The organism is Streptomyces sp. NPDC030814, assembly GCF_055572155.1.
The window spans coordinates 57,672-105,934 of record NZ_JBVIDX010000008.1; the positions used below are offsets into that span (position 1 = coordinate 57,672).

40 protein-coding genes and 1 tRNA gene (1 of these 41 only partly in view) are annotated in these 48,263 nt (G+C 71.6%); 17 read left to right on the forward strand and 24 right to left on the reverse strand.

The window, feature by feature from the left end; genetic code table 11:
• On the forward strand, positions 1-1,038 hold the 3' portion of the coding sequence (locus ACZ43N_RS18720) for an FAD-dependent monooxygenase (protein ID WP_468098702.1). 120 nt of this gene lie to the left of the window's left edge; 1,038 of the gene's 1,158 nt are visible here — the last part of the coding sequence; its start codon lies off the left edge, out of view; it ends in the stop codon at positions 1,036-1,038.
• 257 nt (positions 1,039-1,295) lie between these two features.
• Here the strand turns inward: ACZ43N_RS18720 and ACZ43N_RS18725 are convergent, their stop codons facing one another.
• The 3 genes from ACZ43N_RS18725 to shiA all read right to left on the reverse strand — a co-directional run bounded on the left by ACZ43N_RS18725 (position 1,296) and on the right by shiA (position 4,051).
• On the reverse strand, positions 1,296-1,487 hold the full coding sequence (locus ACZ43N_RS18725; protein WP_468099063.1) for a hypothetical protein: 192 nt from the start codon (positions 1,485-1,487) through the stop codon (positions 1,296-1,298).
• Positions 1,480-2,466 (reverse strand): zinc-dependent alcohol dehydrogenase, encoded by a 987-nt coding sequence (locus tag ACZ43N_RS18730; RefSeq protein WP_468098703.1) that lies wholly within the window; start codon positions 2,464-2,466, stop codon positions 1,480-1,482. The genes ACZ43N_RS18725 and ACZ43N_RS18730 overlap by 8 nt, the downstream gene beginning before the upstream one ends.
• Before the next feature lie 226 nt (positions 2,467-2,692).
• On the reverse strand, positions 2,693-4,051 hold the full coding sequence (shiA, locus tag ACZ43N_RS18735; protein WP_468098705.1) for a shikimate transporter: 1,359 nt from the start codon (positions 4,049-4,051) through the stop codon (positions 2,693-2,695).
• Between the two features lie 400 nt (positions 4,052-4,451).
• Between shiA and ACZ43N_RS18740 the strand changes: the two genes are divergently transcribed.
• On the forward strand, positions 4,452-5,264 hold the full coding sequence (locus tag ACZ43N_RS18740) for an IclR family transcriptional regulator (protein WP_468098706.1): 813 nt from the start codon (positions 4,452-4,454) through the stop codon (positions 5,262-5,264).
• Between the two features lie 858 nt (positions 5,265-6,122).
• On the opposite strand, the gene ACZ43N_RS18745 is transcribed toward ACZ43N_RS18740, so the two are convergent.
• Together ACZ43N_RS18745 and ACZ43N_RS18750 are read right to left on the reverse strand one after the other, a co-directional pair.
• Entirely contained in the window at positions 6,123-7,046 is a 924-nt protein-coding gene (locus tag ACZ43N_RS18745; RefSeq protein WP_468098707.1) for a hypothetical protein, read from the reverse strand.
• 77 nt (positions 7,047-7,123) lie between these two features.
• Complete coding sequence (locus tag ACZ43N_RS18750; protein ID WP_468098708.1) at positions 7,124-7,951, reverse strand: hypothetical protein; 828 nt, start codon at positions 7,949-7,951, stop codon at positions 7,124-7,126.
• A gap of 273 nt (positions 7,952-8,224) precedes the next feature.
• Between ACZ43N_RS18750 and ACZ43N_RS18755 the strand changes: the two genes are divergently transcribed.
• Positions 8,225-8,914 (forward strand): hypothetical protein, encoded by a 690-nt coding sequence (locus tag ACZ43N_RS18755; protein ID WP_468098710.1) that lies wholly within the window; start codon positions 8,225-8,227, stop codon positions 8,912-8,914.
• Between the two features lie 200 nt (positions 8,915-9,114).
• On the opposite strand, the gene ACZ43N_RS18760 is transcribed toward ACZ43N_RS18755, so the two are convergent.
• From ACZ43N_RS18760 to ACZ43N_RS18790, 7 genes are all read right to left on the reverse strand, one after another.
• The gene (locus ACZ43N_RS18760; protein WP_468098711.1) at positions 9,115-9,837 is read right to left on the reverse strand and encodes a PaaI family thioesterase; all 723 of its coding nucleotides are present in this window, start codon (positions 9,835-9,837) and stop codon (positions 9,115-9,117) included.
• A 109-nt stretch (positions 9,838-9,946) separates the two neighbouring features.
• The gene (locus tag ACZ43N_RS18765) at positions 9,947-10,318 is read right to left on the reverse strand and encodes an ArsR/SmtB family transcription factor (RefSeq protein WP_468098713.1); all 372 of its coding nucleotides are present in this window, start codon (positions 10,316-10,318) and stop codon (positions 9,947-9,949) included.
• Positions 10,319-10,531: 213 nt separating this feature from the next.
• Positions 10,532-10,906, reverse strand: a complete 375-nt coding sequence (locus ACZ43N_RS18770) for a roadblock/LC7 domain-containing protein (protein WP_468098714.1) — start codon at positions 10,904-10,906, stop codon at positions 10,532-10,534.
• 310 nt (positions 10,907-11,216) lie between these two features.
• Positions 11,217-12,056: an RNA polymerase sigma factor SigF gene (locus ACZ43N_RS18775; RefSeq protein WP_468099047.1), complete on the reverse strand. Its 840-nt coding sequence runs from the start codon at positions 12,054-12,056 to the stop codon at positions 11,217-11,219.
• A 156-nt stretch (positions 12,057-12,212) separates the two neighbouring features.
• Positions 12,213-13,796, reverse strand: coding sequence for an FMN-binding glutamate synthase family protein (locus tag ACZ43N_RS18780; protein WP_468098716.1), 1,584 nt, complete (start codon positions 13,794-13,796; stop codon positions 12,213-12,215).
• On the reverse strand, positions 13,793-15,028 hold the full coding sequence (locus ACZ43N_RS18785) for a PP2C family protein-serine/threonine phosphatase (protein WP_468098717.1): 1,236 nt from the start codon (positions 15,026-15,028) through the stop codon (positions 13,793-13,795). Before ACZ43N_RS18785 ends, ACZ43N_RS18780 begins: the two co-directional genes overlap by 4 nt.
• A gap of 107 nt (positions 15,029-15,135) precedes the next feature.
• Entirely contained in the window at positions 15,136-15,582 is a 447-nt protein-coding gene (locus tag ACZ43N_RS18790; protein ID WP_468098719.1) for an ATP-binding protein, read from the reverse strand.
• Between the two features lie 216 nt (positions 15,583-15,798).
• Here ACZ43N_RS18790 and ACZ43N_RS18795 point away from each other — a divergent pair, with 216 nt between their 5' ends.
• The 4 genes from ACZ43N_RS18795 (at position 15,799) to ACZ43N_RS18810 (ending at position 20,046) form a co-directional block, all read left to right on the forward strand.
• On the forward strand, positions 15,799-16,161 hold the full coding sequence (locus tag ACZ43N_RS18795) for an STAS domain-containing protein (RefSeq protein WP_468098720.1): 363 nt from the start codon (positions 15,799-15,801) through the stop codon (positions 16,159-16,161).
• A gap of 205 nt (positions 16,162-16,366) precedes the next feature.
• Positions 16,367-16,438 (forward strand) — tRNA-Pro (locus tag ACZ43N_RS18800).
• Between the two features lie 3 nt (positions 16,439-16,441).
• The gene (locus ACZ43N_RS18805) at positions 16,442-18,757 is read left to right on the forward strand and encodes a hypothetical protein (protein WP_468098721.1); all 2,316 of its coding nucleotides are present in this window, start codon (positions 16,442-16,444) and stop codon (positions 18,755-18,757) included.
• A 182-nt stretch (positions 18,758-18,939) separates the two neighbouring features.
• Positions 18,940-20,046 (forward strand): ricin-type beta-trefoil lectin domain protein, encoded by a 1,107-nt coding sequence (locus ACZ43N_RS18810; RefSeq protein WP_468098723.1) that lies wholly within the window; start codon positions 18,940-18,942, stop codon positions 20,044-20,046.
• Between the two features lie 166 nt (positions 20,047-20,212).
• Here the strand turns inward: ACZ43N_RS18810 and ACZ43N_RS18815 are convergent, their stop codons facing one another.
• The 4 genes from ACZ43N_RS18815 to ACZ43N_RS18830 form a co-directional block, all read right to left on the reverse strand.
• Positions 20,213-21,418, reverse strand: a complete 1,206-nt coding sequence (locus ACZ43N_RS18815; RefSeq protein ID WP_468098724.1) for a DUF418 domain-containing protein — start codon at positions 21,416-21,418, stop codon at positions 20,213-20,215.
• 365 nt (positions 21,419-21,783) lie between these two features.
• Positions 21,784-22,764 (reverse strand): LacI family DNA-binding transcriptional regulator, encoded by a 981-nt coding sequence (locus ACZ43N_RS18820; RefSeq protein ID WP_468099048.1) that lies wholly within the window; start codon positions 22,762-22,764, stop codon positions 21,784-21,786.
• Between the two features lie 182 nt (positions 22,765-22,946).
• A complete protein-coding gene (locus ACZ43N_RS18825; protein WP_468098725.1) occupies positions 22,947-23,876 on the reverse strand; it encodes an anti-sigma factor RsbA family regulatory protein in 930 nt (309 codons plus the stop codon).
• A complete protein-coding gene (locus ACZ43N_RS18830) occupies positions 23,873-24,232 on the reverse strand; it encodes an STAS domain-containing protein (RefSeq protein ID WP_468098727.1) in 360 nt (119 codons plus the stop codon). Before ACZ43N_RS18830 ends, ACZ43N_RS18825 begins: the two co-directional genes overlap by 4 nt.
• Positions 24,233-24,711: 479 nt before the next feature.
• On the opposite strand from ACZ43N_RS18830, the gene ACZ43N_RS18835 reads away from it, so the two are divergent.
• The gene (locus ACZ43N_RS18835) at positions 24,712-25,608 is read left to right on the forward strand and encodes a hypothetical protein (RefSeq protein ID WP_468098728.1); all 897 of its coding nucleotides are present in this window, start codon (positions 24,712-24,714) and stop codon (positions 25,606-25,608) included.
• A gap of 78 nt (positions 25,609-25,686) precedes the next feature.
• Here the strand turns inward: ACZ43N_RS18835 and ACZ43N_RS18840 are convergent, their stop codons facing one another.
• The 7 genes from ACZ43N_RS18840 to ACZ43N_RS18870 form a co-directional block, all read right to left on the reverse strand.
• Positions 25,687-28,071: a GAF domain-containing SpoIIE family protein phosphatase gene (locus tag ACZ43N_RS18840; protein WP_468099049.1), complete on the reverse strand. Its 2,385-nt coding sequence runs from the start codon at positions 28,069-28,071 to the stop codon at positions 25,687-25,689.
• 226 nt (positions 28,072-28,297) lie between these two features.
• A complete protein-coding gene (locus tag ACZ43N_RS18845; RefSeq protein WP_468098729.1) occupies positions 28,298-32,560 on the reverse strand; it encodes a HAMP domain-containing protein in 4,263 nt (1,420 codons plus the stop codon).
• 500 nt (positions 32,561-33,060) lie between these two features.
• Entirely contained in the window at positions 33,061-33,906 is an 846-nt protein-coding gene (locus tag ACZ43N_RS18850) for a carbohydrate ABC transporter permease (protein ID WP_468098730.1), read from the reverse strand.
• Positions 33,903-35,261, reverse strand: coding sequence for an ABC transporter permease (locus tag ACZ43N_RS18855; protein WP_468098731.1), 1,359 nt, complete (start codon positions 35,259-35,261; stop codon positions 33,903-33,905). Before ACZ43N_RS18855 ends, ACZ43N_RS18850 begins: the two co-directional genes overlap by 4 nt.
• Positions 35,262-35,266: 5 nt before the next feature.
• A complete protein-coding gene (locus ACZ43N_RS18860; protein ID WP_468098732.1) occupies positions 35,267-36,595 on the reverse strand; it encodes an ABC transporter substrate-binding protein in 1,329 nt (442 codons plus the stop codon).
• 52 nt (positions 36,596-36,647) lie between these two features.
• Positions 36,648-38,294, reverse strand: a complete 1,647-nt coding sequence (locus ACZ43N_RS18865) for a glycoside hydrolase family 13 protein (RefSeq protein ID WP_468098733.1) — start codon at positions 38,292-38,294, stop codon at positions 36,648-36,650.
• A 196-nt stretch (positions 38,295-38,490) separates the two neighbouring features.
• Positions 38,491-39,759, reverse strand: coding sequence for an ABC transporter substrate-binding protein (locus ACZ43N_RS18870; RefSeq protein WP_468098734.1), 1,269 nt, complete (start codon positions 39,757-39,759; stop codon positions 38,491-38,493).
• Between the two features lie 125 nt (positions 39,760-39,884).
• Between ACZ43N_RS18870 and ACZ43N_RS18875 the strand changes: the two genes are divergently transcribed.
• Genes ACZ43N_RS18875 through ACZ43N_RS18885 form a run of 3 tightly spaced genes read left to right on the forward strand, consistent with a single transcriptional unit; the run spans position 39,885 to position 43,444 of the window.
• A complete protein-coding gene (locus tag ACZ43N_RS18875) occupies positions 39,885-40,400 on the forward strand; it encodes a PadR family transcriptional regulator (RefSeq protein WP_468098735.1) in 516 nt (171 codons plus the stop codon).
• Entirely contained in the window at positions 40,397-41,146 is a 750-nt protein-coding gene (locus ACZ43N_RS18880; protein ID WP_468098736.1) for an ABC transporter ATP-binding protein, read from the forward strand. The genes ACZ43N_RS18875 and ACZ43N_RS18880 overlap by 4 nt, the downstream gene beginning before the upstream one ends.
• A 3-nt stretch (positions 41,147-41,149) precedes the next feature.
• Entirely contained in the window at positions 41,150-43,444 is a 2,295-nt protein-coding gene (locus tag ACZ43N_RS18885; protein WP_468098737.1) for an FtsX-like permease family protein, read from the forward strand.
• Between the two features lie 101 nt (positions 43,445-43,545).
• Here the strand turns inward: ACZ43N_RS18885 and ACZ43N_RS18890 are convergent, their stop codons facing one another.
• On the reverse strand, positions 43,546-44,025 hold the full coding sequence (locus tag ACZ43N_RS18890; protein WP_468098738.1) for a DUF5709 domain-containing protein: 480 nt from the start codon (positions 44,023-44,025) through the stop codon (positions 43,546-43,548).
• A gap of 191 nt (positions 44,026-44,216) precedes the next feature.
• Here ACZ43N_RS18890 and ACZ43N_RS18895 point away from each other — a divergent pair, with 191 nt between their 5' ends.
• From ACZ43N_RS18895 to ACZ43N_RS18920, 6 genes are all read left to right on the forward strand, one after another.
• Positions 44,217-44,450, forward strand: coding sequence for a DUF6480 family protein (locus tag ACZ43N_RS18895; RefSeq protein ID WP_468098739.1), 234 nt, complete (start codon positions 44,217-44,219; stop codon positions 44,448-44,450).
• Between the two features lie 65 nt (positions 44,451-44,515).
• Positions 44,516-45,268 (forward strand): YqjF family protein, encoded by a 753-nt coding sequence (locus tag ACZ43N_RS18900; RefSeq protein WP_468098740.1) that lies wholly within the window; start codon positions 44,516-44,518, stop codon positions 45,266-45,268.
• Positions 45,265-46,014 carry a hypothetical protein gene (locus ACZ43N_RS18905; RefSeq protein WP_468098742.1) on the forward strand — a complete coding sequence of 250 codons (750 nt, stop codon included), beginning with the start codon at positions 45,265-45,267 and terminating at the stop codon, positions 46,012-46,014. Before ACZ43N_RS18900 ends, ACZ43N_RS18905 begins: the two co-directional genes overlap by 4 nt.
• Positions 46,007-46,387 carry a hypothetical protein gene (locus tag ACZ43N_RS18910; protein WP_468098744.1) on the forward strand — a complete coding sequence of 127 codons (381 nt, stop codon included), beginning with the start codon at positions 46,007-46,009 and terminating at the stop codon, positions 46,385-46,387. Before ACZ43N_RS18905 ends, ACZ43N_RS18910 begins: the two co-directional genes overlap by 8 nt.
• Positions 46,388-46,507: 120 nt before the next feature.
• Positions 46,508-47,779 (forward strand): cytochrome P450, encoded by a 1,272-nt coding sequence (locus ACZ43N_RS18915; protein ID WP_468098745.1) that lies wholly within the window; start codon positions 46,508-46,510, stop codon positions 47,777-47,779.
• A gap of 98 nt (positions 47,780-47,877) precedes the next feature.
• The gene (locus ACZ43N_RS18920) at positions 47,878-48,123 is read left to right on the forward strand and encodes a hypothetical protein (protein WP_468098746.1); all 246 of its coding nucleotides are present in this window, start codon (positions 47,878-47,880) and stop codon (positions 48,121-48,123) included.
• Positions 48,124-48,263 lie beyond the last annotated feature (140 nt).

Below are 48,263 nucleotides of genomic sequence, written 5' to 3' on the forward strand. Positions count from 1 at the left end.
GGCGGCGGCATATCCCTGCACGCCAACGGGGTCCGCGCGCTGGACCTCCTCGGTGTGGGCTCCGCGGTCCGTGCGGCAGCCCGGCCCCAGAACACCGGTGGTACCCGAACTCCCGCAGGCGGCTGGCTGGTCAGGATGGACGGCAACGCGGTCGAGCGTGCGCTCGGCTCACCGGTCCTCGGCATCCGCCGGTCCGAGCTGCATCGACTGCTGCGTGCGGCTCTGCCGCCCGGGTGCCTGGTCACCGGTGCCGAGGTGACGTCCGTCGACACCACCGACCCCGCCCGGGTGCGCCTGCGTCTCGCGGACGGCTTTGCGGACGGGGACCTGGTCGTGGCATCCGACGGTGTCAACAGCCGGGTACGCGCCCAGCTCTTCCCTCACCACCCCGGCCCCGCCTACAGCGGTTCGACCGTCCTTCGCGCCACGACCGAGCATCCGGTCGAGTTGGCGTCCGACCTGGAACTCACCTGGGGCAGGGGAGCCGAGTTCGGTCACATGGTGTTCGCCGACGGCCGGGCGGAGTGGCACGCGGTGCTCAACTCGCCGCCCTGTGTGCGGTTCGGGGACCCCCTGGCCGAGATGCGCCGCCGGTTTGCCGACTGGCACGACCCGATCCCAGCGCTCCTGGACGCCACCCGACCCGACGCCGTCCTGCACCACGACATCCGCGAACTGGCGACTGCGTTGCCCGCCTTCGCAAGGGGGCCGATCGCGCTGGTCGGTGACGCGGCCCACGCCATGACGCCCAACCTCGGCCAAGGCGCCAGCCAGGCGCTGGAGGACGCGACCACCCTGGCGGCCGCGCTCGCCACCACGCCCACACTCGATGCAGCGCTGGCCCGCTACGACGCCGAACGCCGCCCCCGCAGCCGCTCCGTCGCTCGCGCCGCACGCCAAGCCGGCCGCCTCGGACACCGGCTGACCCACCCCGTCGTCATCACCCTGCGCGACATCGCTCTCCGGCTGACCCCCTCCGGCGTGACCCTCCGGGCAGCCCTGCGTCACGCCCGCTGGGTTCCCCCGGCGATGCGTTGAAACGGCCCAGCGTGATGCGCCACCCCTGTCGGTTACGGCGTGTTCCGCGACGGAACGTGCCGTGTTCGTCGCGGTCGTAGAGGATGCCGAACTCCCGGAAGGCGGCCGGCTCTGCCGGATCGAGGTCATGGCGGGCATCGAGATCGTCGTGGTAATTGGCGGGGATCGCCAGTGTCTCGGCGCCGGCGGCCCGGAACCGGCGGGCGGCGGCGAGGATGTCGTCGGTGACGAATGCGACGTGCTGCGCCGGGTGGTGATCACCTTCCGCGCCCGGGGCCACGTGCCAGCCCCAGGTCGGCCGCGCGTTCGCGGACCTGTTCGGGGCTCAGTCGGCTGGCGAGCAGATCGTTCTCGAAGATCTCCACACCGTGGAAGCCCGCGCGTGCGGCGGCGGTGAGCTTCTCGCTCAGCGAGCCGCTCAGGCAGACGGTGGCGATGGACTTACGCATCGGCTCCTCCGGGCCCTCCGACGCTGATCCAGGTCTTGCCGGCCCGTCGGCCCGCTCCGGCGAAGGCTTCCTGGGCCAGTTCCAGCGGGTACCGGCATTCGACGGCACGTCCGGGGCGGGCACTGCCGAGTTCGGCCACGGCGTCGGCGAAGTCGTGGGGGTGGTCGTAGATCATGGATCCTCGGATCACGAGCTGGCGGCGGACCACGTCGTCGACGGTGAGGGGGAGGGGGGCGGAACTGAGGCCGACCAGCACCACGGTGGCCCCGGGCGCCGCCCGGTCCAGGGCGGGGCGCAGCGCGGGAGCGTGACCGGAAGTCTCGAAGACGAAGGTGAATCCGGTGCGTCCGTCGTCGGCGAGCGCGCCGAGCCGTTGAGCCCGGACCAGGCGCTGCGGATGCGGCTCGACGACCACCGGCCGTGCCCCGAGACGGGCGAGGATGAGACAGACCAGCAGGCCCTGTGCCCCGGCTCCGACGATCAGGCAGCGGTCCCCCGCGGTGACCCCGCTGCGCCGTACGGCGGCACGGGCGACGGTGTACGGCTCGGCGCTGGCGAGGTCGGCGCCGGACAGGGTGTTCGGGACCGGGTGGGCGAAGTGCGAGGGGAGCGCGATCCGTTCGGCGAGGACGCCGGGGGCGTTCAGGCCGACGATGGTGCGGTGGGGACAGGCAGAGGTGAAGCCGCGGAGACACTCGACGCACTTCAGGCAGGCGTAGTTGGGCTCGACGACCACCTTCTGTCCGAGCCGGCGGTCCCGCACCGCGGCCCCTGCGGCGACGATGCGCCCGAAGCCCTCGTGCCCCAGGACCCACGGCACTTCGGGGGGACGGCGCTTGCCGTGGAAGACGGCGAGATCGGTACCGCACAGTCCGACCCCGTCCACCTCCACGACGACGTCGTACGGTCCGCAGGAGGGCTCCGGCCAGTCGTCGACCGTCTCTATACGACTGGTGCCCGTGAGAACCGCTGCTCTCATCTCGTTCTCCTTGAATCTCCCCCGAGGTCCGCTTAGTGGACCATACGATCCGAGGAGTGGTTTTACCAGGGGCCTGGGCGAAGTTCCTCGGCCGATGCCCGCTCGTTCGGCAGGGGCGGCGTATCACCGGCCCACCGTGCGGGGACATGGCGCAACCGCCGTACGTCCAGCGGGACATACGGCGGCTGCGCACCCTTCCGGGTCTCCCCGGGAATCCGTTTGCGGGTCAGACGGTCTCGCTGACGGACTCCGCCGGCATCGCGGCGGGAGCCCGGTCCCGCCCGCCGCCCATCCGCAGGGCGACGAGGAGGGAGATGAGGCAACCGAGAGTGAAGTAGCCGGCGACCAGGTACCAGCCGCCGTCCGCCCAGAGGACCAGGGAGCTGAGGACGAAGGGCGTGAAACCGCCGCCGACGACACTGGCGAGCTGGTAGCCGACACCGGCGCCGCTGTAGCGGTACTCGGGGCCGAACATCTCCGTGAACAGGGACTGCTGCACGGCGACGGCCATGTCATGGGCGCCGTTCACCAGGAGCACCGAGCACACGATGATCAGCGCCATCGAACCGGACTCCATGGCCAGGAAGAAGGGGACGGAGCCGGCGATGCCCAGGACGGAGCCCCACACGTAGACCGAGCGCCGGCTGAAGCGGTCGGCGAGGTAGGCGAACGCCGGAATGGTGACGATCGCCAGCGCGCCCACCGCGAGGTTGATGTTGAGCAGGTTGTCGCGGTCCAGGCCGAACTCGGCCGTGCCGTAGCTGAGGGCGAAGTTGGTCACGCCGTAGAAGGTGAACAGCTCGACCATGCGCAGACCGATGATGGCGAAGAAGCCCTTGGGATTGGACCGGATGGCGGCGACGAGGGGCAGGCTCGGCTTCTTGCCCTGCTGGAGCGTGGCGACCTCCTGGGTGAAGACCCCGGACTCCTCGACCTTGGCCCGGATGACCAGGCCGATGATCACGATGACCGCGCTCACCAGGAAGGGGATGCGCCAGCCCCACGAGCGGAAGGCGGCGTCCGACATCCCGCCGGAGGTGACCTTGGTGATCAGGGTGGCGAGCAGCAGGCCGACCGACGCGCCGACCTGTACGCCGCTGCTGTAGAGCGAACGCCACCTGCTGGGCGCGTTCTCCACCGCCATCAGCGCGGCACCGCCCCACTCGCCGCCGACGGCGAAGCCCTGGGCCGCGCGCAGGACGACCAGTAGGAAGGGCGCCCACAGACCGGCCTGGGCGTGGGTGGGCAGGACGCCTATCAGGGTGGACGCGAGGCCCATGATCAGCATGGTGAGGACCAGCATCTTCTTGCGGCCCAGACGGTCCCCGAAGTGGCCGAAGACGATGCCGCCCAACGGGCGGAACAGGAAGCCCACACCGAATGTGGCCCAGGCGGCCAGGGTGCCCACGGCCGGGCTGACGTCGGGAAAGAACAGTTCGTTGAAGAGGAGGCCGGCGACGATGCCGTAGAGGAAGAAGTCGTACCAGTCGACGACCGCTCCCATGAAGCTGGCTACGGCCGCCCTCTTCGCCGCACTGGGATTCGCGGTCCCGGCGCCTGCTGCCGGGCTGGGGATGCTGCTCAACTCACACACTCCATTGGATGCTGCGCTTCACCGGCCGGCCGGGAGGCGCGGCTCGAGAGCGACGGATGGAATCGGGACAGGCGACTGCCGTGCGAATGGGGGTCGGGGCCGACGGCGCTCGCTCCGGGGTGGGGAGCCTGCCGTCGGGCGATGCCGGGGGCGCCCCTGGCGTGAGGCGATGCCCGAACGATCTGGTCCGTGTAGTGGATCGAATGGACCGATTGGCGGGAAGATACGGTCCCTGGTACGGGACAGGCAAGAGTTTTCGCAGATGTTTCCGGCACGGTTCGGCTGCCGCGCTTCCTGTGATCCGCAGAACGGACTACCGTCGAGGACGGGAGCAGGCTCCCGAGCGGCACCGGGTACGCTCCTGTGTGCAATCGACTGGGGAGGCGGAAGAGTGGCGAGCAGCGGCGTGGGGGTCGACTCGGAGAAGGAGCTGGCCGGCACCGGAGTCCGCAGTGTGCGGCGCGCCCTGGACATCCTCGGCCTGCTCAGCGAGGAACGGCCCCTCATCACACTGCGCGAGATCACCGAGACCACCGGTCTCCCGAAGACCACGGTGCTGCGCCTCGTCCAGACGCTGGAGGAGAGCGGTCTGCTCTGGTCGGACGGCAGCGGGTACATCGCCGGCCCCGGCCTGTGGCGCTGGGCCTACCTCGCCCGGGGCCAGTGGGAGATCCCCCGCAGCACCCGCAAGGTGATGCGCGACCTGGCGGACCGGCTCGGCGAGACGGTCAACATCTTCGTCCCCCGCGACCTCCACCGCGTCTGTGTGGCCCACGAGGAGAGCCCCCACCCCCTGCGCCACGTCGTCGACGTGGGCGACGAGCAGCCGCTGTGGGCCGGCGCGTCCTCGAAGATCCTGCTGCGCGACGCCCCCGACACCCTGCTGCGTCGGCTCGCCGTCGCCTCATCGTCGAACGACGAGACCTACGCGGACCGGCTGCGCGCCTCGGCGCAGGAAGCGGCGCGGCGGGGATACGCGGTCAGCAACAGCGAGTGGGACGAGGGCCTCACAGCCGTCGCCGTCCCGATCACCGGCGCCACCGGCGCCGTCATCGCCTCACTGTCGGTGAGCGGCCCGAACCACCGCTTCCCCTACGAGGCCGTCGAACGCTTCGCCACCGAATTGACGGACGCGGCACGCCTCATCTCCGACCAGGGCTTCACACGGCCGCTCAGCGGGGGACGCCAGAGCAGAGCCGACTGACCGTGTCACGAGGGACGGCTGCCGGGTCGGCCTGGACAGCGGTCGTCCATCTCGTCGGCAGGGTCAACTGCCGGGCGTCGCCGTCACCCCCGTCGCCGTGAGCGCACGGAGACCTGTTGTCCCTGACGTTGCTCCACAGGGGGCGGGAGCCGACCGTCCCGGTGAACGGCACGTAGGAGCGGTCGTCGTCCGTGGCCATCTCGGATGGACCTCGGGGAGGGCGTCGGGGCGGACGGAGTTCTCGATCGGCTTGGGGTCCTTCCAGAACTCCCCGACGGGCAGGCCGGGCATGGCGGGCCCCCTTCATCGTGGTTTCCCGGCGTGAACCCCGACGGAGTCCGTGCCGTCCCTCCCCCACCCGGCGAACCCGACCGTTTTTCGGATTCCGGACATGCGACGCGCTCTCATGCTCCGGGGCAGACAGCTCGCTCCGCACCCCCAGCAGGTCGCGCGGCGCGGCGGTCAAGCGCCACGCGGGATGTGGACATCGGTCGTCCGGCACGGGACTCGGCGGTTGCGGACGGTACGCGACCAGGCGCGGCCCGGGTTCCGCCCGCGTCCGGGGCGGGTCCGGCACCCCGACAGCCGTCGCCATCTGCGCCGTGTCCGCAGCGCAGGCGTCGTAGACGCTGGGGCGAAGGGGCGGCCGGACCGTACACCTCGGGCTGGGCGGCGCAGGACACCGTCCGGCGCGACCCGACCCAGCCGCTGGTCGCTCCCGCGTCATCCGGCTTCTCGGAGAGCTGCGGCTCCGGCCTCGATCCCACCGGCACCCTCCAGGTGCGCTGAGGCCCTGTCGTGGCCGCGAGGACAACCGCCGGGTCAGGGATACGCGCTGTCCCTGGCCGCCGCTCGTGTTCAGAGGCCCCGGGTGATCGTCTTCTCGCGCATCATCCTCTGCAGTTCCCTGTCCGACAGCGGGTGCAGGGTGTCCAGGACATGGCGCAGACCGGATTCGTCGAGGAACTGGCTGGAGACCTGGACCTCCGTGCCGTGATGGCGGCGGACGAGGCTGATGTCGCGGCCCCCGCCGGGGAATGCGCGGATCACGCGCATCTCGCCGTGTGTGTCCACGGTGCAGGTGACGTCCTTGTCCACGAGCTGAGCGCAGGTCGCCGACGGCGTGAGCGGCGAGCGAACCGTCAGGCCCGCGTATCCGCTCGTATGCGGATCGACGGGGCGGTAGTCGACGACGAAGGAGGACGGTCCGAGCACAGCACGGGAGAACTGCATCCCCGCGGGGGCGTCACCCAGGTACAACAGCTCGGGACGCTCCCGGTACCGCGCGACCTCCGCCGCGTGCCGGCGCTGCTCCGCCTGCGCCGGACCGATCAGGCCGCCGTGGACCACACCGAGCGCCAGCACGGCCACCGCCCCCAGCCGCACCCACCGGCCGGGCACGAAGAAGGCGGCGGCCACGGCGTACGGCACCCCCGTCAGCGCGATCCGCGTGCCGGCGCCCCCCAGGTCGACGCCCCCACCGTAGGCGGCCAGACCTGCCAGGACGCCGAGGGTGCCGAGGACGAACACCAGGACCGCCCAGCCGAGCCGTCGGGGCCCGGAGTCGCACATCGGTACGACCGTCCGCGCGGTCAGGCCCGCCGTGGCCAGGAGAACCACCGTCAGCGGCATCCCCACGACGAGGGCCGTCGCGGCCGCTCCCGTGCCACCGCCCCAGCCCGCCATCACCACCCCGAAGCCGAGCGTCGGCACCGCGGCCGCCATCATCGCCCAGACCAGCAGGAGATGAAGTACCGTCAGTGTCCCTCTGCCACTTGTCATCCCCGAAGCCTGCCAGCCCGCGTTCGGGCGGACATGAGTTCTCCTACTCAGTGCGTCGCGGGGATCCACTCGGCGATCTACTCGACGTCGACGAGGACGCCCGGTGAGAACGTGGCGGAGAACAGGTCGGTGCCCCGGTACCTCAGCCACCACGAACCGTCCCGGGTGACCGGGTAGGACGTACCGGTGATCCCGGAGGCTCCGGTGGTCAGCGCCCGTACCGGCTCCACCGTCCGGCAGGGACTGGCGCAGAACTCGAGTTCGACGGACTGACCGGAGCGTCCGGCGTAGGTGTCGGCCTCCCAGTCGGCCCCGGTGAGCCGGCCGAGCATCCCGACGTCACGACCCGCGGGGACCGGGTTGGGAGAGGCGACGAAGGTCAGCTTGGACCTGCGCTGCAGCTTGAGGGCGTCGGGGAAACGCTGGGTGGTGATGCTGCTGCCCGGATCCACGTCGATGTCGTTGCTCGCCACCAGGGCCCACATCCGCCAGTTGCCGGCCCAGTCGTTGGTGACCTCGGCGCTGCCGCTGTCGATGCGGAACCACTCCGTGCACACCGCGGTGGTCGCGCTGGTGGGTGTGCATCCCGGGGCGGGCTCCGAAAGGCCGTCCAGCATCTGCCCGCCCGGACCGAACAGGTTGATCTCGATGCCGTGGCGGTGGATGCCGGCGTCGGCTCTGGCCGTGACCGTGGCCTGGAAGGTCAGCGACTGGCGGGGGCCCAGCACGATGGGCCGCCCGCCGTGGACCAGGACGCCGAGGATTTCAGGCGGTGTCAGGTCGTGACCGTCGGCCCGGGCCGAGGGCACCGTCGCGCACACCATCAGCAGGGCGCCGAGCACGGCCGCGAGAGTCGCCCGCCGAGCGGGCGCGGGTCCGGCCTCGGATCTGGCGCTGGTACGCATGATGCCCCCATGACTCGTCGTCGGTGGGCAGAGGGTATGGAGCGCCGGCGGCCCCCGACACCGGCGGCGTCTGCTCCGGTACACGGTCATGACATTCGTGACGGGCACGGCTCGATCCGAGCTCCCGCCGGAGTTACAGAACAGGGACAACTCGGTGCAACCGTGTATCACCCGTCCGCGTCTCCGACCGTGCCCAGCGGAGAGGCCGGGCCATAGCGCTACCGGGAGTGACGAGTGAACCGATCCAGGGGATGTGCGAGACGGGTGTCCCAGATGGCTGCCGCAGGGCTGATCGCGGGGCTGGTCGTGGCCTGTGGGCCGAAGGACCTGGCTCCGGGTGAGGCGGGCGGGAGCGAGAAGCCGGGCAAGGCGTCGAAGTCCGCTGCCGCAACACCGGCGAAGACGCCCGACAGTCCGGCGAAGACACCTGGTACCCCCACCAAGACGCCGTCCGCGAAGCCCAGTGGCACGGCAGCCGGTGGCGTCAAGGCCCTGACCTGCGCCCAGTTGCAGAACGCGTCCCTGGACGGCGGAGGGCTGGAGGGGTACGGCATCGCGGGAGCCTCTCTCAGCGCAGGGCGGTGGGAGGGGCCGGACGGTGTGGTGATCGAGCTGCAGCCCCAGTGCGACATCGGTGACATCACCGGGGACAACGCGGCCGACGCCGTGGGCGCGCTGAAGATCTCGACCGGGGGCACGGGCAAGTTCTACACGCTGGTGACGTGGCGCAACGACGGCGGCACCCCCGTCCCCGCGGCGGTCGCCGAGCTCGGCGACCGCACCCCCGTCGTCTCCGTCGAGTTCCCGCCCACGGGGACGCCGCGCCAGGTGACCGTCGTCTACCGGACACGCGGCGACGACGATCCGGCGGCCGTCGTCACCCTCACTCGTACCGCGGTGTACGAGGTCAGCGGTGCCTCCATGGTGGAACTGCACCACAGCGACGCCCCGTACACGCCGTAGTCGGCGGCCTGGCCGGGGATCACCCGATGGTGAAGCCGGCGGGAGACCCACCCCCGGCCAGGACCCGGTCCGCCGACGGGCGGGCGCACTGCGCCGGTCGATGCGGGCCCGGCCCGTACGACTGCGCTCACGGGCCCTGCCCCGCCGGCTGCCGTCCTTGGCCTGCGGCGCCGGGCCGGCTCCGTTCGGCAGCGGCGGTTTCAGGGCGCAGGCCGTGGGTCGATCCACAACGACTCGGACGTGGCGCACAGTTCGCCCTCGGCCGTGGTGAGCGCGACACCCATCGTGTGCTTGCGGCCGGACTCCGACAGCAGCCAGGCGTACACGACGTAAGGCTCCCCCGCCGCGACGGGCCGCAGCACCGTGCCCGTGAGGGAGGCGGTGACCGCGCCCGGGCGCTGGGTGCCGAGAAAACGGCCCGCCCAGTGTCCAGGGCAGTCCAGGGCACCCCAGGCCAGGGGGACCGGGAGCAGGCCGCCCGAGTCGGCGAAGACCCGCGAGGGGGTCCACGCGCAGGCCACGACGTCGAGATCCGGCACCGGCGCGCAGTACACACGCAGACCGCGATCAGCGGTGCGCAGGCCGCACCCGAAACAGTCGACCACACCCGGTGGCGGCGTCGCCCGGAACCTCTCCGACGCGGCGGCCGCCTCGTCCCAGGAAGGCGCGGTCGGCACCTCGAGCGGCAACTCGGCCGCGCGGGCGGAGGCAAGGGGCCGCTCGGCCTCCCCCAACTCCACGCTTCCGTCCGCGGATTCGGCGATCCGTACGGGCACGCCGACCGGCACCGGCCCGCGGAAGTCCACCCGTACGGTCCTCGCCCCGGACCTCTCGGCCAGCACGCCGGCGACATAACCCCCGAAAGCCACTCCGGGGTAGCCGACATACAGCTCGGGCACCACGATCGCGTCACTCGTCGTCATGATCCCCACTTCACCACATCCGCGGGGGACGGCAACGGCAGGAGCAGCGGCAGCCGCCCCGCAGCCGCCAGGTTTCCCTGCACCTCCCGTCCGCACGGAGGCCGGCGACTCAGGCGCGTCGGCCGGCTCCGCCCGGCGCGAGGGCCGGCTGGAACTCCGCCTGCTGGAGTTCCGCGAGCAACTCGCTCTGCCCGGCGAGTAGTTCCGTCAGGATTCGGCGAGCCGCGCGCAACAGGTCGGCCACATCGCCACCGGCGAGCGCGTAACTGACCGTGGAGCCCTCCCGGATGGAGACGACGATCCCCGAACGGCGCAGGACACCCAGCTGCTGGGAAAGGCTGGACGGCTCGATCTCGATCTCGTTGAGCAGGTCACGAACGGCCAGAGGGCCGCTTTGCAGCAGTTCCAGGACCCGGATGCGCACCGGGTGTCCGAGCATGCGGAAGAACTCGGCCTTGGCCTGGTAAAGGGGGACCTGCATGAGAATCGCTCGCTCCCTGCCGCGTTCGACGGGCTTTCTCTCGGCACGGCGGCCCAGATGCCACCGCGGGCGGCTCGACGGGGGCGACGCCGCCTGCTGCGTCAATCCTCGCCGATCCGGCCCCGCACACCCACGGCTTTGACCTCATCTGGATATTCCCAGTTGAAGAAGTCTTCAAGTCATGGGCGTGCGAGGCCGTGAACAGCGGCACTTCTATACGTGGAGGTCCGCTTCGACGCGCTTGAGTTGATGCCGGGCCATGGCGAGGTTCGATTTGCCCCTGTCGAGCACGAGATAGAGGAACAGGCCGTTGCCACCGCGGCCCTTGAGCGGCTGGATGATGTGGTATTGACTGCCGAGCGTGATCAGCATGTCCTCGATCTCGCCCGTGAGCCCCAGGTGCTCCATGGTGCGGGTCTTGGCCCGGATCACATCCGTGTTGCCCGCTGCCGCGACCGTCAGATCGAGGTCTTTCCCGCCCCCCAGCGTGCCCAGCGCCATACCGCTCGTGTAATCGACCAGCGCGGCCCCTAAAGCGCCTTCGATCGACGTCATGATCTCCTTCAGCGAGATCTCGACATTGCTCATCCCGGCATCTCCTCCAAGTCACTGCGCGGATCGGGCATCGCCCTCTCCGCCGGTGCAAGGACCCTACGAAGTACCCGCGACGGGCAGCGCTGTTGTGCGGTTGTTGTTCGGTACTGAACGCAGGAGTGGTGAATTGCCTTAGGCCGCTTCGATTTTGACCGCTCATGCACACGGAAGAATCGGCGCCCTCATCCACTCCCCGTTTGAGGGATGACCTCCGCGAAGCCGAACCGAACCGAGCCGAGCCGAGCACGGCGCGCCCCCGGCTCCCCCTGGGGTGCTCACAGCCGAGCGTCGCCCTCTTCCGGTGTCACCCGCCGCTGAGCATGCCTTCGCGCAGTCGGGACAGGAGGCGGGAGATCAGGCGGGAGACCTGCATCTGGGAGATGCCGAGGCGTTCGCCGATCTCGGCCTGGGTGAGTTCCTCCACGAACCGCCAGTGAATGATCTTGCGATGGCGTTCGTCGAGTTCGGCGATCATCGGGGCGAGTGCGTGGAAGTCCTCGATCAGACCGAAGGCGGCGTCCTCGTCCCCGATGAAGTCGGCCAGCGCGGACTCGCCGTCCTCGCTGCCGGTGATCGCCGCGTCCAGGGAGGCCGACTTGTAGCCGTTGGAGGCGAGCCGAGCCTCCACGACCTCGTCCTCCGGGAGGCTCATCAGCTCGGAGAGCTCCCTGGTCGTCGGGGTCCGGCCGAGTCGGCTCTGCAGTTCCTCGTTGGCGCGGGCCAGCTGGGCACGGGCCTCCTGGAGCCTTCTGGGCACGTGGACGGCCCATGAGGTGTCACGGAAGAACCGCTTGATCTCACCGACGATGTAGGGGACGGCGAAGGAGGTGAACTCGACCTCACGGGACAGCTCGAACCGGTCGATCGCCTTGATCAGGCCGATCATGCCGACCTGGACGATGTCCTCCATCTCCTCCGGCCCGCGGCTGCGGAAGCGACCGGCCGCGTAGCGGACGAGGGACATGTTCATCTCGATCAGCGTGTTCCGGGCGTACTGGTACTCGGGGGTGCCCTCCTCCAGTACCGCCAGCTGGTCGAAGAAGAGCCTCGACAGCTCTCGCGCGTCCTTCGGCGCGACCTTGGAGGGGTCCGCGATCTCCGGAACGTCCACCGCCCGCCCCGTGGTCCGTACGGTCGTCGCCATCGTGCGCCCCTCCCAGTCGTCGACCTCGTCCGCGCCGGCCCTTCGTCCGGCAAGCACGCGCCTACCCAGGCCGCCGAGCGGCATTCCTCCGACCTCCGGACTTTTTCCCGGTCCCGCTCGGTCCTCGCGAACCGCGGGGCGCGGCGGCCCCCCAGGTCAGACGGTGAAGCGGTCCGGATCGGCGGCCTGCCAGTCGGCCGCCCACGAGGCGGGCGGCTCGGCGAGCAGCCGGCCGGGGGCGAGCCACTCGTACAGCTCTTCGTAGGAACGCTCGGTGCACGGGTCGACGCGTCGGCGGAGCATGTGCGGGCGCAGTTCGGCGGGGTCGGTGACCCCCATGGCCGCCATGATCTGCAGGGCACCGGCCACGGTGGCCTCCTGGAACCGCCGGACGCGTGCCGTCTTGTCCCGCACGTCGAGAGCGCGGGCCCGCCGCGGGTCCTGGGTCGTGACACCAGTGGGGCAGGTGTTGGTGTGACACCGCTGTGCCTGGATACATCCGACGGCGAACATCATCGCCCGTGCGGCGTTACCGTAGTCCGCACCCTGGACCATGCGTTTGACCAGGTCGGTGCCTGTGGCGATCTTGCCGCTCGCGCCGACCTTCACCTCCTCGCGCAGGCCCACGCCCACGAGGGCGTTGTGCACGATGTGCAGACCCTCGGTCAGGGGGCTGCCGACATGGTCGACGAACTCCAGGGGCGCCGCGCCGGTCCCGCCCTCGGCGCCGTCCACCACGATGAAATCGGGTGCCGTGCCCTCCTCCAGCATGGCCTTGCAGACGGCCAGGAACTGCCGGCGTGAGCCCACACAAAGCTTGAACCCGGCGGGCTTGCCCCCGGACAGCTCGCGCATACGGGCGATGAAGCGCACCAGCTCGCGTGGCGTGGAGAACACCCGGTGGTACGGCGGTGAGACGACCGTCCGCCCCTCGGGCACGTCCCGGACCCGGGCGATCTCGGCGTTCACCTTGGCGCCGGGCAGAACACCGCCGATACCGGGCTTCGCGCCCTGCGACAGTTTCAGGGAGACGCACTTGACGTGGTGGTGTGCGGCTTTGTCCGCGAACTCGGCCGCGTCGAAGTCGCCGTCCTCGGTGCGGCAGCCGAAGTAGCCGGTGCCGATCTCCCACACGAGGTCGCCGCCCGGACGGAGGTGGTACTCGGACAGCCCGCCCTCACCGGTGTCCTGGGCGAACCCGCCCGCCGCCGCGCCCCCGTTGAGCGCGAGGACCGCGTTGGCGGACAGCGAGCCGAAGCTCATCGCCGAGACGTTGAGGAGGGCCATGTCGTAGGGGCGGCCGCAGTCGGGGCCGCCGATCCGTACCCGCGGCGGATCCTGCGGCACCGGACACGGCGCCATCGACGGGACCAGGAACTCGTGACCGGGCCGGTACACGTCCCGTTCGGTGCCGAACGGCTCCTCCGCGTCGGTGCCCTTGGCGCGCTCGTAGACGATGCTGCGGACGTCCCGGTCGAAGGGGCGCCCGTCGAAGTTCCGCTCGATGAAGTACTGCTGGAGTTCCGGGCGTATGCGCTCCAGGAGGTAGCGGGCGTGGCCGAGGACGGGGTAGTTGCGCAGTACCGAGTGCCGACGCTGGGTCAGGTCCCACACGGCCGGCACGGCGAGGCCTGCGAGCGGGAGGGCCGCGAACCACCAGTACGGCGAGAGCCCGAGCGCCGCGGCCGAGGCCAGGCAGGCGGTCACCAGAGTCAGCGCAACGATTCCGAAACGTGTCACATCTGCCGCGTTGCCCGGTCGCCCGTCGTCATGCGCGAAGCCGTGCGGGAAGCGGTCGGCCGGGGTGCGGGCGGGCAGCGGTTGCCGTGCCAGTCGAGGACCATGACCGTGGCGTCGTCCGCGAGGGTGCCCTGACAGGCGTCGAGCACCGCGCCGGTCAGCCGTCGTACGACTTCTCTCGGATGCAGGGCGCGGGTCTCGTGGACGAGCGAGAGCAGGTCGGCGGCGGCGGCACCGCGGTCCTGCATGCCGTCGGTGAGCAGGATCAGGCGGTCTCCGGGACGCAGGCTCAGTTCCTGCGCGCGGTAGGGGATGGGCGCGGCGACACCGAACGGCAGGTTGACGGCCAGTCGGACCTCCTCGACGGTGCCGTCGCGCAGCCGCAGGGGCCAGGGATGGCCGGCGTTGACCAGTTCGCAGACGCCTGTTTCGAGGTCGACGCACAGCAACTGGCCGGTGGCCAGGCCGCAGTTGTGGCGCAGCAGCGCCTGGTGGGCCTGTTCTGCCTGGTTGAGCGCGTCGCAGCCGCTGCGGCGGGCCCGCCGCAACGCGCCGATCAGCAGCGTGGCCAGCAGGGCGGAGTCCGTGTCGTGGCCCATGGCGTCGGTGATCGACAGATGCAGGGTGTCGCGGTCGAGGGTGTAGTCGTAGGTGTCGCCGCCGATGTCGTCGGCCGGGACCAGCCCGGCGGCGAGGGTGAACTGGTCGGCCTCGCAGCAGGGGGCCGAGGGAAGGAGCTGGTGCTGGATCTCGGCGGCGAGGCTGGTCTCGGTGGTGCGTCGGCCGAGGTGGTAGAGATCGGTGAAGCGGCGGTCCGTGACGATGATGTAGGCGAGCGCGTGGGCCGCGTCGCGGACCTGCCGCAGCGCGGTGTCGTCGGCGGACTGGAGGGTCACCTCCAACACACCGATGCAGTCGCCGCGGTTGGTGACCGGCGTGACGACGCGCAGTCCGTCCTGCCCCTCCGGCTCCACGTGCTGGCTCTGCCTGCGGAGGACACTGTCGTAGATGCTGCCGTCCAGAACGATCGGCTCGGCGTGGTCCGTGACCTCGCCGCCGGGCGCGGTGAGGCGCACCAGCCGCTGACCGATGAGGTCGGCGAACAGGAAGGAGACACGCTCCGCACCGAACCGCTTCTGCAGATCGCGTGCCACCACGTCGACGGACTCACCGGGCGGCGCCGCCTCCGCGGCGGCCAGCAACTCGCCCAGTTCCAGATCTCCACGCTCCACGACAACCTCCCGTCGGCTGCCGCAACTTTTTCCCCGGGTTCCCGCGATATCACCCGATGTGTGACAAGGAACGCAGTGCGTGCACCCGACGCGTTGCCGGGTCTCGTCTACGAAGCGTGACGGCCGGTGACGTCCCCGTCGGGATCGTCGGGAAGGGCGATGCGGACGGTGATGCGTTTGCCGACCGGCTCCCGCCGCACCTCGAAGCCGTGCGCGACGGCCATGACGATCTCCAGGCCGTGCTGCCCCACTCGTCCCGGGTCGGCGGCCCGGGCCACCGGGAGGACCGGGTCGCTGTCCCACACGGCCACTTCCACCATCGCGCCGGAGACACGCAGCTCCATCAGTACCGGGCCCGGAGCGTATTTGCGCGCGTTGGTGACGAGTTCGCTGACCACCAGCTGGGTGAGTTCCATCGCGCGCGCGGACACCGGAAGGCCGTGCTCGACCTGGACGCGGGTGAGGAAGTCGACCGCGCTGTGACGCGCCTGGGCGATGCAGGACCCGTCGCCGTCAAGGGCGACGGTGTCCTGGATGGGAGCGGCGTCGGGCATCACACCGCCCTCGCCGTCAGGAACTGATTCCGCCGGGTCCACTTTGATCCCCCGTTCACCTGCCTGCGCGTACCCCGCACCATGACTCACATGCTCCCTGAGAAGACCGACCCCAGGCATTGAACACCTGTTCGCCGTACCATCGTGGCAGGGTGCCGATGTACATCCTGTCGGAACCCGGACACGCATCAGCGAGAGCAATCGAGGACACGAGCCGTGACAGACCCCCATGGAACAGCCCGGTCCGGCCGGCTGTCGATCGGCTTCACGGCCGTCGACGGTGTCCGAGTGGTCACCCTGAGCGGCGAGATCGACCACACCGTCAGGGAACAACTCACCGAGGCTCTGCTGCCCGCCGGGGACCCGGCCGCGCGGACAGTGGTCGATCTCAGCGGTGTGACCTTCATGGACTCCAGTGGCGTCAACGTCCTCGTCGCCGCGCACCACGAGGTGAGTGACGCGCAGGGGTGGCTGCGCATCGCAGGCGCCCGGGATCCCGTACGGCGGCTCCTGCACATGGTCGCCTTGGACCAGGTCATTTCCTGTCATCCCACCGTCGAGCAGGCCCTCGCCGCCTGACCGCCGGCATGGGGCAGACGCTGCGGAGCGGTTGGGACCGTGCTGCCGCGAGCCCTTTTCGGGTGTGCGTCCCCGGACGGTCGGCATGCCGGCCGTCAGCGCGGCGCACTCGTCGGAGTCCAGGTACCGGAGCGCCTCGTCGGGGCGCGGACCGGCGGAAACCAATTGTGCGGTGTGCCGGCCCGCGTCTAGTTTCTGTGGGCATCGACGTGTAGCTCAGGAGAAGAGCGCCGGGCTCGGGACCCGGAGGGCGCAGGGGCGGAACCTGCCACGTCGACTTATGAACGAGAACGCTGAGCAGCAGCCCCTCACCGCGGCGCCGTCCTACGTGGCGGCCCAGCTGGCCAAGGCCTTCACGACCAGGCTGACCCATGAGGACGCCGACACCCGGCGCCGCGCCGAGGTGCGCGGACGGCGCTGGCGGCAGGTGCTCGCGGGGATGGCCGCGGGCCGGCTGACGATCGGTTCGCGGACCCCGGTCAGGGGGCTCCCGGCCTGGGTGACTCCCGAGGTGGTGCGGGGCGGCTTCGCGACCGGGACCGCGAGCGCGGGCGGCCCGCTCCAGCCGTACGAGATCGAGGCCGCGCGGAGTTTCGGGGTGCCCGCCGAGCGTCGCGCGCTCTTCGCCCACTGCCTCACCGAATCCGGACTGGCCTGGCTGTGGACCCGGTTGGACAGCGGCCACTACGAGGTCGGCGTCCCGGAGGAGGCCGCGCTGCTCACCCTGGCGTGGCTGGTGCGGCACGGAGAGCAGGACGCCGCGCTCGATCTCGCGGTGGAACTGGAGCCGTTCGCCGACCGGCTGCGGTTCCTGCCCCGCCCGGCGGACGGCCCAGCGCCGGACGCCACGGCCGTCCACCGGTACACCGTCTCCGACACCGTCGACACCCTGGTCCAGCTGCGGCCGAACGCGGCCGTCGAGACCCAGCGCGAGGCGCACGCCGTGTGGCAGCCGTTCGGCGACGAACTGCTCGTCCACTGGCTGCGGACGGCGCGGGACGGCAGGGTCCTCGAACTCCGCCCGGACGGCGACTGGTTGGCGGACGGTGAGGTTCTGCTCGGCCGCTACCGGCGGCTCGCCGCTGAGCACACCCGCTGCACCAAGCACCGCAACCCCAAGGAGAATGTGGGCATTCTGCGGGGCGCGCTGGAGGAGATCGTCGCCGGACGGCAGCCGGACGCGCGCCGGCTCGGGCTGCTGCGGCACGCGGTGGAGTCGATGGTGCGGCGGCGCGGTCTGCCCGGGTCCGACGCACACATGGCGCTGCGCCGGAGCCAGGCCGAGCAAGCGGCGCTCCCCTCCCACCATGCGCTGGCCCAGCTGATGCTGCGCCGCCTCGCCGCACTCCCCCAGGACACGGGCATCACCGATGTCGCCCCGCTGCTTCGCGCGGTGACCGAGGAGGAGGGCCGGGAGACCGGGCTGCCCATGGGCGCGGCCGTCCCGCCCGTGATCGGTCGTGTGGTCGAGTCCGCGCTGAGCGCCCCGGTCGGCACGCTCGTGGAGCGGGGAGTCGTCCCGTCCGCCGAGGTACTGGCCGAGCTGGTACCGCAGTTGGTCGCCGCCGCCACCGCGCGGGCATACCGTGACGAGGCGCTGCGGGCGCTGATGGCGGCGAACCACCGGGCGTTCCGCGACCGCCACTCCGTGCTGCTGCTCAATCTGGAGCGGCAGGTGCGCGTCGAGGAACTGCCGTGGGTGCGGGCGGTGTCCGGGCAGCGGTCCGCGGTGCTGGGCAGCACGGACGACGAAGGCGCGCTCACCGTGCTGCGGCAGCTGGGCGAGCTGGCCGTGCAGGCATTCCCCGGCACCGTCCTACCCAATCCACTGGTCCGTGAGCTGGGCGAGCTGGAACGTCAGTGCGAGCTCGGCGCCCCCTTCGTGGAGGAACTGGCCGCCGACATCTTCATGGGCACATTCAGCCCGAAGTTCCTCACGGCGGCACGGATCGCGGGGGAACTGCTCGGCGGCGGCACACTGTACGAGCGCTACTACGGCATCGACTACGGGGCGATCCGCAACCTCGCGATCACCGAGACCGGCGCGGCCCCGACCCGCTCGTACGGCGCCCGCACCTCTCCCGGTTTCGCACGTCTGTGCGCCGAGCGCGCCGGAACGCCGTCCGGGTTCCGGTCGGTCGCCGCCGCCGGCACGGTGATCGAGCAGGCGCAGATCCTCACCACTCACAACCTGGCCACACTGGTCCAGCGGGTGGGCATCACCCCGCGGCCCGGCTGGGCCGACCTGTCGCGCCGCTGCTTCGTGACGGTGTGCCGGCTGACCGCTCGGGTGCACCACAACCCGCGCCCACTGGGCACCATCAAGGACGCGGCGTACGCCTGGCGCCAGATGCTGTTCCACCTCTCCCTGTGCACATCCGAGGACCAGCGCCGGGTCATCGCCGGACTGCATGAGGAGGCGGCCCGTCACCCGGCCCATGTCGCAGCACGGTTGGCACCCGCGCTGGCGGGCCTGGCCCTCGTCGCCGAGGGCGGCGCCTTCGACGCCGACGGAACGACGGACGACGGCCGCGCACGACGCTTTCTCGGGTGGAGTACCGACGGCCACTGGATGCGCCACCCGCTCCATACATAGGATGTCAACGGCCCTTCCGTGATCTGGCCGACTCCGGAAGCCCTTCTGCGACCGCATCGCTTCAAAACTTCCCCATATTCATGGGATGTCATGGACGTGACCGCGTGATATCTATACGGGTGCGCTCGAACCGAGATCCGCCTCGTCGATTCGGCAATACCTCCCCAGAAGAGGACGTCCGCATGAGAAGGTCCTGGATTCTTCCCCTGGTCACACTTGCCGCCGCCACCTTCGGACTGACGGCGGCAGGGGTGACCCCGGCCTCCGCCGCCCCCACCACGCCCCTGCGGGTCATGCCGTTGGGCGACTCCATCACCTGGGGCGTCGGAAGCAGCACGGGCAACGGCTACCGGGCTGCCTTGTACAACAAGCTCGCAGCGGACGGCCATCCGCTGGACTTCGTGGGCACGGGGCGGGGCGGTTCGATGTCCGACCCCGACAACGAGGGCCACTCCGGGTACAAGATCCATCAGATCGCCGCACTCACCGACGCCTCACTGACCCGATACCGGCCCAACGTCGTGACGCTGCACATCGGCACCAACGACCTCAACGAGAGTTACCAGGTCTCCACCGCCGGCGCCCGGCTGAAGTCGCTGGTCGACCGCGTCACCGCCGCCGCCCCTGACGCGACCGTCCTGCTGGCGTCCCTGGTCGTGTCCACCAGTGGCTCGGAGGAGCAGTACCGGGCCGCGTACAACCAGGCCATCACGCAGATCGTGCGGGACGCGCAGGCCGCGGGCAAGCACGTGGCCCACGTCGACATGAGCGGCCTGACCACGGCCGACCTGGCCGACGCCCTGCACCCCAACGACGCGGGCTACCAGAAGATGACGGACGCCTTCCACCGCGGCGTCCGGGCCGCGGACACCGCCGGATGGCTGAGGAACCCCGCTCCGGCCCCCGCCCGTGTGCAGTCGGGGACGGCCGGCAAGTGTCTGGACGTCAGCGGCGCGAGCAGCGCCGACGGGACCGCCGTCCAGATATGGAGCTGCGGCGACGGCGCCAACCAGTACTGGTCCGCGTACACCGACGGCACCCTGCGTTCCCTGGGCAAGTGCCTCGACGTCTCCGGCGGCGGGACCGCCAACGGCACCAAGGTGCAGCTGTGGACCTGCCACGGCGGCGCCAACCAGGTCTGGCAGCCCTACGACGGCGGCTACCGCAACCCCGCGTCCGGCCGCTGCCTCGACGTACCGGGCTTCTCCACGACCGACGGCACACAGCTCCACCTGTGGGACTGCCACGGCGGCAGCAACCAGAAGTGGACCATGCTGACCGCCGGCTGACCTTCCGTCCGAGCGGCGGTACCGGGGGGCGTGCGCCCGGCACGCCACCCGTGGCATTCAGCTCGGCTTCGTCAGGAGCCACTGCTGCGGCGAGCCGTCGTCGGGACGGCCGCGCGGTCGCGATCGCTGCGGGGTCGGCGGCGGCCCTGGCCCGCTGCCCTCCCGTTCACCGGACATGGCGCGCGACACCGGTCGCCTTCGCCATCAACCACTCCAGGGGGCCGCGCGAGACGTACCGCGACCAGACGGTCGCGAAGACCATCACTGCCCCGAGGAAGCCGAGGAGGACGTGCAGCGGGGAGCCCGGCAGTTCCTCGATGCCCAGGACCTGGATGCCGACGATGTGGAAGACGTAGGCCGTCAGCGACATGGAGCCGACCGCGACGACCGGCCTGGCCACACGGCCCAGCCGGGGGAAGGCGTCCATGGCAGACAGACAGGCGGTCACGACCGCGATCGCCACACCGGTGCCGGCGACGATCGACAGGGTCGTCTCACTGTGCGGGGAGGCGACCAGCAGCGCATGGGCGCTGCCCCACGGGTAGCCGCCCGTGTCGGACCACCACAGGGCACCGGGGTCCCCGCCCCACGCGGACGCGCTGATCGCCGAGTACGCGCCGGGCACGAAGTGGATCGCCAGCCAGGAGCCCCCGTAGCCGACGACCGCGAGCGCGACACCGGTCAGCGCGAGCCGCCCGCGCACTGCGGTGGCGGTGAGGTCGAGGCGCGCGACGGCCATGCCGGCGATGACGAACGGTATCCATGTCAGGGCCGGGTAGCTTCCGGTGAAGAACAGCGACACGGGCCCGTCGAAGCCGTCCTGCGAGATGCCTCCGCGGGTCATGAGCGTCTGCTGTATCACGTACAGCACCTGGGGCATCACAAGCGCCGTGCCCGCCGCGATCAACGCCAGAGGGCGCGCGCCGAGCCGGTACAACGGCAGGACGAGGAGGAAGTACACACCGTAGAAGGCGAGGATCACCTCGACCGGGGTGCCGGACATCGTCAGCGCGGTGCCGACGGCCAGCAGGATCACCGCCCTGATGACCACCTTGGCGACGGCCTGACGGCCCGCCCGGCCTGTCCTCGGCACACTGCGCCCGGTGATGAGCACGACGGCGAACCCCGCCAGGAAGGCGAAGAGAGCGGATGAGCGGCCATGGGCCAGCTCCATCAGGAAGCCGGTCGCTCCGCCCTCAGCCGGATCAGGGCCGACATGGGCCGCATACATGCCGAAGACGGCGAGACCGCGGGCCAGGTCCAGGCCGATCAGCCGGCCCACGCCGGGCGAGCCGGTCGCGGGGTCGGTCGTGCGGTGTGTCCGGGTCTTGCCGTCGGCTGGGGGCTGGGCGGTGGCTGCGTGCTGTGTCATGGCACTCAGCCTCGAGAACGGGCGGACCGCGGAGTATCCGGCGGGAGGCTGCGGCGTCCCTGCCGACCGGAGGGTGCTCCCCCACCAGGCGGCGGGAGCCGTCCGTCCAGAGAGTGACCGAGTGCACCGGCCATGGCTCGCCCGGCGGGACGGGAAGGCGGCGCGGGCCTGTCCGGGGGCCCGGTCTCCGCCGTGCCGGCCATGGCCTGACGGGCCAGGCGGTCAGCAGGTGGAGTTGGTCCGGCTGTGCAGGCCGATCCGACAGGGCAGGCTGAGGCAGTCGCCGGTGTCGGCCCTGGGCACGGAGGTCCTCCCTTCGCTGACCGACAACCCATCCCGCGTATCCGCCGACCGGCGGCTCCGGCTCACTGCTCCTTCGGCGGAGCCGTGCTCTCCCGGACGGTGAGGGTGGTCGCCATCTCCAGTCCCCTCTGCGGCACGTCCTCCCCGCGGCCGAGGGCGAGCGCGAGTTCGGTGGCGGCGGTCGCCATCTCGGCGAGCGGCTGATGGACGGTGGTCAAGGGCGGGTCCATCCATGCCACGGCCGGTACGTCGTCGAAGCCCACCACGCTGAGATCGTCCGGGATGCGCAACCCGAGCTCACGCGCGGCCCGGTAGACGCCGACCGCCTGCATGTCGTTCGCGGTGAACACGGCGGTGGGCCGGTCGGGACGGGACAGCAACTCCCGAGCCGCGGCGTACCCGTGCTCGCGGGTGAGCTGGGTCCTGACCACCAGGCCGGGCTCCACCGGCAGCCCGGCCTCCGCGAGAGCGGAGGTGTAACCGGACAGCCGCGCCAGGCAGAAGGCGTGGTCGGGCCCGCTGATCATGGCGATGCGCCGGTGCCCCAGTCCGAGCAGGTGCCGGGTCGCCGCCTGGCCGCCCCGCCAGTTCGTGGCACCCACGAACGGCACGTCGTCGGGCAACTCGTCGATCGGGTCGAAGACGACGAACGGAATGCCCCGCGCCGTCAGTTGCTCGCGTTCCGCCTCCGAGAGCTGCGCCACCGACAGGACGCACCGGGGGCGCCGGCCGACGGTGTCGTCGATGGTCATGCCGGAGGCCTCATGGAGGCCGAACTCCGACACCAGCACGCCGATCCGGTTCTTCCGGGCCACGCGCTCGACACCGCGAATGATCTCCACGGCCCACATGCTCTCCAGTTCGCGGAACACCAGCTCCACGAGATTGCTGCGGTTCTTGGGAGGCTTGCGGTAACCGTGCTGGTGGATCAGTTGCTCCACACGGGCCCGCGTCTCGTCCGACACCCCCGACCGGCCGTTGAGCACCTTCGACACAGTGGGTACGGAGACGCCCGCGGACTCGGCGATGTACGCGATCGTCACCGATGCGGGTCCCTCGCCGCGCTCCCCGTGCTCCTCCGTCGAAGGTTGTCCCGCTCGGTTGTCCGGCACGGTCGCCCTTTCTCCTCCCCTGACCTGCTGCCCCGCCATTCTGGCACCTCGCGCCGAGGACCGGTGCTCAGGCGAGGCCCCTCGGCCGGCCCCACGACGACGCCCTCGGGACGTCAGCGGTCGAGGTGGAAGCGGACGGTGGTGCCGTCGTGGGCGGTGTGGAGGCGTACCAGGTCGGCGATGTAGTGGACCAGCATCAGACCGCGTCCGCCCAGCTGGTCGCGTGCCGGGGGCCGGCGCCCGGCCAGTGGATCGGTCAGCCGGCCGAGGTCGTGGACCTCGCAGAGGATCTGCTCGTCCTCCGCCCAGATGCGTAGCGTCCCCGATCCGCCGCCGTGCACCACGCTGTTGGTGGTGAGCTCCGCGACCGCCAGCGCCAGATCCTGAAGGCGCGCCTCGCCCAGGCCGAGTTGCCGGGCCTCGCGCACCGCGAATTCGCGGGCCCCCGGAAGTGCTTCCGCGTCGAACGGCAGGGTCGCGGCTCCCGGCGGGCTGGTGAGGGGCTGGTTGTAGCGGGCGACGACCCGCTCGGGCGCGTAGGTGTCGCTGGGCAGTTCGACGCCGGAGTCGATGACGACGGGGTGTGTGGCGCGGGCGTCGGCGAGCACCGCCGGCGCCAGGGCGTCCGCGTCGTACGGGCAGAGGATCGTCACCTCGCGGCCCTGGAAGGCCTGGTTGATGAGGGCCTCGTGCTGGACGCACGCCGGGTACTCCGCCGCCGAGCGGCCGGCCCAGATCGGCTCCCCGATGATCCTCACCCGGCCGCCCGGGTGGGCGTCGGCGAACGCACGCAGCACTCCGGGGATGATCCGCCCCGGATTGCGGCCCGCCCGCGTCATGTCGAGGAACTCGACCCGGGCGGCGTCGGTACCCATCCGGGCTCTGATCAGGTCGAGGTTGGCGCCCGGTACGGCGACCGCGACGGCCTCTCCGGCGGCCAGGCCGTCCCGAAGGAACGGCACGGTGCCCGCCGTGTACTGCTCCTCGCCCCGGTAGAACAGCGCGGGGTGTACGAAGGGTCCACCGCTGGTGGCCGTAGTCATCGCTGCGCCACCTCTATCGTCGGAAGGTCGGGCCAGAACAGGTCGAGGATGCGCGTAAGCTCCGGCGGCGGGCTGTGCACGACGATGCGGCCGGTGGTCAGTCGCTGCGCGGTGACCGCCAGCGCCGCCGCGCCCCCGACGTCGATGGACATCAGACCCGACAGCTCCAGATGGGTGACATCCCCATGGGTGCTCGCCACATCGTTCAGGGCCTTTTCCCAGGATGACCGGGTGATCACGTTGATCTCTCCAGCGGCACGGATCCCGGGGCGACCGCACAGCGAACGGATCTCCAGCGCGGCGCCCCCGGGCTGCGGCGCCGGGACCGTCCTGTCCACACCGTCGGCGGCATTCACGTTCCCTCCCCGCATCAGGTACCGATGAACGACACTCCCCCGTCTCGCCGCTCACCGCGCCGACGGAAACGACGGACCCAAGGACACGTCATCGTATAACCCACCGGGCGCAACGGAGTTCGGGACCTCTGGACGGCCGTTGCCGCGGGATGTCCGGATCCAGATGTTTGCGCGGTCACTTCGGGGACAGTCCAGAGCCTGCCATGGACACACCTGTTCGAGCGCCCGGTGCGGCGGTCGACCGACAGAGGGGGGGACCATCCGTGCTCACCCACACGGGACGGTGGCGGCACTTAGGGGTCCTTTCACTATGAGCGTCCGATCAGGCCGCGTGGTCCGGTGCCGTGCATCGCAAGGCGCCGGAAGGTCCTCGTAGCGGAGCTACTAGGACCTTTGGGCAACGCGGCGAGGTGCGGTGCCGGACCACGCGACCCGGGCGAGCATAGTGAAAGGACCCCTTACTCGGGGCCCTGACGAGCGTGGCCGTCGCGCTCGGACTCACCACGGGGGCGGCACAGTCCGCCGCGGCGGCCGACGGCACCCCGAGGGCCGTGACCGCCTATCGCCACACCAGCGAGGCCGGCGACTGGGTCGGGCAGGGAACCGGCGCGGCCTACACCTCGTCCACGGCGAGCATCACAGTCGACGGCGCCCCGGAGGTCGTACGGTTCCGGGTCGAGAACGACAGCGCCTGGTGGGACGTGGTGCTCGCCGCCCCGCACGGCGAGAAGCTGCACCCCGGCGTCTACCGTGACGCCGAGCGGGCGCACTCCGCGACCGGCCGTGCCCCCGGCCTCGACGTGAGCGGACAGCACCGCGGCTGCAACGTGGTGTACGGCCGGTTCGCCATTCACCAGATCGAGGCCGACGCCTCCGGGAACATCACCCTGCTGGACGCCACCTACACCCAGCACTGCGAGGCCCCGGACGCCCCCGCGCTCAAGGGCGTCGTCAAGTACCACGCGTACCCGCTGTCGTTCACCTACGCCAGCGATCCGGGCGACTACCCCGGCCAGGGCCGCTCCGGCACGCACACCGCCGCCACCAGCATCTTCTCCCTCCGGGAATGGGGCATCGGCGGCCTGTCCTACGACGTGTCCGGCAAGCGGGAAACCTGGTCGGCGCTGCTCGTCCCGCCCACCGGGGAACGCTTCGAGACCGGACGCGCCTACCGGACCGAACGCGGTAGCGGTCCCGGGGTCGCCGGCCTCGACGTGTCGGGTTCCGGCGGCTGCAACCGCAGCCAAGGAACCCTGACCCTCACCAAGCTCGCCCGGGACGCCGAGGGCACGGTCACGGCCTTCGCCGCCACGTTCGAGCAGCACTGCGAGGGGGCCGAGCCCGCACTGCGCGGGACGATCCGCTATTACGCCTGAAAGCGCGGAAGGCGCGGAAGGCGCGGAAGGCGCGGACGCGCGGCCCTGCGGCTCAGGGGTGAACCCGGAGGACAAGTCCTAGTCCACCCGCACCCCCACGATGCAGGTGTCGTCGTCCGTGTCCGACTTGCTGTACGTGAGCAGGCGGTCCAGTTGCTGGTCGAGCGTGGGGGGCACCGTGCTCGCGGCGGTCAGCAGCTGGGCCAGCGATTCCTCCACGGAACGGTCACGGCGTTCGATCAGGCCGTCGGTGTACATCAACAACGTGTCGTCGACGGCCAGCTGGACCTCGTGCTCCTCGTATGCCGCCTCGGGCAGGGCACCGAGCAGCAGGCCCTTGACCAGGGGCAGCGGTGCCGCCTCGCCGTCGCGCACCAGGACGGGCGGCAGGTGGCCGGCCCTCGCCCAGCGCAGGGTGCGGACCTCGGGGTCGTAGAGGCCGCAGACCGCCGTGGCGGTGACGGCGCCGTTCAGGTGGTGGGCCACCATGTTGAGCCAGGACAGCAACTGGGCCGGTCCGGCGCCCGTCACGGCGAGACCGCGCAGCGCGTTGCGCAGGACGACCATGCTGGTGGCCGCCTCGATGCCGTGGCCGGCGACGTCCCCCACACACAGCAGCACCAGCCGGGACGGCAGGACGACCGCGTCGTACCAGTCGCCGCCGACCAGGTTCTGGGTCTCCGCGGGCCGGTAACGGACGGCCACCCGCAGCCCGGGGGCCTCCAGCGGGGCCTGCGCGGGGGGCATGATCGCGTGCTGGAGCTGGAGGGTCAGCCGGTTGCGTTCGCTCGCCTGCTGCTCGGTGTGGGCGAGCTGGTCGCGGGTCGCGGCGAGGGCCACCTCCGTCCAGTGGTGGGCGGAGATGTCCTGGTAGGCGCCCCGGACGACGAACAGCCTGCCGTCGGAGTCGAGGACCGGCTCGGCCACCACGCGGATGTGCCGGGTCACACCGTCGGGCCGCTGGAGCCGGAACGCCGTGGACGCGGGCCGGCGGTGGTGCAGCAGGGTGCGCAGGAACCTGCCGATGGCGACCGCGTCGTCGGGGTGGGCATGGGCGGGCAGGTCCTCCAGCGGGACCGGGCCTGCGGAAGCCGGCTTGCCGTACAGACTGTAGAGCTGGCCGTTCCAGGTGATCTCGCCGGTGAGGAGGTTCTCCTCGAAGCCGCCGATGCGGCCGAGGCGCTGCGCGTGCTGGAGCAGGCTCGCCAGGCGGGCCGTCTCGTCCTCTATCCGCCAGATGAGCAGGACACTGCCCCCGTGGCGGCTGATGTTGATGTCGGCGACCGCCGCCAGCGGCACGTCGTCCACCAGGGCGGTGAGCCGCATGCGGTGGGCGCGGAACGGCTCGCCCGTGGCGTAGACACGTTCGACCTGCTCGAACAGTTCGCTGTCGCCGGCGGCCATCGGGTAGGCCTCCAGCAGCAGGGCCCCGTTGACGACACCCCGCGGCCGGCCCGCCGGGTCGAGGAAGCGCCGGTTGACGTGGTGGATGCGGAAGTCGACCAGTTCCCCTTCGGCGTCCAGGTGCGGGACGAGCACCAGCGCGGGGTCGTGGAGGCCGTCGGCCAGATCCATCAGTTCGGCGACGTCCGGCAGGAGCCCGGGCCGGGTGTCGCCGTCGGGCCGGCGCGGGACGTACGTCTCCAGGGTGTGTGCGCACAGCTCGGCCAGGGCCTCGACCTGGCGGACGATCTGCGGGGGCTGGGGCTCCAGCGGCGCGGGCCAGACGATCTCCAGCACTCCGTGGATGCGGCCCCCGGTGCCGGCGGGGACGGCGACGCGACCGCCGTCCGGGTGGTGGTGCTGGCCGATGGAGGGCAGACCGGTCTCCGACAGGCAGCCGATCCACTGGCCCGTCCGCTCGCCGAGTCCGCGGCGAGCCACGGTCGCCACACCCGGCGGCACATACCGCCAGCGGCCCGCCTCCGCCGCCGAGAACCCTGCGCTGCCGGCCAGGGTGAGGGAGCCGTCCGCGTCCAGCGCCCAGATGGCGACGGCCTCCGCGCCGAGCGGCGTCAGGGCGTGTTCCAGCAGGGAGTCGGCCACGGCCTGCGCGTCGTGGGCCGCCAGCGCTCCGCTCTCGGCGGTCCGCAACCGGACGGCGAAGGAGTCGCTCCCCGGCGGGCCGGTGGTGTCGCCGCGGTTCGCCGTGGTCGCGAGGAACGCGGAGGTCACCTCGGAGAGCCGGTCACGCGAGGCCTGGTTGATGACCTCGACGGCGAACTCCAGTGGTGTCACGCCCGCCTGCTCGGTCAGTTCGGCGAGCTGCCGAGCCGCCTGGGCCGGCCCGCAGTGGAGGCGCTCGACGAGGATGCCCTTGGCCAGTTCGACCAGGGCGCGGCCGTCGGCTTCCGCCTGGGCGGCCTGTACCTCGCGCCGCAGTCGCTCCACGGTCGCGGCGAGCCGTCCCACCGGGGACGGCTGCCCCTTCCCGTCCTCCTCTGCGATATCGGTGACGGCCATCGGGTCGCCGCCGGAGGAGGGGGCGACGGCCACCACGGCGGTGCCGCCGGTGGCGAGCAGGTCGATGCCCGCCGTCGGGTCGTCGGCGGACAGTTCGCCCGTCGGGGCGCCGGCGTCCGGCGGTTCGGTCGGCTGATGGAGGTTGCTCACGGTTGGCCTGTTCCTCGGCTCGGGCGTCCAGGGACGCCACGCGGTGGGCTGGTGTGCGCGGCGGGGCGGCGCCCCGTCACGTGGACAGCCAGCGTCGGACGCGGGCGATGAGGTCGTTGGTGTCGACGGGCTTGGTGACGTAGTCGTTGGCGCCCGACGCGAGGCTCTTCTCCTGGTCGCCGGGCATGGCCTTCGCGGTGACGGCGATGATGGGCAGATCGGCGTACCGGTCCATCGCGCGGATCTCGGCGGTGGCGGTGTACCCGTCCATCTCCGGCATCATCACGTCCATCAGGACGAGCGAGATGTCCGGGTGGGCGAGCAGCATCTCGATGCCCTTGCGTCCGTTGTCGGCGTGCAGGACCTGGAAGCCGTGCAGTTCGAGGACCCCGCTGAGGGCGAAGAGGTTGCGCGCGTCGTCGTCGACCACGAGCACCGTGCGGCCGAGGAAGGCGTCGTCGACGACCTCGGCCGGGCGCTGGAGGTCCTCGCCCCGTACCAGGGACAGGACGTCGCCCGGTTCCTCGGCGGACAGGTGCAGGGTGATCCGTTCCCGCAGTTCGTCCAGGCTGGACAGGAAGTCCAGCGGGCGGCCGTCCGCGCGGGAGCGCAGCGTCTGCTCCTGCGCCAGGTCCACGCGATGCCCGGTGTGCACGAGGACGGGCACGCTGGCCAGCGCCGAGTCGCCCTCCATGGCCTCCAGCAGCCGCGCGCCCTCGCCGTCGGGCATGCCGAGTTCCAGGACGACGCAGTGGCAGGGGTCGGCGGCCAGGGTGCTCGCCGCTTCCTGCGCCCCCACCGCCGTGATGATGTCGATCGCGCCGAGCGGGTCGTCGGGGTCGGGCGCGATGTCCGCGACGGCGCGTTCGGCGACGAGGGTCAGCAGCCCGCGCGGGCGCTCCTCGACGACGAGCAGGCGCCGCCTGCGCCGTTCGGACGTCAGGGCGGGCGCGGCGTCCGGCCGGGTGGTCGGCGGGAGTTCGGCGGTGGCCGACTGCTCCACGGGCCGGGCGCCGCCCGCGAGCACGTCCTCGAAGTCGGCGCGTGCCACGGGGAGGTAGAGCGTGAAGGTGCTGCCCTGGCCGGGGGTGCTGTCGACGGTGACGGCGCCGCCCAGCAGATGGGCGATCTCGCGGGTGATCGACAGCCCGAGGCCGGTTCCCCCGTACTTGCGGCTGGTGGTGCCGTCCGCCTGCTGGAAGGCTCCGAAGATGGCCTCCAGTTGCTGCTGGGGGATGCCGATCCCGGTGTCCTTCACCCGGAAGGCCACGACGGGGCCGCCGCGCAGGACGCCGAGGGGCACCTCCCGGTCGGCAGCGGGTTCGATGCGCAGTTCGACCCCGCCCTGTTCGGTGAACTTCACCGCGTTGGAGAGCAGGTTGCGCAGGATCTGCCGCAGCCGGGAGTCGTCGGTGAGCAGGTCGGCCGGTGTGCCGGGCGCGGTGGCCACCGTGAAGTTGAGGCTCTTCTGCGAGGTCATCGGCCGGAAGGTCGCCTCGACGTACTCCAGCAGCTTGCGCAGCGGGACCCGCTCGGGGGTGACGTCCATCTTGCCGGCCTCGACCTTCGACAGGTCGAGGATGTCGTTGATCAGCTGGAGCAGGTCCGAGCCCGCCGAGTGGATGATGCCCGCGTACTCCACCTGCTTGGGGGTGAGGTTGCGCGAGGGGTTCTGTGCGAGCAGCTGGGCGAGGATCAGCAGGCTGTTGAGCGGGGTGCGCAGTTCGTGGCTCATGTTGGCCAGGAACTCCGACTTGTACTTGGACGCCAGCGCCAGCTCCTGGGCGCGGGTCTCCAGTTCCTGCCGGGCCTGCTCGATCTCCAGGTTCTTGGCCTCGATGTCGCGGTTCTGCGAGGCGAGCAGGGACGCCTTCTCCTCCAGTTCGGCGTTGGAGCGCTGGAGTTCGTCCTGCTGCACCTGCAACTCGGCCGAGCGGGCCTGGAGTTCGGCGGTCAGCCGCTGGGACTCCTCCAGCAGCTCGTCGGTGCGGGCGTTGGCCACGATGGTGTTGAGGTTGACGCCGATGGTCGGCATCAGCTGGGCGAGGAAGTCCTGGTGGATCTGGGTGAAGCGGGTGACGGAACCCAGCTCGATGACACCGAGGACCTGGTCCTCGACCACGATGGGCAGCACCACCAGGGCGCTGGGCACGGCCTGTCCGAGGCCGGAGGAGATGGTGACGTAGCCCGGCGGCAGTTCCTCGACGCTGATGGGCCGGTGGTTGCGCGCGGCCTGCCCGACCAGGGAGCGCCCGACGGGGATGCGGTCGGGCCGGTCGTTGTCGTCGGGGTAGCCGTAGGAGCCGACCAGCCGCAGCTCGGGGCCGCGCGCGGTGTCCTCGGCGAGGTAGAAGGCGCCGTACTGCGCCGAGACCAGGGGCGAGAGTTCGTCCATGATCAGTTCGGCGACGACGGGCAGTTCGCGGTGACCCTGCATGAGGCCGGAGATACGGGCGAGGTTGGTCTTGAGCCAGTCCTGCTCCTGGTTGGCCCGCGTGGTCTCGCGCAGGGACTCCACCATGGAGTTGATGTTGTCCTTGAGGTCGGCGACCTCGCCGGACGCCTCGACGGTGATCGAGCGGGTCAGGTCGCCCTCGGCGACGGCGCTGGTGACCTCGGCGATCGCGCGGACCTGGCGGGTGAGGTTCCCGGCGAGTTCGTTGACGTTCTCCGTCAGCCGCTTCCAGGTGCCCTCGACGCCCTCGACCTCGGCCTGTCCGCCGAGCCGGCCCTCGCTGCCGACCTCGCGGGCGACACGGGTGACCTCGGCGGCGAACGACGACAGCTGGTCGACCATCGTGTTGATGGTGGTCTTCAGCTCCAGGATCTCGCCCCGCGCGTCGACGTCGATCTTCTTCGACAGGTCGCCGTTGGCGACCGCGGTGGTCACCAGGGCGATGTTGCGGACCTGGCCGGTGAGGTTGTTGGCCATCGAGTTGACGTTGTCGGTCAGGTCCTTCCAGGTGCCGGCGACGTTCGGCACGTGCGCCTGGCCCCCGAGGCGTCCCTCGGTGCCGACCTCGCGGGCGACGCGGGTGACCTCGTCGGCGAAGGCGGAGAGGGTGTCGACCATCGTGTTGATGACGTCCGCGAGCGCCGCCACCTCGCCCTTGGCCTCGACCGTGATCTTCTGGGACAGGTCGCCGCGGGCGACGGCGGTGGCGACCTGGGCGATGGAGCGGACCTGGCCGGTCAGGTTGGACGCCATCACGTTGACGTTGTCCGTGAGGTCCTTCCAGGTCCCCGAGACGCCCCGGACGATCGCCTGTCCGCCGAGGTTGCCCTCGGTGCCGACCTCGCGGGCGACGCGGGTGACCTCGTCGGCGAACGCGGAGAGCTGGTCGACCATCGTGTTGATGGTGTTCTTCAGCTCCAGGATCTCCCCGCGCGCGTCCACGGTGATCTTCTGCGACAGATCTCCCTGGGCCACCGCCGTGGCGACCTGGGCGACGTTGCGGACCTGCGCGGTGAGATTGCCCGCCATGAAGTTCACGGAGTCCGTGAGGTCGCGCCAGGTGCCCTTCACGCCCTTGACGTCGGCCTGACCGCCGAGGCGTCCCTCGGTGCCGACCTCCCGGGCGACGCGGGTGACCTCGTCGGCGAAGCCGGAGAGCTGGTCGACCATCGTGTTGATGGTGTTCTTCAGCTCCAGGATCTCGCCCCGCGCGTCCACGGTGATCTTCTGCGAGAGATCGCCCTGGGCGACCGCCGTGGTCACCTGGGCGACATTGCGGACCTGCGAGGTCAGGTTGCCCGCCATGAAGTTGACCGAGTCGGTCAGGTCGCGCCAGACGCCGGCGACGCCGGGCACCTGTGCCTGACCGCCGAGGCGGCCCTCACTGCCGACCTCGCGGGCGACGCGCGTGACCTCGTCGGCGAACGACGACAGCTGGTCGACCATCGTGTTGACGGTCTCCTTCAGCTGGAGGATCTCGCCGCGCGCGGGGACGTCGATCTTCTGGGACAGGTCGCCCTTGGCGACCGCCGTCGCCACCTGTGCGATGTCGCGCACCTGGGTGGTCAGATTGCCCGCCATGGCGTTGACCGAGTCGGTCAGGTCCGCCCAGGTGCCAGAGACCCCCGGTACCTCGGCCTGACCGCCGAGCGTGCCCTCGGTTCCCACCTCGCGCGCCACACGTGTGACTTCCGAGGTGAACACGGACAGCTGGTCCACCATGCCGTTGAAGACCGTGGCGATGTCGCCGAGCAGCCCTTCGCCGTCGGACGGCAGCCGGGTGCCGAAGTCGCCGTCCCGTACGGCGGTCAGTCCGGCCAGTAGCTGCCGGAGCTCCTGCTCGCCCGGTGCCCGGTCGGTGGCCTCGATCGTCTTGCCGCTCATGCGCACCCTCGTTCCGCTCCCCTAGAGCCCTCACCCCGAGGACTCGGAACCCGCGCCGGGCCCCTGGAGAGGCCCGCTCATCTCTGGCGTTTCCGCAGTTCACGAAAGAGCCGGATGAGAAAATCCGGTGAAGGTTAACTCAGTTGCCGCGCCACGACCAAAGCCTGATGCGGAGATCCCGGACGCCCGGAAAAGACCCTGAACCGAGGGGAATACATGCACGGATGAGGGGCACTCGGCGTGGTTCGGCGCAGCCGTCGCGACCTTTCTGCCGGCCTCTCCCAGAGCCGGGCCCCGCCGGGCTCTAGGAGCGCGGCGGGGCCGGTTTCGTGTCGTGTGCGGGGCCCGTTTCGTGTCGTGTGGGAGCCGGCCGACAGGCCGTGGGAGGGCGTCCCTCCGGAGTCGGCCCGCCCGTCGCCGCACACCTCCTCGATGCCCCTCCGCGTCGCCGTCCGGAAACGCCCCCGCCCGCTCCTGCCTGCTGACCGCCGCGCCGGACGCTATTTGACGGAACCGGCCATGACCCCCTGCACGAAGTGCCGCTGGAAGGCGAAGAACACGACCACCGGCACGACCAGCGACAGGAACGCGCCCGGCGCCAGCACATCGATGTTGCTGCCGAACTGACGGATCTGCGACTGGAGCTCCACCGTCAGGGGCTGGGACGAGCTGTCGGCGAACAGCAGCGCCACCAGCATGTCGTTCCACACCCACAGGAACTGGAAGATGGCGAGGCTCGCGATCGCCGGTCGTCCCACCGGCAGGACGAGCCGGGTGAAGATGCGCCACTCGGTGCCTCCGTCCATCCGGGCCGCCTCAAGCATCTCCTTGGGGATCTCGGCGAAGTAGTTCCGCAGCAGGAAGACGGCGAACGGCAGTCCGTACGCGACATGGAAGAGGACGACACCCGGGATCGTGCCGAACAGGCCGAGCTGTCCGAAGAGTTTGGCCACCGGCAGCAGACCGATCTGCACCGGCACGACCAGCAGGGCGACGACCAACAGGAAGAGCGCGTCACGGCCGGGGAAGTCCAGCCAGGCGAAGGCGTATCCGGCGAGCGCCGCGATCACCACCACGAGGGCGGTCGTGGGCACGGAGATCAGCACCGTGTTCCAGAACGCCTTGGTGATTCCCGCGTTCTCCAGCAGCGCCGCGTAGTTGTCGAAGGACAGCTGCCCGGGACTGGTGAACGTCGTCCACCAGCCGCCCTTGGCCGTGTCCTCGGCGGACCGCAGGGACGACAGGAGCAGCCCGGCCAGCGGGGTGAGCCAGATCAACCCGATGACCACCAGGAATGCCTGGACCAGGCTGTTGCCCAGCCCGCGGCGGAGCGCGCCGAGACTCATCGCTGACTCCCTCGGAATCGACGGACGTTGAAGACCATGGCCGGGATCACCAGCAGCAGGAGCAGGACCCCGAGGGCGCTGCCCAGCCCCTGGTTGTTGCCGCCACCGAAGGACACCAGCCACATCTGGGTGGCCAGCACGGTGGCGTCCTCCTGCACCGGGCCGGGCGCGATGATGTAGACGAGGTCGAACACCTTCATCACGTTGATGACGAGGGTCACGAAGACCACGGTCAGCACGGGCGCGAGCAGGGGCACGGTGATCCGCCGGAACACCTGCCACTCGCCCGCGCCGTCCATCCGCGCCGCCTCCAGCGTGTCCCGGGGCAGTGTGGACAGGCCGGCGCCGATCAGCACCATGGCGAAGCCGGTCCAGATCCACAGATAGGCTCCGATGATCGCCGGGGTGACGAGCGCCGGGCCGAGCCAGGAGACGCCGTCGTAGGGCGGGGCGAAGTTCGAGCCGGGGAGCGCGACGGCGTACGTGCCGGCCGTGAGGCCCGCGAAGCGGAAGGAGCCGTCGGCGGCGGTGGTCGTGCTGGCGACCGTCTTCCCGTCGCGCAGCGCCTCGACGGTCATCCGGGGCAGCCCGCTCTCCTCGGGGTCGACCCGGCCCGGCTCACCGCCCCCGCCCCGGGTGAAGTCGAGGTAGACGACACCGCGCAGTTCACCCGGGGCCGCCTTGCGGGCGGCGGCCGCGCGGGCGGGTTCGGCGCCTTCGGGGAGATCCTTGGGGGCGACGCCGACGAGACCGAGGGAGACCGTGTCGCCGGGCGACACGGTGGTGCTGGTGCGGTATGAGCCGTCGGCGCCCCCGGTGAGTCCCTGGCCGTCACGCGCGCGGGCCGTCGGGTACGACGAGGTGCCCTGGAAGGCGTCGTGGACGCCGACCACCGCCGCGTTCAGCACGCCCTTGTCGGGGTCCTCGTCGTACGCGAGCCGGAAGATGATGCCGGCGGCCAGGAAGGAGACGGCCATCGGCATGAAGAGCAGCAGCTTGAACGCGGTGGCCCAGCGGACCTTCTCGACGAGCACCGCGAGGATCAGCCCCAGCCCCGTCAGCAGGGCCGGCGCCACGACCACCCAGATCGCGGTGTTGCGCACGGCCTTGAGAGTGGCCGGGTCGCGGAACATCTCGGTGTAGTTCTCACCCCCGACGAACCGGCTGCCGGTGGCGTCGAAGAGGCTGCGGCCCACGGAGAACAGCACGGGGTAGACGACGAGCGCGCCGAGCAGGAGCAGGGCGGGGAAGACGAAGATCAGGGCGACGATCCGGCCCCGCCGCCGGGCGCGCCGTTGACGCACGGCGGCTTCGGCGGCGGGGGGAACGGCCACCTTCGTGGCAGTGGCGGTCATCGCGGTCAGCCCTTGTAGGCCTTGGCCGCGGCGGCCTCCAGCTGCGCAGCGGTCCCCATCGGGTCGGACGGGTCGCGCAGGAAGTCCTGGAGGATCTTCCACTCGCCGGCGCCCTTGGTCCCGCCGAAGGCGGCCGGCGCCTGGTCGGACATGTCGAAGCGGACGGAGTCCCCGGCGGCTATGAGGGATTCGGCGGTGGTGCGGGTGACGTCGTCGCCGTAGGCGGCGGGCTCGACCTTCTTGTTCGGGGAGAGGAAGCCGCCCGCCTCCGCCCACACGGCGGCGGCCTCGGGCGTGGCCAGGTACTCCAGCAGGGCCATGCCGGCCTTGGTGTTCTTGCCGTCCTTGAGGACGACGGCCGCGTCACCGCCGCTGACCACGGGGGCCTTGCCACCGCCGACCGGCGGGAACGGGAAGAAGTTCGCGTCCTCGCCGATCTTCCGGCCGAACTGGTCCTTGGCGACCCCGGCGACGAAGTCGCCCTCGTAGACCATGCCGGCCTCGGGCTCGGGGCCGAAGACCTTCTCCACGGAGCCGGGGAAGTCGGTGTTGAGGGCGCCCTTCTGACCGCCCGCGAGCAGCTGCTTGTCGCCGAACAGTTCGCCGAGCGTGGTGAGCGTCTCGACGACGCTGCTGTCCGTCCACTTCAGCTTGTGGGCGGCGAGGGCGTCGTACTTCTCGGGACCGGCCTGGGAGAGGTAGACGTTCTCGAACCAGTCGGTGAGCGTCCAGCCGTCCTGGCCGGCGACGGAGAAGGCGGCGAGGCCCGAGTCGGAGACGGTCCGCCCGGCCTTCAGCATCTCGTCGTAGGACTTCGGCGGCTTGACGCCCGCGGTGTCGAGGGCCTCGGGGCTGTACCAGACGGTCGACTTGTGGGCGGCCTTGAAGTACAGGCCGTAGAGGGTGCCGTCGACACTGCCGTAGTCCTTCCAGACGGTGGCGTAGTTGGCGTCGACGGACTTGCGCGCCGTGCCGGACAGCGGCTTGAGCCAGCCGTTGCCGGCGAACTGCTGGAGCACGCCGACCTGCGGGACCATCACCACGTCGGGGGCGTTGCCGCCCTCGATCTTGCTGCCGACGACGGTGGAGACGTTGTCACCGGTGGAGACGAACTGGGTCTTGGCGCCGGTCTTCTCGGTGAAGGCGTCCAGCACCTTCTGGAAGTTCTTCTGCTCGCTGCCGGACCAGACGCCGGCGACGGTGACCGTCTGACCGTTCAGTGCCTTGTCGCCGCCGCCCGCGGAGACGGGGCCGCCGCCTCCGCAGGCGGTCGCGCCGAGCGCGAGGGCGAGGGCGGTGCAGCCGGTGAGCAGGGTGGTACGTCGTCGCATCATCGTTGATGTCCCTTCGGAGCGGGGGAATGGACGGTGTGAGGGGTGTGGGGGCTCAGGAACCGGCGTCGTCGCCGATCCACCAGGCGGCCGTGGAACCGGGGAGCACCCCGGCCGGACACGGGCCGCTGGACAGCAGGGGGGTGCCGGCGACGGGCGCGGGCGCGGGGGCGGTACCGAAGTTGACGGCGCAGACCAGGCCGTCGCCGCGGACGAAGCCGAGGACGCCGGGCTGGGTGTCCAGCCAGCGCATGCTGCCCTCGCCCAGCTGGGGCAGGGCAGCACGCAGCTGGAGACCGTCGCGGTAGAGGTGCCAGAAGGAGCGGGTGTCGGCGAGCGCGCGGTCGGTGGCGTACTCGGCGAAGTACTCGGGCTGCGGCAGCCAGGGCTTGGCGCCCTCGACACCGGAGGTGAAGCCGAACGGCGAGGCCTGCCCGGACCAGGGCAGCGGCACCCGGCAGCCGTCGCGGATCCGGGCGCGGCTGCCGGTGCGGCGGAATATCGGGTCGGTGAGCACGTCGTCGGGCAGGTCGACGACCTCGGGCAGGCCCAGTTCCTCGCCCTGGTAGATGTAGGCGGCTCCGGGCAGCGCCAGCATCAGCAGGGCGGCGGCGCGGGCGCGGGCGGCGCCGAGGCCGCTGCCCTCGACGGCGGGCTCGCCGTAGCGGGTGACCGTGCGGACCTGGTCATGGTTGTTGAGGACCCAGGTGACGGTCGATCCCGTGCCCGCGATGTCCTGCATGGCCTCGGTGATGACCTTGCGGAAGGCGTCGGTGTCCCAGGAGGCGCTCAGCAGGTCGAAGAAGAACGCCTGGTGCAGTTCGTCGGGGCGGACGTACAGCGCGTGTTCGCGTGCCGTGGGGACCGAGACCTCGCCGACCAGGAGCCGCTCGCGGCCGTCCCGCTCGGTGTACTCCTCGCACACCGCCCGCCAGTGCCGCCACACGTCGTGGACCTCGGGCTGGTTCCAGGCGAGCGGGTTGACCGAGTCACGGGTGCGGGCGTCGGCCTCCGGGTCCGGCGAGTCGGGCAGCTCGGGGTGCTTGAAGAGACCGGCGGCGACGTCGATGCGGAAGCCGTCGACGCCCCGGTCCAGCCAGAAGCGCAGGACGCGGTCGAAGTACGCGCCGACCTCGGCGTCGCGCCAGTTCCAGTCGGGCTGCTCGGGCGTGAACATGTGCAGGTACCACTGGCCGGGTCGGCCGTCCGCCTCGGTGACGCGGGACCAGGCCGGGCCGCCGAACATGGCGTGCCAGTTGTTGGGCGGCTCGGTCCCGTCCGGTCCCCGCCCGTCGGCGAAGTGGAAGCGGGCGCGGGCCTCGCTGCCCGGCGCGGAGGCCAGGGCCTCGCGGAACCACGGGTGCTCGCTGGAGCAGTGGTTGGGGACGATGTCGAGGAGCACCTTGATGCCCAGCCGCCGGGCGGCCGCCACCAGCAGGTCGAACTCGGCGAGATCGCCGAAGAGCGGGTCGACGTCGCAGTAGTCGGCGACGTCGTAGCCGTGGTCGTGCTGCGGGGAGGGATAGAAGGGGCTCAGCCAGATGCCGTCGACGCCCAGCTTCTTCAGGTACGGCAGTCCGGCCCGGACCCCGGCGAGATCGCCGACGCCGTCGCCGGTGCTGTCCAGGAAGCTGCGGACGTACACCTGGTAGATCACTGCGTCACGCCACCAGTGACGCGACTCGATGCGCTTGGAGCTCACCCCGTTGACCTGTCTGTGCGAGCTGACGGTTATGCATGCATGTTATGTAGGCGTTTCGCAGGGGTGTCAACGAGTGAACGCCAGGTATCTTGAATCCAGGCCGCTATATGCGGATATTTCGACCCAAGAGGAGGCAGGTCGATACGGGGGCGTTACCTAACATGTAAGCAGGTGGGGATGCGCGGCGGGGAAGGAGTCAGCCGCGGCGGGAGATGGCGGCCAGCTCCCGGGTGAGCCGCCGCACCGCCGCCTCGGGCGTCGAGTGGCCCGTCATCGCGTCGTGGACGACCGCCTGCACGACCATGCTGACCTGGTCGTAGCGCGGGCTCTTGGGGCGCGGCGCGGCCGCGAGGACGCTTCGGCGCAGCGTCGGCAGATAGGGGAACTCCCTGATCAGTTCCGGGTCCCGGTAGAGGTCCGCGCGCACGGGTGGCAGCGCGCCCCGGGTGAGGACCTGCCGCTGGACGCGCTCGCTGGTGAGGTACGTGATCAGGCGAGCGGCGGTGTCGGGGTGTTCGGCGTGCGCGTTGACGGCGAGGTTGGAGCCGCCGAGCACACTGGTGCCGGGGCCGTCGGGGCCGGGCAGCGGTGCGGCACCGATCTTCCCGGCGACCGCGGAGCCGGGGGCGGAGGCGCCGACGTAGGCATAGGGCCAGTTGCGCAGGAAGAGCAGCCGGCCGTCCTGGAAGGCCTGCTTGGACTCCTCCTCCTTGTACTCCAGCGCCTCCCGGGGGATCCACCCGTCGCGTACGCCGCGGGCGAGGAACCCGATGCCCTCACGGGCCGCCGAGCCCACGGTGACGCGTTCGCCCTCGTCACCGAGGATCGTGCCGCCCGCCGAGTACACCGCCTCGGCCGCGTTGACGGTGAGGCCCTCGTAGGGCAGGAACTGGCCCGCGTAGCCGCCGAGGCCGTGCTCGGGCGCGATGGTCCTGGCGTAGTGCTCCAGCTCCGCCCAGGTGCGGGGCGGCGGGACGCCCTCCTCGGCGAGGACGTCCTTGCGGTAGAGGAGCAGACCGGCGTTGGTGACGTACGGGACGGCGTACAGCTGCCCGTCGTACGTCGCCGTGTCCACGACCGGCCGCAGGAAGCTGCCCAGCGGGAAACGGCTGCGCGGCAGCGGGCGGATCCAGCCGGCGGCGGCGAACTCCGAGGTCCAGGTGACGTCGATGTTGAGCACGTCGAAACGGCCTCGGTCACCCCCGCGCAGATCGGTGATCATCTGAGCGCGGGTCTCGTCCGCGGAGTCCGGCAGTTCGACGAGGGTGACCCGCTCGCCGGGGTGGGCGCGGTTCCAGCCCTCCAGGAGGGGGCCGAGGTAGCCGGTGAGGTCGCCCGCGGTGGCCAGGGTCAGCGGGCCGCGGCCCCGGAGTCCGCCCTGGGCCTGCGCGCCGGAGGCGCCGTAACCGGCCAGGACGACCGCGAGAACGAGGAGGCCCCTACCGGCGGCGCGTATCCACCGCATAGGTTCCTCCTTGTGCACCCGGCACCGGGCACCTTCGCCCGGAGTCAGAGGCTATGTATACCCGTTAGGTATGGGCGATACTAGGGCCTGGAACACAATACGAGGCTGCGAGGAGGACAGCTCGAGTGCGCCTGCCCCTCCTGGCCTTGCTGGCGCGCGGCCCGGCCCACGGCTACGAGCTCAAGCAGGACCTTGAGCAACTCCTGGGTGCCGCGTACCCTCAGCCGAACATCGGCCAGATCTATGTCACCCTCGGCCGCCTCGAGAAGTCGGGTCTGATCGAGGGCGAGGAGGTCGAGCAGTCGAGCCGGCCCAACAAGAAGATCTACCGCCTCACCGCTGCCGGGCAGGAGGCGCTGCACGCCTGGTACGAGGAGACGTCGGACGAGCCGCGGGTGCGGGACGAGTTCTTCATGAAGCTCGCGCTCGCCCCGCAGACGGGTCTCGCCGACCAGATCGTCCTGATCAACCGACAACGGCGCCATTACCTGAACACCATGCGCAATCTGTCGAAACTCGCCACGGCCGACCACCGGGACAACCGCATCGCCCAGTTGCTGATCGAGGGCGCCATGCTGCATCTCCAGGCCGATCTCGACTGGCTGGAGCGCTGCCAGGAGGAACTGGAGAAGCCGGAATGAGCGACGCGCCCACTGCTGTACTGCGGGCCGAGGGGCTCGTCAAGACCCACCACGGCGAGGGCGCGCCCGCCCATGCGGTGCGCGGGGTGGACCTGTGCGTGCGGCAGGGCGAGTTCGTGGCCGTCACGGGCCCCTCCGGCGCGGGCAAGTCGACGCTGCTGCATCTGCTCGGTGGACTGCAGCGCCCGGACAGCGGCAGCATCTGGCTGGACGGTGAGCGCACGGACGCCTACAGCGAGGCCCGCTGGGCCGTGGAGCGCCGACGCCGGATCGGCATCGTCTTCCAGTTCTTCAACCTGGTCTCCAACCTGTCGGTCGCGGACAACGTGGAACTGCCCGCGCTGCTGGCCGGTGTCTCCGCCAGGCGGGCCCGCGCCGAGCGTGCGGAGCTGCTGGCCGAGCTGGGTCTCGCCGGCAAGGAGCGCAGCATGCCGGGCGAGCTGTCGGGCGGCGAGCAGCAGCGGGTCGCGCTGGCCCGGGCCCTGGTCAACCGCCCTGGGCTGCTGCTGGCCGACGAACCCGCGGGCAGCCTGGACAGCAAGGGCACCCGTGAGGTGATGCGGCTGCTGTCGCGTTTTCACCAGCGAGGCCAGACGATCCTCCTCGTCACCCATGACGCCCGGCTGGCGAGCGCGGCGGACCGGGTGATCAGCTTCTTCGACGGCCGCATCGCCGACGACGTCGAGCTGGGCGGCGCCCCGTCGCCCGGCGCGGGAGTGCCCGCCGTGCTGAAGCTGAGGGACTGACGGATGCGGGCCATGTTGCGCTGGGCGCACTCCGACCTGCGCACCCACCGGGGCGAGGCGCTGTTCCTGGTACTCGCCACCGTCGGCATCGTGACGTCCCTGCTGCTGGCGACGGCGCTCTTCGGGTACGCGACGAACCCCTGGCAGCGTCTCTTCACGCAGTCCCGTGGCGCCCATGTGTGGATCCACACCGCCCCCTCCGCCGAGGTGTCCGAGCTCGCCCGGCTGGCGGGCGTCGAGTCCGCGGCCGGCCCGTACGCGACCGCTGCCACCACGGTCACCTCCCGTGGCACCCGCGCCTCCGTCGAACTGCGCGGCACGTCCGAGCGGCCCGAGGTGGGCCGCCCGCTGCTCACCTCCGGTCGCTGGCTGGATGCCGGCAGGCCCGACGGGGTGGTGCTGGAGAGCAGCCTGGCCCGGGCACTGCTGGCCGGCCCCGGGGACCTGCTCTCCCTGCCCGGTGCCACCGGGAAGCTGACGGTGCTGGGCGTCGCCGACAGCGCCGAGCCGCGCTATCGCAAGGGTGAGCGGCCGGGGCTGGTCTGGGTCCCGCCGGCCGCCCTCCCCCGCACCGCCTCCGACCACGGCCAGGTGATCGGGCTGCGCCTGACGGACCCCGACGACACCGACTACGCCGTCCAGCGGGCGGTCACCCTGCTCGGCGCCGGTGCCGTCAGCGAGGTCTCCGCCTGGCAGCAGGCGCGGGCCGAGGCGGAGGGCGACAACCGGCTGCTCGGTCTGGTGCTGGGACTGTTCGGGCTGGGCGCGCTGGTCGCCGCGGGGCTGGCCGTGCACGGGGCGATCGGCACCCGCATCCGGGGCCACCTGCGGGACATCTCCATCCTGAAGGCGATCGGCTTCACCCCCGGGCAGGTCGTGCGGATCTTCCTGCTCCAGCATCTGGCGTACGCGCTGCTGGGCGCCGTGGCCGCGGCGGCGCTCACCCAGGCGCTGGGCCCGCTGCTGCCCGGGCGCCTCGGGGACGCGGTCGACCTGTGGCAGGGCATGCCGGGGCACACCGCGGCCCTGGTCGCGGTGCCGGTGGGCGTGGTGCTGTTCATCGGGGCGACCACCGGGCTCGCGGCGTGGCGGGCGGGACGCGTGCCCCCGGCTCCGGTGCCGCGCACCGGCGTACCGGGCGGCGGACGGCTGTCGGGGGTGGCGCGCCGGGCGCTCGGTGTCGGGCTGCCGCCCGCGCTGGTCCTCGGCTGGCACCGGGCGTTCACCCGCCGCCCCCGGTCTCTGGCCACGGTCGCCCGCCTCGCGCTGCCGCTGACGCTCATCGTGGTGGCGATGAGCGCGTGGACGACCATCGACCGCTTCCACAGCGAGCCGGAGCGGATGGGTCTGGCGGCCGCGCTCACCGTGCGCGCCGACGACGGCCTCGGCGACGCGGCGGCTCGGGCTCTCCTGGCGCGCAACCCCGAGGTCGTCGCGGCCCATCCGGGTGTCGAAGTGGCGGCCCTGGTGTCGGGCCAGACGGCCACGATCGCGTTGCGGGGTCTCGGCACGGACGCGGAGCCGTACCCGTACACGCTGGCCGAGGGCCGTCCCGCCCGCGGTTCCGACGAGGCGGTGGCCGGGCAGGGTCTGCTCGACCTGCTGGACGTGGCGGTCGGCGACTGGGTGCGACTGACCGTGGCCGGCCGGCCCCAGATCCTGCACATCGTGGGCCGCAGCATCGAACCGGAGAACGCGGGCCGGGTCATCACCGCCTCGCTCGACACCCTGCGGGAGAACGACCCCGGCCTCCGGCCGACGCTGTACCAGGTGCGGCTGCGCGCCGACGCCGATCCGCAGCGGGTCGCCGCCGAACTGAGCGCCGCGGCCGGACCGGGCCGGCTGGACGTGCACACGGTGACGAACCCCGCCGACGGTCTGTCGCCGCTGCGCGGTGTCGTCGTCGGCCTGCTGGGCGTCCTCGCGCTCATCGGCCTCGTCGAACTGCTGACGGCCATCGGCGGGACGGTTCGCGAGAGCGAACGGGATCTGCTGGCGCTCAAGGCGATCGGGCTGTCCCCGCGGCAGATCACCGGCATCACCGTCACGGCCACCGGGTGCACCGCCCTCGCCGCGACGGCGGTCGCCCTGGCGCTGGGACTTCCGCTCGCCCACTGGCTGATCGACGCGCAGGGCAGGTCCAGCGGCATCGGGGCCGGGATCGCACGGGGCCCCTCCCTCTTCGTGCTGTCGGCCTTCGCCGCGGCGGCGGTGCTGGGCGCCCTGGCGCTCGCGGTCCTGCCCGCACTCCGCGCCGCCCGCCGCCGCCTCGCGGACACCCTCGGCGCGGTGGCGTAGCACGCGGGCACCCGGCGCTCACCGAATCGATCCCCGACAAAGCCGCGCGGTGCCCTGCGGGACGCCGGGACTGCTCGACGGCGTCCGGGCCCGCGCCTGCCTCAGTCGTCCGGGCCGGGGAGGCGGTCGTCGGGCACGATGTGCACGGCGGCCTCCTCGGCGCCCGCCGCTCCGCCGTCGATGCCCTCGTCCTCGGCGACGAGTTCCTTGGTGGTGTCGGGGTGCGCGCCCTCGTCCGGTGCCACGAGGCGGCCCGCCCGGTCCGTGCCGGCCTCCGGGTCGACGGGTTCGCCCTCGCCGCCCGGAAGGTCACCGACCCCGTCACCGGACGGGACCGTCACATCGGGGACCTCCTGGCGCAGCCGTTCGTCGAGGGACTCACCCTCGTGCTGTTCGGCGGCGGTGGTGCCGGTCCTGGTGACGCCCAGCGGCCTCTCGGGGGGTGAGTAGCCCTCGTCCAGCATGTCGTCGTAGGTGCGCTCGTCGACCGCGTCCTGGAGATCCAGCGGGGCGGCGTCCTCCTGCTCCTCGTTGCCGCCGGTGGGCTGGTAGGCGTCGTCCGCCAGGTTCTCTTCGCTCATGGTCGCCTCCCGCTGACGGTGACTGGGTTCCTGTCTCCGTGCGGAGTACCGAGGAGCGGCGGTGTGACACTCCCCGTCCGGGCTGTTTCGCCGGGTGGACCGGGGAAACCCGGACCTCGTCCGGCCCTGCCCTCACGGGGTGAGGACGGGGCGAGGACGCCCCGGCACCCGCGCGCGGAGGAGGGTGTGCCATGACGAGCCCTGACCCCGAGCCGAACCGCACCACAGGCCTCGAACCGGGGGGCGGAGTGCCCCCGGGTGAGACACCGCCCGGCGAGGGCGGCACCTCCGGAGTGGCCCGTCCCGACCCGCCCGCAGTGCGGCGCAAGGGATGGGGTGCCCTGCCGCTCGCCCTGATCATCCTGCTCGCGGTGGTGATCGCGATCGGGCTGATCGGCATGGCGGTGGTTCTGATCGTCCAGTGAGGCACGGCTTGTTGCCGTCGCGGCCTCCCGCGTTTCCGGAGGCCGCGGCCGGGGACTCGCACGCTGTGGTGGCCTATGGAGCAGAGGAACGGGTCCGCCTGCCCGTTCTGCGGACCGGATGGTCGACGCAGGCGTTCGTGCACTGGCCGTTCCGGCCCGACCAGGTGCAGCGCCTCCTGCCGGAGGGGCTGGTCGTGGACACGTACGAGGACACGGCCTGGGTGACTCTCACGCCGTTCGTCATGGCCGATGTGCGCGCGCCCGGCCTGCCCGCCTCGGCACCGGGGCTCCCGACCTTCGCGGAGACCAATCTGCGGACGTACGTCCGGACACCGGACGGGCGGGACGGGCTGTGGTTCCTCTCCATCGAGGTGGCCTGCCCTCTGATGCTGGCGGCCTGTGCCGTCGGCGCCCCGTACCGCCTCGGCCGACTGCGGACCTCGCGGGACCTGACGGCCGTCTCGTACACCGGTTCCCGGTGGCGCGGCGGCGCGTCGTACCGTCTGGTGGTCCGCCCCGGTGAACCGATCAGGCCGACGGAGCGGGACGTGTGGCTGACCTCGCGCTGGCGGGCGTACACCAGCCGGTTCGGCCGGATCTGGGAGACACCCGTGGAACATGAGCCCTGGCCGTTGTGCGAGGCCACCGTGGACGCGGTCGAGGAGACGCTCACGAGGGCCGCGGGACTTCCCGCGCCGGGCGCGGAGCCGCTGGCGCACTTCTCACCCGGGGTCAGGCACGTGCGGCTCGGGATGCCCCGGCCCCGCCCGTGCGCGCCGGGGCCTGCGGGCGGCGGCGCACACGAGCGGAACGGATGACGGTGCGGCGACCGCGCGGCTCCGGGCGGCTGGTCTTCGAGGGATGGATCGCGGGCCTGGGCACCTCCTCGGGGACCCGGGTCGTGGTGGGGCACTGGGAGGCATCGCCGTTCGGGCCGTTCGGCGATGTGATGATCGAGCGGGCGGACGGGCACCGGCTGCTGCTGGCGCCGACGCGGGAGACGGCTGACTTCATCGCCGGTACGTACCGTTTCGACGAGGTGCGGGTCGTGCCGGTCGGCGTACGCCGCGACCCGGGGGCCTGGACCGTCCGGGCCGGGCCCCTGGACCTGCGGTTCGCCCTCGGACGGCGCGGCCCGCCGGGTCTGCTGCTGCGCATCGTGCCCGGCGCGTTCGCCCGGCGCCCGGCGTGGAGCGCCCTGACCGACCTCCCCGCCCGTCTGCTGCTGCGGGGTGTGCGTACACGGGGCAGTGCCGGCTCGGGGCGCCGCGAATGGTACGGCGCGCGGGATCTGCGGCCGGTCCGAACCCTGGCGGCGACCTACGGCGGGGACGACCTCGGGACCCTGAGTCCCGTCGATCCCCCGGTGCGGTTCGGGTTCGGTTCGGTGCCCCGGAGCCCCGGCGTCACCCGCGTCGTCACGACGGTGGCGCCGGTCAGGGCGGGGCGACCGGCCTTCGGTGCTGTACGGCACCGCCGACGCGGGCCGTCGGTCCACTGTCGTTATCCGGCCGGGCGTGCGGGTACCCGGACGGCCCGCGCGAAGGGACGGTCCCATGGGTGAAGTGAAGGGCCGTACGACGCCGGACGCCCTCGCGGTCGCACAGGGCGCCTTCAACGTCGTCGGCGGGCTGTGGCCGCTGCTGCATCTGCGCAGCTTCGAGTGGGTCTTCGGGCCCAAGAAGGACACTTGGCTCCAGATGACGACGGGCGGTCTGCTGGTCTCCGCCGGCGTCACCCAGCTGGCGGCGGTCGGCACCGAACAAGGCCGGGCGCACGCCCGCCGCGTCGGTCTGGGCACCGCCCTCACTCTGCCGGCCATCGGCCTGGTGTACGTACCACGGGGCCGTATCCGCCCCACATATCCACTCGACGCGGCGATGCAGACCGGCTGGATCAGGGCCTGGCTGCGGTCCTCGCGCCCGAAGGACACATAGGACGGAGCATTGGCCACCGGGGCCGCTCCCCCGGGCGTCGGCGGACGGCGACACAGCCGCTCCCGGTGGCAGCGTCATCGGCGGGCGTTACTGACGGCGCGGTGCGGGCACTCGCGCCGCATGAATCCAAGTCGCCCTCCGCTCGTGGACAGCTCGCTCGTGTCACTCGCCAAGGGATACAACTGGCTGCCCGACCTCAGGAACCGCACCCCCGGGCCCCTGGTGCGCGTACGTGTGATGGGTCAGCCCGCCGTCGCCCTGCGGGGCCCGGAGGCGGTGCGGTTCTTCTACGACGAACGGCATGTGGAACGCGCGACGGCGCTCCCCGGCCCGGTGCTGAGCACGCTGTTCGGCCGGGGAGCCGTGCACACCCTGGACGGGCCCGCCCACCGCGTCCGCAAGGAGATGTTCCTGTCGCTGCTCACCCCGCCAGAGGCGGTCGCCGGCCTGGTGGACCAGGTCACCTCCGCCTGGGACGAGGCCGTGGACGTGTGGTCCGGGGAGCCGTCGGTGGTCCTGTTCGACGAGGCGAGCCGGGTGCTCACCCGGGGTGTCTGCCGGTGGGCCGGGATCCCCCTCGACGACGCCGGGGAGACGGCCCGCGACCTGGTCGCCATGGTCGACGGCTTCGCCACCGCCGGGCCCCGTCACTGGCGGGCCCGCCGCGCGCGGAGCCGCAGCGAGGCATGGCTCGCCCGTCTGGTGGAGGACGTACGGCAGGGTGCGGCCACGGCGCCTGCCGGGTCGCCGCTGGACGCGGTGGTGCGGCACCAGGACGCCGACGGCGGACCGCTCGACCCGCACACCGCCGCCGTGGAGCTGCTCAACATCATCCGGCCCACGGCCGCCGTGTGCTGGTTCATCGCCTACGCGGGACACGCGCTGCACTTCAGGCCCGAGATCCGGCGGCGGCTCTCCGAGGACGACCCCGCGTACCACGTGGCGTTCGCCCACGAACTGCGGCGCTTCTATCCGTTCGCCCCCTTCATCGGCGGGCGGGCCGTCACCGATCTGGAGTGGCAGGGGGAACCGATCCCGTCGGGGACGCTGATCCTGCTCGACCTGTACGGGCAGAACCACGACCCCGACCTCTGGGACCGTCCCCTCATACTCGACCCCCGGCGCTTCCTGGAGCGGCCGCCGGGCCGCGACGAACTCGTCCCGCAGGGCGGCGGCGAACGTGCCGGCGGCCACCGTTGCCCCGGCGAGGACATCACCCTCGCACTGCTGGCGGCGCTGGCGCCACGGCTGGCCCGGCTGGAGTACGACGTGCCGGCCCAGGACCTGAGGATCCCGCTGTCCCGCATCCCGGCACGGGTGCGCAGCGGCTTCGTGATGGAGCGCGTCCGCGTGCCGATGCGGTCCCTCGCGGCCTGGCGGGCGGCGGGGTGAGGGTCCAGCCGGCCGTCAGGGGGACGGCGACGACTGCGAAGGACTGCTGAGGGCTGCTGAAGACCGCTGAAGACTCCTGGAGAAGGGGACGCAGGCCGATGATCACCGCGAACCATGTCCGGGCACTGCTCGAAGGTGAGGACGACGCCACTCTGGTGCTGGCGGAGGGACACGCCGAGGTGCTGTCCGCCGACGAGTTGGCGTCGGCGCGCGCACAGGGGGCCCTGACGGTCATCTCCGGCGGGGAGCTGAGGGAACGCCTGGCCGCCGGCCGGTCGGCACCGGACGACCTCAACGCGGTGGCGGCGACGCTCGACGCGATCGTGGCGGAGCAGGGCGGCTGAGCCGCCCGCCGGAGCGCCGCCTTCGGTGCAGTGGGGCGGGGGGGGGGGGTTTCTCGCCCCCCCCCCCCCCCCTTTCAGCGGTCCCCGCGGTCCCCCATCCTCTGGAGGGCAACCCCCCCCCCCCCCACGAGACAGGGGTG

What these genes read in the sequence shown, in the direction of transcription:
- ACZ43N_RS18810 (WP_468098723.1), top strand. Translation starts at nt 18,940, where the DNA reads ATGAGAAGGTCCTGGATTCTTCCCCTGGTCACACTTGCCGCCGCCACC.
- ACZ43N_RS18765 (WP_468098713.1), bottom strand. Translation starts at nt 10,318, where the DNA reads ATGCAGGTCCCCCTTTACCAGGCCAAGGCCGAGTTCTTCCGCATGCTC.
- ACZ43N_RS18825 (WP_468098725.1), bottom strand. Translation starts at nt 23,876, where the DNA reads ATGACTACGGCCACCAGCGGTGGACCCTTCGTACACCCCGCGCTGTTC.
- ACZ43N_RS18905 (WP_468098742.1), top strand. Translation starts at nt 45,265, where the DNA reads ATGACGGTGCGGCGACCGCGCGGCTCCGGGCGGCTGGTCTTCGAGGGA.
- ACZ43N_RS18890 (WP_468098738.1), bottom strand. Translation starts at nt 44,025, where the DNA reads ATGAGCGAAGAGAACCTGGCGGACGACGCCTACCAGCCCACCGGCGGC.
- ACZ43N_RS18725 (WP_468099063.1), bottom strand. Translation starts at nt 1,487, where the DNA reads ATGCGTAAGTCCATCGCCACCGTCTGCCTGAGCGGCTCGCTGAGCGAG.
- ACZ43N_RS18845 (WP_468098729.1), bottom strand. Translation starts at nt 32,560, where the DNA reads ATGAGCGGCAAGACGATCGAGGCCACCGACCGGGCACCGGGCGAGCAG.
- ACZ43N_RS18750 (WP_468098708.1), bottom strand. Translation starts at nt 7,951, where the DNA reads ATGCGTACCAGCGCCAGATCCGAGGCCGGACCCGCGCCCGCTCGGCGG.
- ACZ43N_RS18730 (WP_468098703.1), bottom strand. Translation starts at nt 2,466, where the DNA reads ATGAGAGCAGCGGTTCTCACGGGCACCAGTCGTATAGAGACGGTCGAC.
- ACZ43N_RS18880 (WP_468098736.1), top strand. Translation starts at nt 40,397, where the DNA reads ATGAGCGACGCGCCCACTGCTGTACTGCGGGCCGAGGGGCTCGTCAAG.
- ACZ43N_RS18745 (WP_468098707.1), bottom strand. Translation starts at nt 7,046, where the DNA reads ATGACAAGTGGCAGAGGGACACTGACGGTACTTCATCTCCTGCTGGTC.
- ACZ43N_RS18770 (WP_468098714.1), bottom strand. Translation starts at nt 10,906, where the DNA reads ATGAGCAATGTCGAGATCTCGCTGAAGGAGATCATGACGTCGATCGAA.
- ACZ43N_RS18805 (WP_468098721.1), top strand. Translation starts at nt 16,442, where the DNA reads ATGAACGAGAACGCTGAGCAGCAGCCCCTCACCGCGGCGCCGTCCTAC.
- ACZ43N_RS18920 (WP_468098746.1), top strand. Translation starts at nt 47,878, where the DNA reads ATGATCACCGCGAACCATGTCCGGGCACTGCTCGAAGGTGAGGACGAC.
- ACZ43N_RS18870 (WP_468098734.1), bottom strand. Translation starts at nt 39,759, where the DNA reads ATGCGGTGGATACGCGCCGCCGGTAGGGGCCTCCTCGTTCTCGCGGTC.
- ACZ43N_RS18885 (WP_468098737.1), top strand. Translation starts at nt 41,150, where the DNA reads ATGCGGGCCATGTTGCGCTGGGCGCACTCCGACCTGCGCACCCACCGG.
- ACZ43N_RS18850 (WP_468098730.1), bottom strand. Translation starts at nt 33,906, where the DNA reads ATGAGTCTCGGCGCGCTCCGCCGCGGGCTGGGCAACAGCCTGGTCCAG.
- ACZ43N_RS18790 (WP_468098719.1), bottom strand. Translation starts at nt 15,582, where the DNA reads ATGCCCGACGCCGCTCCCATCCAGGACACCGTCGCCCTTGACGGCGAC.
- ACZ43N_RS18910 (WP_468098744.1), top strand. Translation starts at nt 46,007, where the DNA reads ATGGGTGAAGTGAAGGGCCGTACGACGCCGGACGCCCTCGCGGTCGCA.
- ACZ43N_RS18840 (WP_468099049.1), bottom strand. Translation starts at nt 28,071, where the DNA reads ATGGCCGTCACCGATATCGCAGAGGAGGACGGGAAGGGGCAGCCGTCC.
- ACZ43N_RS18915 (WP_468098745.1), top strand. Translation starts at nt 46,508, where the DNA reads ATGAATCCAAGTCGCCCTCCGCTCGTGGACAGCTCGCTCGTGTCACTC.
- ACZ43N_RS18815 (WP_468098724.1), bottom strand. Translation starts at nt 21,418, where the DNA reads ATGACACAGCACGCAGCCACCGCCCAGCCCCCAGCCGACGGCAAGACC.
- ACZ43N_RS18760 (WP_468098711.1), bottom strand. Translation starts at nt 9,837, where the DNA reads ATGACGACGAGTGACGCGATCGTGGTGCCCGAGCTGTATGTCGGCTAC.
- ACZ43N_RS18855 (WP_468098731.1), bottom strand. Translation starts at nt 35,261, where the DNA reads ATGACCGCCACTGCCACGAAGGTGGCCGTTCCCCCCGCCGCCGAAGCC.
- ACZ43N_RS18755 (WP_468098710.1), top strand. Translation starts at nt 8,225, where the DNA reads ATGGCTGCCGCAGGGCTGATCGCGGGGCTGGTCGTGGCCTGTGGGCCG.
- ACZ43N_RS18775 (WP_468099047.1), bottom strand. Translation starts at nt 12,056, where the DNA reads ATGGCGACGACCGTACGGACCACGGGGCGGGCGGTGGACGTTCCGGAG.
- ACZ43N_RS18895 (WP_468098739.1), top strand. Translation starts at nt 44,217, where the DNA reads ATGACGAGCCCTGACCCCGAGCCGAACCGCACCACAGGCCTCGAACCG.
- ACZ43N_RS18860 (WP_468098732.1), bottom strand. Translation starts at nt 36,595, where the DNA reads ATGATGCGACGACGTACCACCCTGCTCACCGGCTGCACCGCCCTCGCC.